We start from the raw sequence: 53,805 nt of genomic DNA, 5'->3' as shown, positions 1-53,805 counted from the left end.
CGACCGGACTCGCCGCCACACTGGGGCTTTCCGTCACCGCACATCCGGCAAGCTGGCCCATTAACTGAGTGACGAGCAGGGTGGCGAGCAGGGCACTGGCGATACGGTGCTGCTGGTTGAATCGCGTCATGCGGCAGTGTTCGTCGAGTCCATGGATGCAGAATAGGGTTTTCGTCACGGTCTGGTCTGTTCGACAACTCACAATTGCGTGCAAATTCCGCACCCCGGCTCAGCGCGTCTTGCCGGGCGGCGGGGCGCGCGGCTTCTCGCGCGACTCGGCGAGCAGGCGCGCGCAGTGGCTGTCCTCGCCCGGTCCGGTATTGATCAGGGGAATCAGGGCTGCCACCGGTGCCACCGCGGCCAGGGCAATGGCACTGCCGGCCTTCATTGCCAGCATGCCCTTGTCGACCGAGACGTCGGGCTGGCTGAACGGACCGCGCACGTAGAAGGGCGAGCGCAGCGAGAACAGGCGCAGGCCCTTGGTCTTTGGATCGATGCGCAGGTCCATCTGTTCGTTGGCCAGGTTGATGCTGCCGCTGATGTTGATCAGCGCTTCCTGGGTGTCGACCACGAAGTAGCGCGTGCGCGCCACCCCGTTGCGCACGTCGAAATCGGTGGCCATGCAGTTCAGCTGCACCTGCTTGTCGCCGAACAGCTTGGTGACGATGATGTTGGCCACGTTCAGGCCCATCATCTCGAGCAGCATCTTGCTGACCTGTCCCTGGTTGATCAGGGTCTTCAGTTCGCCGTTGGCGCCGGCGAGCAGGCTGGCCACGGAATTGCCCTGCGCGCTCAGGCTGGCGTCGCCGTTGATGCTGCCCACCGTCGCCTGCAGCTGCTCGATCTTCGGGAACAGCTTCTTGATCTCGATCTTGCGCGCGGTGACCTTGGCCTGGGCCTTGATCGCCTTCGGCCCTGCGCGTCCGCGGCCGTCGAGGCGGATATTCGAGCGCACCGTGCCGCCCGCCATCGCGAACTCGAGCGGCTCCAGGTCGAGCACTGCGTTGTTCATCTTGAGGTGGGTCGACAGCTTGCTGATCGGGAAGGCTGTCTCCCGGACGATGCGTTCGGCCGAGTAGCGCACGTCGGCATCGAGCTTGTTCCAGCGCTCGGTCTTGAATTCCTCGACCGGCAGTACCTTGCCGTTCGGCTGCAGTACGTCGGCATTGCGTTGTTTCTTGGCGGCGTTCGAGTCGGCGCCGATCAGGGGCGCCAGGTCGGCGAACACGAGCTGGCGCGAACGGATCTTGCCCGACAGCCTGGGGCGCGGCGCGCCGGTCGTGTACTCGAGGCGCCCGCCGATGTCGGAGGCGCCGACCTTGCCCTTGAAGCCGTCGTAGACCCAGCGGCTGTTCTCCTCGCCCAGGGTCCCGGTCAGGCGGCCCGAGGTCGAGAACGGTCCGGTGGTCGGCAGCACCACGCCGGTGAAGTGATACAGCTGGTCCATGCTGGGGCCGGCCAGCTCGAGGCGCAGGTCGATGGCCGCCAGCTTCGCGGGGCGGGTGACCGTGCCTTCCACCGCGATGTGGGTGGCGCCGGAACGCATGTCCGCCTGCACCGGATACGGGGTCGACTGCTGCTTGAGCGAGAGCACCGCGCCGGCCTTGCCGCCACCGCTTACTTTCGCGCCGTTGTAGCTGCCGTCGAGGGTCCAGCCCACGCCATAGCGGGGATTGCGCTCCAGGGTGCGCACGCGGGCCGTGACGTCGGACTTCGTCACCGCGTCCTCCATGTGCACGATGCCGTCGGTCAGCACCACGCGGTCGAGGTCGATGGTCCAGCCGGACTTCTTGTCCTGGCGCTTGAAGGTCCAGTTGTTGCGCTTCTCGTCCAGGCGCAGCAGGTCGACGCGCGGACCGTCAAAGCGCAACAGCGGGATGTGGATGGTGCGCGAGAGCAGGGCAAACGGATTGAGCGAGAACGAGAACTGGCGTGCGCTGCCCGCGTCCCGGGCCGGCAGCCCGGCCGGGTTGCCGATGTGGGTATCGTTGGCGATCAGGTGCGGCCAGGGAATGTGGTCGCGCCAGCTGCGCTCCGACGGCGCCATCGTGCGCGCGGGGCGCTCCCATTCCACGTCGAGGTCGCCGCGAATGGCAAACGGGCGTTCGATCGCCTGGCTGACCCTGGCGTTGATCCAGGGGCGGGCCCGGTTCCAGTCGAAGGTGAGGATGAAGATGATGGCGATCACCGGGATCGCCACCAGGATGCCCAGTGTGCCCAGCAGTATCTTGTTGCGGCGCGACGGATGACGGCCTTGCGCCGCCGGCTTTTCGGTCTCGGCCATGGCGGACTTTCATTGTAGTGATGGTTCCGGCCCAGCTTAGCGCAAAGGACGGCGCGGCCAATGTGCGCTGCCTAACCCTGTCCCGCTGCGCCAGCCTGCACCGGTCCAGCAATGTGCGCCAGCGAACCGAAACCAGGAGATAACAGGTTTATAACGTTACCAAGGACATTTCCTCAACAATAGGAGAAGCAGCGATGGACCAACAACACCCGATGACCCGGATGCTGGGCAGCCTGACGACGGCAGCTGCGCTGGCAGGCGCGCTGGTACTGGCCGGCTGCGCCAATCCGCAAAAGGCGCCGGCGACCGCCGACGTGGCGGTGTCGCGCAACGCGGTCGAGAATGCCGTGTCGGCCGGCGCCGCCGAACTGGCCCCGGCCGAGATCACCGTGGCGCGCGAGAAAATGCTGCGCGCGAACCAGGCCCTGGCCGCACGCGACTACAAGCTGGCGCGCGAACTGGCGATCCAGGCCCAGGCCGACGCCAAGCTGGCGCAGAGCAAGGCCAATTCGGCCAAGGCGACCGCGGCATCGAACGCGCTGAACGAAGACCTGCGCGTGCTGCGGGAGGAAGTCGAGCGCGCCAACTCGCAGCCGGCCCCGACCACGACTCCGCAATAAGCAGCGCCTGTCGCGACAAGAAGAAGTTCCCTCCATTGACCGCCGCCCTGCGCGGCGCCCAGGAAAAAAGGACAAAAGCATGAAAAACCGTTCGATGATGTCGCTGCTGGCGGCCGCCGTGCTGGCCACCGCCTGCGCCACCGCCCCGATGAGCACGCCGACGCTGGACCAGGCGCGCGCCGACTTCGTGGCCGCCAACAACAACCCACAGGTGTCGCAATACGCGCCGCTGGAATTCAGGCAGGCCAGCGAGGCCCTCGACCAGGCGAATGCTGCCGCGGCGCGGCGCGAAGCCGTGGCCGATGTCGACCGCCTGGCCTACCTGGCCAAGCAGCGCGTCGCCACCGCGGTCGAAGTGGCACGCGCCAAGGCGGCCGAAGCCGACATGGCGAACGCGGCGCACGAACGCGACCAGGTGCGGCTGGAAGCGCGTACGCTCGAGGCCGACCGCGCCAAGCGCGAAGCCGAGGCGGCCCAGGCCGCCGCTGCCCAGGCCCAGATGCAGGCCCAGGCCGCCCAGCAGCAGGCCGCCGCCGCCCAGCAGCAGAACGCCGCGCTGGCGCAGCGCGCCGCGGTGCTGGAAGCGCTGCTGGTCGAGCTGCAGGCCGTCAAGACCGAGCGTGGCTATGTGGTGACCATCGGCGACGTGCTGTTCGCCCACGACAAGGCCGAGCTCACGCCGAACGGCATGTCGACCTTGCGCAAACTGGCCGACGTGATGGCGCAGAACCCGAACCGTACCGTGCTGGTCGAAGGGTTTACGGATAGCACCGGCGGCTCTTCGTACAACCAGGAACTGTCGCAGCGCCGCGCCGAAGCGGTGGCCTCCGCGCTGGGCTCGCTGGGCGTGCCGCGCAATCGCATCGCCATGAAGGCCTATGGCGAAGCCTTCCCGGTGGCGCCGAACGACACGGCCTCGAACCGCCAGCGCAATCGCCGCGTCGAGATCGTGCTGTCCAACGAGAACGCGCAGATTCCGCCGCGCGCGGCCGGACGCTGAGCGGCCCGGCGTAACCCGGGCACGCAACCGAACCACGTATCGAGGTAACACATGGAAGAAACCAACAAGCTGGCCCATGGCTTCGACGTGGCGGCGATCCGCCGCGCCGCCGCCAATCTCGACGACGGCGCCGTCACCGAGGGCTACCAGGCCGACCGCGAGGCGGTGATTGCGATGCTCAACGATGCGCTCGCCACCGAACTGCTGTGCGTGCTGCGCTACAAGCGGCACTACTACACCGTGAGCGGCCCGAATACCGGCCACATCAAGGCCGAGTTCCTCGAGCATGCCCAGCAGGAGCAGGACCACGCCGATCGCATCGCCGAGCGCATCGTGCAGCTGAACGGATCGCCGAACTTCAATCCGGCCACGCTGACCGCGCGCAGCCATGCCGAGTACGACGATTCGGATGACGTGCAGGCGATGGTCCGCGCCGACCTGATCGCCGAGCGCGTCGCCATCGAATCCTACCGCCAGATGATCGCGGCGATCGGCGACCGCGATCCAACCACGCGTGCACTGCTGGTCGACATCATGGCCGTCGAAGAGGAGCACGCCGACGACATGCGCGACCTGCTGGCCTGAGGCCAGGCACCATTCAACAACCACGACAAACCGGAGTAGACCATGCTAGACACCACCCGCAGCAACATCCAATCCACGGCCCGCGGCTACGAGTTCGACAGGCACGCATCCGACGCCTCGTCGGACCTGAAGGCGCTGGTGCGCGACGCCCAGTCGATGCTGACCGCCGCCGCCGCGCTGTCGGGCGACAAGGCCGAGGAATTGCGCAGCCGCGGCATGGAGCTGCTGGACCGCGCGCTGGGCCGCGCCAGCCGCTACCAGGACCAGGCGCTGGAAAAGGGCCGTGAGCTGGCGCACGAGGCCGATATCTATGTGAAGGACAATCCCTACCGGACGCTGGCCGTCGCCGCCGGCATCGGCGTGCTGCTCGGCGTCCTCCTCAGCCGCAAGCAATGAGCGGCACCGGGGGCGCCATGCAGAATGACGAAACCGTGGTGCATGCTCCTGGCCTGATGGGCGGAGTGTCCACCCTCATGAAAAGCCTGTTCGGCCTGGTCGTATCGCGGGTGGAGCTGGCCGCGCTCGAGCTGTCCGAGGTGCGCAAGCACGTGATCGAACTGGTAGCCCTGTTCGGGGCCGCTGTCCTTGGCATCTGGTTCACCATCGCCTACGGTACCGCGACCATTGTCGCGCTGGCCTGGGACGAGATGGGCTGGAAGATCCTGCTGATCCTGTTCGTCGTGTTCCTGGTCATCACTGGCGTGCTGGTGGCGAAGGGCCTGGCGCTGCTGAAACAGGACAAGCTCTCGCTGCCGGCGACCATGAATGAACTGAAGAACGACCGCGACATGCTGCTCTAGGCGGCGACACGAAAGAGGGGAAACATGCACAATGCAGATGAACGGACCGGACTGGCCGGCCACAAGCACAGCGCGGATCCGGCGCAGCGCAAGCAGGAACTGCTGCGCGAGGGCGAGTTTTTCCGAAGCAGCGTTGCCCATGCACGGGCCCAGATCCGGCACGCGGCGCGTCCCGAGGTGATGCTGCACGGCGCGATTGACCACGCCACCTGGGCATTGCGCGCACGCGCCGACGCCTTGTTGAAGCCGACCGGCACCAGCGTATCGGTCCTGATGCCCTACGGACTGGCGGTGTTGAACTTCATCCGCCAGCGCCGGCTCGGCAAGCAGGCAGGCGCCGCGGCCATCCTGCTTGGGGTGGGTGCCTGGTACATGAACAAGCGCCGCGTACAGCAGCAGGGACTGGGCTGACACGGCGCGGCAGGACGAAAGAATATGGTGGGGCTTGAGCGGCGTTGCAATCATCGATTGCACGCCGTTTTTTTTATGGCGGGACAGCTGTGGCAGTTGCGGACAGGGCCATTGGAAGCAGCGGCGAACAGCCGCCCATGGCACAAGGCCCTGGACAGCCGTTTTTGTGGTGGGAGCGGCGCGGGCGGCGCTCAGGGCGCCGGCGCTTCCAGCTGGGCGCTGGCCTGCGCCATGTCGCGCTGGTAGGTGACGCGCGCTTCCTGCAGGCAGGCCTTGCGTTCGGTAGCGGAGACTTTCTTGCAGGCGTTCCTCGCCTCCTGCAGCGCCGCGCCGATTTCCTTGTGCAGGGTGCGCAGCCGTTCCTGGCGGGTCTTGTCCTCGCGGTACCAGCGCGCCGGATCACCCTTGGCGATCTCGCGTGCCTGCTGCTGGGCGGCGACAGGATCGACGACGGCATCGCCGTGGGTTGCGCTCTGGACCTGGGCGTGCGCCAGCAGGCTACTGCCGAGCAGGTAGGCGCAGGCGCCGTTCAGCATGATGGAGATGAGTCGCATGGCATCCTCCAGCGGATGGTCAAGCCGCGGCACGGGGCCGCGGCTGTAGGTGCGCACCCGTGCCGCGCCAGCGTGGCGGCTGGCGCGGACAGGGCCGGCAACGCGGATCAGTAGCGGTAGACGCGGCCGTCCACGATGCGCACGCGGTTACCCACGCGCAGGTCGTAGACGCTGTCCTGGGTCACGGTGCGGTATTCGCCGTTGTCCATACGTACATTAACCTGATACAGCTCCTGGCCGCTGTTACGGTTGCGCTCGACGCTATTGCCGATCGCCGCGCCCGCCACGCCGCCAGCCACGGTGGCCGCGGTACGGCCACTGCCGCTGCCGACCTGGTTGCCGGCCAGGGCGCCGACCACGCCGCCCAGGATGGCGCCGGTGCCGCTGGTGCGGTTGGCCTGTGTCACCTGGATCGATTCGATCGTGCCATATCCCATGGACACATTGTTATAGCCACTGTTGTAGCCGCTGTTGTAGCCGGTGTTGTAGCCGCTGTCGTAGGGCTGCGAAGCGCAGCCGGCGAGGAGGGCGGTAGTGGCCAGCACGGCAGCAGCGAGGGTACGGGTTGCTTTCATGTTGTTCTCCTGACAAAAGTATGGGTTCAGCATAAACACGGCCGCAACATGGGTCTGTGCGTTGACTAACCGTCCCCGACTGCCATCTTGAACAGCCGCGCCGCCACGAACATCGTGGGTTTGTTGTTGTGCGTTTTGCTATGTTCGGCACCGAACGGAAGCTGGGCCGGGCGACGTGTAAAACGTCATAAGCGTGTTGACAAACGGAGAACAAAAAATGAAAAGAACCTATGCTTTCCTGCTCGTTGGCGCCGCGCTCGCCTGGGCAGGTTCGGCGCGCGCCCAGGCCGCACCCGACGCCAGGACCGCATTCGAACAGGCCAAGGCCATGGCCGAGGCCAACTACAAGGCCGCCAAGGCCCGCTGCGATCAGATCGCCGGCAATCCGCATGCGCTGTGCATCGCCGAAGCGCGCGCGGCGCGCGTGCGCACCGAGGAAGAAGCGGGCGCCGCGTACAAGAATACCCTGTCGGCCTACACCGATGCGCGCATGCGCATCGCCTCGGCCAACTACGACCGCGACCGCGTGCGCTGCGCCGCCGTCACCGGCAACGACCGCGACGTCTGCCTGGAACAGGCCAAGGCAAGCCTGATCGCGGCCCAGGCCGATGCCAAGGCCGACCGCAAGAGCATCGAGGCGCGCCAGGATGCGCAGCAGGACAAGCTCGCCGCCCAGTACCGCGTCGCGATCGAAAAGTGCGATGCCTATGCCGGCGAGGTCAAGGACCAGTGCGTCAATGCCGCCAAGACCGCGTTCCGGAAATGATTTTGCGGGCCGGCGTGCCGGTACCGTCCACACCGCCCGCATGGGCTTGCTTAAGTAGTCTGACTTTCCACAAGGAGCTATCATGAAAATTGCACAACGTCTCGTCACCGCCGCCTTTACCGCCGCCGTCGCCATCACCGCCGTGGGCTGCTCGTCGAACCCGACCTCGAAGTCCGCCGGCGAATACGTGGACGACGCCATGATCACCACCAAGGTGAAGGCAGCCTTCGCGGCCGACCCGACCGTCAAGGCGACCGAAGTCAACGTCGAGACCTACAAGGGCGACGTGCAGCTGTCGGGCTTCGTGGCCGAGCCGCGCGACGCCCAGCGCGCGGTGGAAATCGCGCGTGGCGTGAAAGGTGTAACCTCCGTGAAGAACGACATCCGCGTCAAGTAATCCAGGGGCCGGGGCAACCCGGCTCCCCGGCTCCCCGGTTTGCCGGCTCCCGGCCCCAGTACTCAGTCAAGGCACGATCCATGCAGCTCGCACCCTCCGAACCGGCACAACCTGCTGTCCAGGCTGCGAGCACATCCGGGGTTGGGCCGGGCGCTCCTGCCCGCAAGGAACCCGAGCCAGCCCCGGATTCCGGTGCCGGCGCCGCCAGCGACGAGCTCACGCTGCAGGCGGGCGGGCTGCGCCTGCCGCTCCATGTCCATGCGCGCGGGCTCTCGCTCGGCATCCTGGCCACCCTGGCCTGCGTGTTCGCGCTGCAGTGGGCGCAGAAATTCTTCGTTCCCTTCCTGCTTGGCATTTTCATCGCCTATACCCTGAATCCCGTGGTGCGCTGGCTGGAACGCTGGCGCGTCAAGCGCGTGATCGGCGCGACCCTGGTGACCGCCCTGATCCTGGGCGCCATGGGTGGCACCCTGTACCGGCTGCAGGGGGAATTCTTCAACATCATCGACGAGCTGCCGACGCTCACCCACAAGGTGACCCGCATCTTCACCAGCGGCGACGGCCAGCGCTCGACCATCCAGCAGGTGCAGGCCGCAGCCGCGGAGATCGAGCGCGCCGCTTCCAATGCCACTGGCGGCGAGCAGCGCCGCGCCGTCCAGAAACGGACCAACTCCCTGCCCCCGGCCGCGGCCGCGGGCGCTTCCAGCATCCGCGTGATGGACTGGGTGCTGGCCGGCTCGGTGGGACTGGCGACCTTCCTGTCGCAGGCGACCATGGTGGTGTTCCTGGTGTTCTTCCTGCTGCTGGCCGGCGACACCTTCAAGCGCAAGCTGGTCAAGCTGACCGGCCCCTCGCTGACCCGCAAGAAGGTCACCGTGCACATCCTGGACGACATCAACAATGCGATCCAGAGCTATATGTTCATGCTGCTGGTGACCAATCTCTTGCTGGCCCTGCTGACCTGGGCCGCGCTGCGCGCCATCGGGCTCGAGAATGCCGGCGCCTGGGCGGCATTTGCCGGCCTGGCCCACGTGATTCCTTACTTCGGGCCGCTCCTGATCACGCTCGCGACCGGGGCCGTTGCCTTCTTCCAGTTCGAGTCGCTGCGCATGGTGATCCTGGTGGCGGGGTCCTCGCTTGGCATCGCGACCCTGGTCGGCATGGTCGTCGCCACCTGGATGACCGGCCGCATCGCCAGGATGAACCCGGCGGCCGTGTTCGTGAGCCTGCTGTTCTGGGGCTGGCTGTGGGGCATGTGGGGACTGCTGCTGGGGGTGCCGGTGGTGATGGTGCTGAAGGTGGTGGCCGAGCGGGTCGAGGGCATGGAAGTGGTGTCGGAGCTGCTGGGCGAATAGCCCGGCGGCGTGGCCGCCAGGCACCCCCTCACACGGCGCGGCCGTTCTTCCAGGTGGCGCTGCCCGCCTCGCGCTCGGCCTTCTTCTTGTCGCCGGTCTCGTGCGCCGGCCGGTGCCTCAGGCTGCCGAGCTGCAGCGCATACTGGCGCGCGAACTCGGCGCCGAGGAAGAAGATCTGGGCCGAGTAGTACACCCACAGCAGCAGCGCGATCAGCGAGCCGGCGGCGCCGAAGCTGTCGGCGGCGCCGCTGTTGCCGATGTACAGGCCGATTCCGAACTTCCCGAGCGTGAACATGGCCGCGGTGCCGAGCGCGCCGATGGCCACGTCGTGCCAGGACAGCCTGATGCGGGGCAGCAGCTTGTAGATCACGCCAAACAGGGTAGCGATCACCAGGAAGCTGATGGCCCAGGCCACCCAGCCCATTACCACGGCCGCTTCCTTCCACATGCCGCCGATGTATTCCTCGACCACCGCCAGGGCCGCGCTCACCACCAGCGACACCATCAGCAGGAAGCCGAGCACCAGGATCAGGCCGAAGGAGAGCAGGCGGGTACGCACCAGGTTCCAGAAGCCGGCGTTTGGCGGCGGCGGCACGTCCCAGATCTCGTCCAGGCTATCCTTCAGCTCGGCGAACACGGTAGTCGCGCCGATCAGGAGCAGCACGGTGGCGATGATGGTGGCCATCATGCCGCTTTCCTTGTTGCGGGCGCCAGCCAGGATCGTCTGGATGGTTTCCGCGCCCTGGGCGCCGACCAGGCCGCGCAGCTGGTTCATCAGCTGGCCCTGGGCCGCTTCGGCGCCATAGAAGAAGCCGGCGACGGCGATCACCAGCACCAGCACCGGGGCCAGCGAGAACAGGGTGTAGAAGGCGAGCGCGGCGCCCTTGCTGGATGCGCGATGCTCCAGCCATTCGGTCACCGAACAGCGCATCACCTGTAGCAGCTGGCGCGAAAACGGTCGCCATTTGTTGACAGCCATAGTCGATCCTCCAATTGAAAAGGGGGCCGTAGCCCCCTCGCATGCTCATGGCGGCTTTCATGCCCGCCTCCGGCCGCACGGGGCGGACGGAGGGCAGGACATGGATGCCGGACCTTACTGGACGCGCTTCTCGATCGTGATCTGCTCGACCTCGACGCGGCGGTTCGGCTCCAGGCAGTCGATCAGGGCCTTGCGGTTCTTCTGGTCGCACTGGACCAGCGGGTTCGCTTCGCCCTTGCCGTAGGCCTTCAGGCGGTTGCCGTCGACGCCCTTGCTGACCAGGTAGTCGCGCACCGCGTTGGCGCGGCGCTCGGACAGGCGCAGGTTGTACTTCTCGGTACCCAGGCGGTCGGTGTAGCCGGTGATGTCGACGTCGGTGATGCTCGGGTCGGCCTGCAGCGCAGCGGCGATTTCATCCAGCTTCGGCGACGGCATGATGATGTCCGACTTGTCGAACTCGAACAGCTTGGTCGCTTCCAGGGTCACTTTCTGGAAGCGCGGCGGCGCTGGCGGCGGCGCGACCGGTTCCGGTGCCGGAGCCGGTGCCGGGGTTTCGACGACCGGTGCCGGAGCCGGTGCCGGCGGTGCTGGCGGCGGGTTGAACGCGTAGTTCAGGCCGACGGTCAGGTATTTGTTGGTGCTGCGACGGAAGCCGAACTGCTCGTGATCGCGCAGGAAGCCACGCACGGCGCGCAGGTCAGCCTGCAGCGACCACTGGTCGGTCAGCGATGCCTGGAAGCCCAGGCCGGCGGTGGCGTACGGCGAATTCTTGCCAACGTTGCGCAGCGGGTTCACCACCTTGTCGCGCTCCAGGCCGAGGCCCAGCAGCACGAACGGACGGAAGCGGTCGCGCGAGAACATCATCAGGGCATCGGCGCCCAGCAGGGTCTGACGGTAGCGTGCAGGACCGTCATTGAAACGGACCTGGCTGCCGCCGAACTGGATGTCCCACATGGGCGACACGGCCTTGCCGAACTTCAGGCCGCCGCCCCAGTCGCGGTCACCGACGCCAAAGCGGCTGTCCGGCTTGGCATAGATGACGTTCGGCTGAATGTACCACGATGGGTTGATTTCTTGGGCCATGGTGGTGCCAGACGCGCACAGGATGGCGGCGGCCAGGGCGATCTTCTTCGTATTATTCACAGGTGACTCCCATAAGGTGAAGGGTTGTTGACATCGCATGCCTTGACACAGATGTTGGATAAAGAATAACAGTGCAAGTTCCGCTCGCTCGGTGCGGTAGCGCACCCAAGGGAACGAACCTGTGTGATTTTACAACAGTGCTGGAAATGCCATATGGATACGATGTGATTTTGCGCAACAGTTACATGCACTTGGTGCGCTGCAAAAAAAATCGACCGTGAAGAGAAACCTGTGCTTGCTAAAAATGCTTTCAGGAATGTTCTTGAATGTTGGATGGCGCACAGACCGGGGTGCCTGAGGCAGGCAATCTTGATACCAGTTAAGCGGAACCCGAGGTGTTGTCAGGGTGTCATACGGCACACAGCGACCCGGACCACACAGTCTCACTCTCAACGGAGCTCACCAATATGCATGCAACGACCCATCACAACGCGGTGCAAGGCGACATCGGCGCAGTGCACACTTCCAGCAAATCTGCGCTGATCGAACGCGTCCCGCCCCAGCCGACCGAGCGCGCCCCGATCTCGCTGGCGCCGATCGAACGCGTCCGTTCGACCTCGGCCACGCAGCGCCGGATCGAAAACATGCAGAAGCTGATCAACGAGCTGTCGACCCACGAGATGCTGGCCGACGAGATCGCATGGTTCCTGAAATTCTCGCCGTCCGGCGCACGCAAGTACATCCGCGACCTGCGCGAAGCCGGCGTCATCGAGCTGGCGCGCTACATCGAAGGCACCGCCACCTACCTCGGCAAGGCCGTCTACCAGATCTGCCCCGACCAGGAGCGCGTCAAGGCTTTCCTGGCCGCGATCTGCCAGCCGAAGCGTGAAGGCGCCGCCCCGCGCAAGGAGCGCCCGGGCCTGCGCGAGCAGAACATGGCCGGCAGCGGCCGCCACTTCCACATCCTGGCGGACGATACCCACTACGCGATCCGCGTCAACCGCAGCCCGGTCACCCGCGATCCGCTGGTCGCCGCGCTGTTCGGCCCGCCCCCAGGCCAGGCCGCCAAGGAACGCGCCTGAGCCGCGTTACCGGTGCGCCGCGGTCGAGACCCGCGGCGCACCCGGTCCGACGATCGCTGTCGTCATGCATGCCGCGCCCTGTGCGCGGCATTGTATTTTTCAAGCAGACAATTTTTTTGGGGGCGCGTTGAAAACCGGTCAATAGTCCTTACCTGCCTCCCCATGCGGCCGAGGGGCCGCCCCAAGGAAAGGAAGAACGATGTCCACCAGTCCCGCACTACCGACACCCGAATCCCTGCAAGGCAGGCCGGTCCCGCGCGTGACCTTCAAGGCCAGGCCCGACGACGCGTGGCGCGACCTCAGCACGGACGAGCTGTTCAAGGGCAAGACCGTGGTCGTGTTCGCCCTGCCGGGCGCCTTCACGCCGACCTGCTCCTCGACCCACTTGCCACGTTACAACGAACTGGCGCCGGTGCTGCGCGAAAACGGGGTCGACGATATCCTGTGCATCGCGGTCAACGATGCCTTCGTGATGAACCAGTGGAAGACCGGACAGGACGCCGGCAACATCACCTTGGTTCCCGACGGCAATGGCGACTTCACCGAGGGCATGGGCATGCTGGTCGACAAGCGCGAACTCGGTTTCGGCAAGCGTTCCTGGCGCTACTCGATGCTGGTGCGGGACGGCGTGATCGAGAAAGTCTTCATCGAGCCGCAGCGCGAGGGCGACCCGTTCGAGGTGTCCGATGCCGACACCATGCTCAGGTATATCAATCCGCAGGCCCGGATTCCCGAGCCGGTGGTGATGTTCTCGCGCCCCGGCTGTCCGCATTGCGCGCGCGCCAAGTCCGCCTTGCGCGAGAATGGCATCGTCTTCACCGATATCCCGGAAGACCAGATCATCACGACCAGCGTCCTGCGTGGCCTGACCGGGCGCCTGACCTGGCCACAGGTATTCGTCGGCGGCCGGCTGGTCGGCGGCGCGGACGAGGTGCTGGACTGGGTCGCGACGACACGGAAAGCCTGACATGGAAGGCATCATCGCCGGCCTGCTCGGGGCCGGATTGCTGGCGGCATTCCTGCTGCCCAAATGGCGCCTGCGGCGCGCCCTGGCGCGTCCGCTGGCGCCAGACCTGGTCGCTGTGCTGGCACGAAATATTCCCCAGTATGACGGCATGGACAGAGACCAACGTCTGCGCCTGCAGCGCCTGGTGCAGCGCTTCCTGCACGAAAAGACATTCGTCGGCTGCGCCGGCCTGGAGGTCACGGACGAGATGCGTGCCACGATCGCCGGCCAGGCCTGCCTGCTGGTGCTGGGGCGGGCCGGCGAGGCGGCGCGCGCCTATCCTTCGCTGCATGCGGTACTGGTATATCCGGGCGCCTTCCTGGTGCCACGCCGCGAAGTCGACGCCGCCGGTGTGGTCACGGAGCAGCGCCAGGACCTGCTGGGCGAATCCTGGGGCGATGGCCGCGTGATCCTGTCCTGGGACCATGTGCGGCGCGCGGGCGCGCTTGCCGGCGCCGTTGCCGGTCCGGACGGTGCGGGCGATGCGGACGATGCTGCGCGGCCCGCCCACAATGTTGTCTTGCACGAGTTCGCCCACCAGCTCGACAGCGAATCGGGCAGCACCAATGGTGCGCCCTACCTGGGCAGCACGGAACGCTACCGCAGCTGGTCCGAGGTACTGTCGCGCAACTTCGCCGGCCTGCGGCGCGACGCGATGTGGGGGCAGCAGGGCGTGCTCGACCACTACGGGGCCAGCAGCCCGGCCGAGTTCTTCGCGGTGGCGACCGAGAGTTTCTTCGAGCAGCCCTGGGCGCTCGCGGCGCGCCATCCCGACCTGTACGAGGAATTCCTGAAGTACTTCCGGGTCGATCCGCGGCGCTGGCTGCCCGAACCCGCGCCGGAACCGGACGTGCTGGCCGGCGGCGTCGCCTACGGACAATGGCGCTGAGCGGCTGCCGCGGGCTGCGTGCGCCCGCGTACAGAGCGGAGCAGCCAGCGCCGGTATAGTCGAGCCAACCACGATCCAGGAGAGATCCATGTCCATCATCATTGCAGGACGTTTCCAGCTTCAGGAAGATGTCGCGCGCGCGCGCGCCGCGCTGGCCGACGCAGGTTTCGACGCGGGCCGGATCAGCGGCTTCTACCTGAACCAGCCCGGGCAGCACGACCAGACCCCGATCGGCGGCGATCATATCCAGTCGCCAGGCGCCAAGGAGACGCCGGAAGGCGTGGTCCAGGGTGTCGCCACCGGTGGCGCGGTGGGGGCCGTGATTGGCGCGGCGACCGCGCCGGTCACCGGACCGCTGGGACCGCTCGTTGGCGGCCTGGTCGGCGGCCACGTCGGCTCGCTGTTCAGCTTTTCGAAGATGAAGGACCGCGGCGAAAGCGAGGAGGGCAGCCGCGAGAACCGCGTGCCGCCGCGCGAAGCCGGCATGCTGGTGGCGGTGGCCTTCGACGACGACCGCCTGGTCGACCGTGCGGCGGATGTGTTGCGCCAGCTCGGCGCCCACCACATCGAGCGGGCCGAAGGCAATATCGTCGACGGCGACTGGGCCGACTTCGACCCCGCCAGCCGGCCGGTGCTCATCTCCTGAGCCTGCGCCTGCGGCTGCGCAGGACTCAGGCGACCTTGGCCGGGTCGAAATGGGGATTCTGGATGACGCCGAACAGGTTGCCGTCCGGGTCGCGCACGGTGGCGACGCGGATGCCGCCGCCGACGTCCTCTACCGCTGACTCCACCTGCGCCCCCAGCGCGGACAGCCGCGCGACTTCCTGCTCGATGTCCTGGGTGCCCCAGTAGGCGGTGGCGCCGGCACTGCCTGGCTGGCCGTCCGGCACCAGGCCCAGCTCGAAACCGCCGACCTCGAAACCGACGTAGAAGACTTCATCGAAGTAAGGCGGCTTGCCCAGTACCTGCCCATACCAGGCCTTGGCGTCGGCTAGATTGCCCACTGGGTAGATCACGGTACGCAAACCCTGGATCATCGCACTGCTCCATCGTGGTGAAAAGGCCATGTTGCCTGAACGTCCATGCCCTGTCCAGCATGGGGCGGTGCGCTCGGTGCGCTTATTTGCGCTGGCGTTCGGCTTCCAGCCAGCCAAGCGAGGCGGCCGTCGGGCCGCGCGGCACGTATTCGCAGCCGACCCAGCCATCGTAGCTGAGCTCGTCCAGTAACCGGAACAAGCGGGGGAAGGGAATGCCGCCGGTGCCGGGCTGGTGGCGTCCCGGTACGTCGGCCAGCTGGATGTGGCCGATGACGGGCAGGCAGCGGCGCAGGGTCGTGGCCAGCTCGCCTTCCATGCGCTGCATGTGGTAGAGGTCGTATTGCAGGTAGAGATTACCGGCGCCGGCTTCCTGGATGACCGCGCAGGCCTGGCGCGTGCCGGTCAGGAAGTAACCGGGCACGTCATGGTGGTTGATCGGCTCGACCAGCAGCGCGATACCGTGGGCGGCGCACTGGGCGGCCGCGTAGCGCAGGTTGGCCACGTACGCCGCATGGGCCTGTTCGCGGGAGACGTCAGGCGGCAGCAGGCCGGCCATGCAGTGCAGGCGGCGCACGCCGAGGGCCCGCGCATAGGCGATGCCGAGGCCGACACTGTCCTGGAACTGCGTCCTGCGGCGCGGGTCGCAAGCCAGGCCGCGCTCGCCCGCTTCCCAGTCCCCGGCCGGCAGGTTGTGCAGCACGGCTTCCAGCCCGTGGCGCTGCAGGCGTTCGGCGATCTCGCCGGGTGCGAAAGCGTAAGGGAACTGGAATTCGACGGCCTCGAAGCCGGCCGCGCGCGCAGCGCCGAAGCGCTCGAGGAAGCCGGTCTCGGTGAACATCAGGCTCAGGTTGGCGGCGAACTTGGGCATGGACGGGCTCGGGTGGCAGGACCTGCCATGCTAGCCGATCCTGGCATCGGATTCCATCCCCTGTCCCTGCGGGAGGGGCGCGTCGGCCAGGCTTGCCATCGGCGTGAACAGCCAGGCCAGCACGGCTGCGGCAGCCAGGAACAGGCCCGCCGCGGCGAACAACAGGTCCAGGCTGAGGCGGCTGGCCAGCCAGCCGGCCCCCGCCGCGGCCAGCGGCGCCAGGCCCATGAAAACGAACATGAAGATGGCCATCATCCGGCCCAGCATGGGCTTCGGTACGGCCTGCTGGATCCAGGTGAACACGGCCACCTGCACGAATCCGCCCAGCACGCCGATCGCCGCCAGCAGCAGCATGCCCTGCCATGACTGGGTCACCAGGCCGATCGGGAGCAGCAGCAGGCCGACCACGCCATCGACCACCAGCAAGGTCACGCCGAGGTTCACGAGGCGACGCTTGCCGAGCGCGCCCGAGAGGGCCATGCCGGCCAGCGTGCCGGCGCCATGGGCGCCCATCAGGAGCGCGAGGGCGGATGCCCCATGCAGGCGTTCGCTGGCCAGCAGGGGCAGCGCCACCTGCATGAGGCCGCCGACCACGCAGGCGCACAGGCCCCAGTACAGGAAGGCCGTGCGCAGTTGCAGCGTGCGCCACACCGTGGCCAGGGCGGCGCCGACGGCCTGCAGAACCGGCTCGCGCGCCTTGCCGGCAGTGGCCGCAGCAAGCGGCCTGACCCGCGACAGGGTCCAGGCCGAGACCGCATAGCTCAGGGCATCGAGCGCGAAGGCGATACCCAGTCCGCGCGCATCCTGCATCCCCGCGCTGCCGTCGCCGGCGAGGGCGAACAGCAGGCCTGCCAGTAGCGGCCCGGCCAGCAAGGTGAGCTGGCGCACCGCCATCATGGTCCCGTTCGCGGCCGCCAGGTGGCGGGCCGGTACCGCATGGGGCAGCATCGACGTGCCGGCCGGAATGCTGAAGGCCGAGGCCAGGCTCAGGCCGATTGCCAGCAGCGCCACCAGCGGCAGGCTGGCCTGTCCCGCCAGCACCAGCGCGGCCAGGATCGCCAGCAGTCCCGTATTCGCGTGCTTGGTCAGCATCAGCACGCGCTTGGGCGAATGGCGGTCCACCACGGCGCCGCCGAACAGGATCAGGACTGCCCGCGGGACACCCATCGCGGCCACCATCATGCCGAGCGCCAGCGGATCGCCGGTGAGCTGCAGGACCAGCCAGGGCAGGGCGATCAGGGTGAACTGGTCACCCAGCGCGGAAATGAGGCTGCCGCTCATCAGCCAGTTGAAATTCGGATCGCGCCGCAGCGCCCTGGTGTCGTTCATGTGGGGACTCGCGATGGTGAGCGCGCCAAGGGAGCGGCGCATGCCCGCTGTCTTGTGTTGCGCCTTATTTGCTGCTGCCCAGCTGGGCCAGCAGTGCCGACGACGCTTCGATCTGCGCGCGCGACGGTGCGCCCAGCAGCATGCGACTGACGTTGTGCACCACCACGCTGGCGTTCGTGACCAGCTCGCTGCCGGTGGGCGTGATGATGGCATAGCCGACGCGGGCATCGCGCGGATCGCTCTGGCGGTCCACCAGGCCGATCTTCTCGAGGGGCAGCAGCGAGCGGGTCACGCCGGAGGCGGTGAGGCCGAGCGCTTCGGCCAGGTCGACCCGGCGCAGGCGCCCGCCCGGCGCCCGCTGCAAGCTGAGCAGCAGCTGGTAGTCCACGAAGCTGATCCCGTGCAGGCTGCCAAGCGAACTGTCGAGGCGACGCGAGAGCGCCGCCCAGGCGCGCGCCATGCGCAGGCAGAATTCGCTGGTCGGGCTGTCCAGCGGCGTGCCCGCGTCGGTGGGCAGATCGTTCTGGTCGGTCATGCGGTGCTCCCATGGTGAAAGTTGATTAGTCAAATATATAATCAATCACAATACTTTGCAACTACTTGATTTATCAAATATCTAGGGTCAGAGTCCAATTTCCGGGAAATACCACAATCGTTTCCAATAATTCGACTCTGACCCCGATGTTCGGTGCCTGAGGCCGCATGGACAAAAAAATAGGGTCAGAGTCGAATTATCGGGAAACTTTCGAAATTTCCGAACAATTTGACTCTGACCCTACTCGAGGCCAGCCCTTGGCCGGGCGTGCTGCCCGGCAGGATTTAGCGGTCGCGGCCGCCCTGGCGCGGGGCGGAGCCCGAACGCTGGCCGCGGCTGGCATTGCTGCCGTTGCCGCGCGCACCGCCACCATTGGCCGGACGGCCGCCATTGCCACTACCGTTGCCGGCGCCGGCAGAACGGGGCTGGCCCTGGCCACCACGGTTGCCGCCCGGACGGCCCCCGCCACGGTTGGCATGGCCCGGGGCGCCGCTGCGCAGCTGGATCGGTTGTGCCTTCGCGGTCGGATCCGGCTCGAAGCCAGGGATTACCTGGCGGGGCAGGGTCTGCTTGATCAGCTTCTCGATGTCCTTCAGCATCTGGTGCTCGTCCACGCACACCAGCGACACCGCTTCACCGGTGGCGCCGGCACGGCCGGTACGGCCGATCCGGTGCACATAGTCTTCCGGCACGTTCGGCAGGTCGTAGTTCACCACGTGCGGCAGCTGGTCGATGTCGATGCCGCGCGCCGCGATGTCGGTCGCCACCAGCACCTTCAGGCTGCCGTCCTTGAACTCGGCCAGCGCCTTGGTGCGCGCCGACTGGCTCTTGTTGCCGTGGATGGCCATCGCGCCGATGCCGTCGCGGCCCAGCTGTTCCACCAGCTTGTTGGCACCGTGCTTGGTGCGGGTGAACACCAGCACCTGCTGCCAGTTGTTTTCCTTGATCAGGTGCGACAGCATCGGGTGCTTCTTGTCGCGGTCGACCGGGTGGATCTTTTGCGCGATCACTTCCACGGTCGAGTTGCGGCGCGCCACTTCGATCGAAGCGGGGTTGTTCAGCAGGCGGTCGGCCAGGGCCTTGATGTCGTCCGAGAAGGTGGCCGAGAACAGCAGGTTCTGGCGCTTCGGCGGCAGCAGCGCCAGCACTTTCTTGATGTCGTGGATGAAGCCCATGTCCAGCATGCGGTCGGCTTCGTCCAGGATCAGGATTTCGATCTTCGACAGGTCGACCGTGCCCTGGCCCGCGTGGTCGAGCAGGCGGCCCGGGGTGGCAACCAGGATGTCGACGCCCTGCTTGAGCAGCTTGATCTGCGGGTTGATGCCGACGCCGCCGAAGATCACGGCCGAATTCAGGTTGGTGTACTTGCCGTACAGGCGCACGCTTTCCTCGACCTGGGCCGCGAGCTCGCGGGTCGGGGTCAGCACCAGGGCGCGGATGGCGCGCGGGGCGCTCTTGCTTTTCTGGGCGCTGCCGACCGCATCGGTCGACAGGCGTTGCAGGATCGGCAGGGTGAAGCCGGCGGTCTTGCCGGTGCCGGTCTGGGCGCCGGCCAGCAGGTCGCCGCCGTTCAGGACCGCGGGAATCGCCTGCGCCTGGATTGGGGTCGGGTTGGTATAACCTTGTTCAGTGACCGCGCGGACAATCGCGTCGGACAAACCGAGAGTAGAAAATGACATAAATTTTTTCGCAAAAAGTGGCCCGCCGCCACACGGCGCGAGTCCTGGAAATCGGATTAGTCATTGCAGGCGGGACGCGGTGGATTCCGCGGGAACGCCGGACGCTGCCGCCCGTGTAGTGTCACGGGCAAACCAGCCGGGGATTATAGAGAAGTTATTTCTCTATGGAAAGTTTCTGACCGGGACTTTCCGTCCGGTGAAGCGGGGCATGCAGCGCATGCCCCGGAAGCACAGCGGGTATTTTACGCGAAAGCGGCGAGCAGCGGGACCATGGCGCCAAACACCTTCGGGCCGGCGGCGATGATGTCGCCCTTGTGCAGGTATTCCGACTCGCCATTGAATTCGCCGACGATGCCGCCCGCTTCGGTGACGAGCAGGGCGCCGGCGGCGATGTCCCACACCTTCAGGCCCTTTTCAAAATAGCCGTCGATGCGGCCGGCGGCCACGTTGGCCAGTTCCAGCGCGGCCGAGCCGCCGCTGCGCACGCCGTGGCAGCGCGAGGCGACGGTTTCATACATGCGCAGGTATTCGGCCAGTGCGCGCGGATCCGGACCATGACCCGATGCCAGCAGGGCCTTGCCGATGCGGTCCTTGCTGCTGACGCGGATGCGCTTGTCGTTCAGGTAGGCGCCAGCACCCTTGGTGGCGGTGAACAGGTCGTTGCGCACCGGGTCGTAGACCAGGGCGTTGGTGATCACGCCGCGCTGTTGCAGGGCGATCGAGATGCAGAAGTTGGGGTAGCCATGCAGGAAGTTGGTGGTGCCATCGATCGGGTCGATGATCCACACGTTTTCGCTCTCGTCATTCAGGTTCTTCGATGCGCCCGATTCTTCCGCCAGGATCGCGTGGTCGGGGTAGGCCTTCAGCAGGGTTTCCACGATGGCCGCCTCGGCCGCCTGGTCGATGTCGGTGACGAAATCGTTGTGGTTTTTTTCAGAAACGGTGATCCGATCGAGGTCGAAGGACGCGCGATTGATGACGGTGGCGGCGCGGCGGGCGGCCTTGACGGCCGTGTTGAGCATTGGGTGCATGGGGCTTTCCGTGGAAAAAACGCGAACGCCCACCACGCATCGAAGCGCCGTGAACGGTCTGCTGAATTGAGAATGACAAAGAGCAAAGCGGTGCCGAACCCGTTAAAATCCCGGAAACACCTTTCCAGGATATCAAGCGCCCGCACCGCGCGATGGCGCTATTTTAAATGAACCCGACCGAAATCAACACATCTCTCTTCAAAAGGCTCCGATTCGTGCTGGTCGAGACCAGCCGCGCAGGCAATGTCGGCTCGGTGGCGCGCGCCATGAAGACGATGGGATTCAGCGAACTGGTGCTGGTGGCGCCGCGCTGCGAGAACCCGCTGCATGACGCGGAAGCGGTGGCATTCGCGAGCGGCGCTGGCGACGTGCTGGCCGGTGCGCGCATCGTCGGCAGCATCGGCGAAGCCCTGGAAGGCTGCAATTTCGCCGCCGCCGTGTCGGCGCGCCTGCGCGAATTCTCGCCGCCGGTGTGGACGCCGCGCGCCTTCGCGGCCCACGTGGCAGGACAAAGCGACTTGCAGCCGCCGCAGGGCGACTTGCAGCCGCCGCAGGGCGCGCTGCGGCCGGCCCTGCTCCTCGGCAACGAGCGGGTTGGCCTGCCGAACGAGATCGTCCAGCAGTGCAACGTATTGATCAACATCCCCTCGAATCCGGATTATTCGTCGCTGAACCTGTCGCAGGCGGCCCAGGTACTGGCCTACGAAGCGCGGCTTGCCGCGCTGGGCGAGGCGGGCGGCACGGTCGAGGCGCGCGGCGTCGGCTTCCATGGCGACGCCGCCAGCCTGGCCCAGGTCGAGGGCATGTACGCCCACCTCGAAGAAGCGCTGGTGGCGATCGGTTTCCTCAATGAGAACAACCCGAAGAAGCTGATGCCGCGCCTGAAGCGCCTGTTCGCGCGCACCGGACTCGAGACCGAAGAAGTCAACATCCTGCGCGGCATTGCGCGCGCGATTCTCGAGCGGGCGCCGAAACGGTAGCGTGCACAGGATATTTGCCTGCAGGGCCAGGAGTGCAAATATTGTTTGCAACCATGGCCCGCAAGGCAAATGGTTTCATCAAGCCGCCGCCAGGCCGTAACGGATGCGCACCGCGTCCACGTAGCGATGACGCGAGCTGCGCGCGCGTTCGTGCGGCGCGAACGGCGTGCTGGCGCGGTCGAGCAGGTCCACCGCCTGGCGCAGGCGCTGCAGGTCGGGAGCGCGCTGTGCGTCGGCGGTCAGCTCCTTGATCACGCAGATCGCCAGTTCCTTGGCGGCGATGTCTTCGGGCAGCCCGGTACGGGTGCACAGGCCGTAGGTCCCGGACAGGAAGTGGCCCCATTCCTCGCGTAGGTGCGCGTCCAGTCCGTCTCCCAGCTTTGCATCCCGCGTCGCCAGCGGCAGCGCCGCCAGTGCGGCGCGGTAGCGGCGCGCGAACACCGTGAAGGGATCTTCCGTCTCCGCTTCCAGCACACCGATCCACGACAGGGTGCCGGGCGCATAGTAGTCGACCGTGTGCGCTTCCTCGTGCTCGCCGAAGAAGGACGCGCAGTGGACAGCGAGCTGCAGCCGGTAGGATGGCTGCGGCATGCCGCCCGCGCGCGTCAGGGCGTCGAGCCGCGCGCCATCGATGCCGCTGGCCGCCAGCAGCTGCGCGCGGTGAGGAAATGCGTGTCCAGGTAGTCGATGAGTTCCATGGGCCGGCATTCTACAAGAGCGCCGCCGGGCCTAGACTTTCCCCTCTAGTTTCCATGCCCGGCGGGTCTCGCCTTTGGCTTACACTAGCCGACACACAAGAGGCAGAAGTGGGGACATGGGAACATCACGACGCACCTTCCTGAAGGCCGGGGGACTGGCCGCGCTGGCGCTGGGCGCTGCCGGCGCGCTCTACCGCGCCACGCACGGCAGCGCGCCGCACCGCTTCGCCCTCGATGGCGAAGCGCGCGCGGCGCTGCACGCGATCGCGCCGGCGATCCTGGCCGGCGCGCTGCCGCAGGGGCCGGAACGGGCGGCGGCGCTCGCCACCACCATCGAGGGCGTGCACCAGGCCATCCTCGGCCTGCCGCCGGCCACCCAGAAGGAAGTGCAGGACCTGTTCGGCCTGCTCGCGCTGGCGCCCGCGCGCCGCCTGCTCACTGGCGTGTCCGGCGGCTGGGAAGGTGCGCGCAGCGAACAGGTGAGCGCCTTCCTGCAGGACTGGCGCCTGCACCGTGTCGGCCTGCTGCGCAGCGCCTACCACGCGCTGCACGACCTGGTACTGGGCGCCTGGTACGCGCAGCCTGCCAGCTGGGCGGCGACCGGCTACCCCGGCCCGCTGAAGGAGCTGGCATGAGCGCCTCGATCGTGCCCGACCCGATCCGGGACGGCGTGGCCCGCGGCTGGAAGCTCCTCGACGCCGCCGCGCTCGAGCGCGACCGCACGCTGGAAGCCGACGTCGTCATCGTCGGCAGCGGCGCCGGCGGCGGCGTCAGCGCCGAGATCCTGGCGCGCTCCGGCCTGTCGGTAATCGTGGTGGAAGAAGGCGCGCTGAAATCCTCGAGCGACTTCAGGATGCGCGAGGCCGAGGCCTATCCATCGCTGTACCAGGAATCGGCCGCGCGCAAGACGCTCGACAAGGGCGTCAACATCCTGCAGGGCCGCACCGTGGGCGGCTCCACCACCGTCAACTGGACCTCGAGCTTTCGCACCCCGCCCGCCACCCTCGACTGGTGGCGCCGCCACTACGCGCTGAGCGACAGCACGCCGGACGCGCTGGCGCCCTGGTTCGCGATGATGGAGGCGCGCCTGCACATCGCCGACTGGCCGGGCGCACCCAACGAGAACAATGACATCCTGCGCCGCGGCGCGGGCCGGCTCGGCATCGGCACCGGGCTGATCCGGCGCAACGTCAAGGGCTGCTGGAACCTTGGGTACTGCGGCATGGGCTGCCCGACCAATGCCAAGCAGTCGATGCTGGTGACCACGATTCCGGCCGCGCTGGAACAGGGCGCGCTGCTGGTCACGCGCGCGCGCGCCGAGCGCTTCGTGCTGCGCGGCGGACGCGCCGACGAGCTGCTGTGCCAGGCGCTCGACGCTGGCGGCATCGTGCCCAGCGGCCGCCAGCTGCGCCTGCGCGCGCGCCACTTCGTGGTGGCCGGTGGCGCCATCAATACGCCGGCGCTGCTGCTGCGCTCGAAGGCGCCCGATCCCAGCGGCCTGCTGGGGCGCCGGACCTTCCTGCACCCCAGCGTGATCTCGGCCGCCTTCTTCCCGCAGCCGGTGCAGGCCTGGGCCGGCGCGCCGCAGACCGTGTATTCCGACCACTTCCTGGCCGGCCCGCTCGACGGCCCGATCGGCTTCAAGCTGGAAGCCCCGCCGCTGCACCCGCTGCTGCTGGCCACCACCATGAGCGGCTTCGGCGAAGCGCATGCGCGCATGATGCGCGACTATCCCACCATGCACGGCATGCTGGCGCTGCTGCGCGACGGCTTCCACGAGGACGCGCCCGGCGGCACCGTGCGCCTGCGCGCCGACGGCAGCCCCGAGCTGGACTACCCCCTGACCGACTACCTGTGGGACGGCGCGCGCCGCGCCCAGCTGGCGATGGCCGAGATCCAGTTCGCGGCCGGCGCCACTGCGGTGCAGCCGGCGCACGAGATGGCGCGCCGCTACACATCCTGGCGCGAGGCGAAGGCCGCGATCGCGGCGCTGCCCCAGGGCCTGCAGCTCACGCGCGTGGCCTCGGCCCACGTGATGGGCGGCTGCGCGATGGCGGGCGACGAGCGCCTCGGCGTCACCGCGCCGGACGGCCGCTACCGCGGCCTGGACAACATCTCGGTGCACGACGGCTCGCTGTTCCCCACCTCGCTGGGCGCCAATCCGCAGCTGACGATCTACGGCCTCACGGCCCGGCTGGCGAGCGGCCTGGCAGAGGCGCTGACGGGCCGCCCGGCGGCCCGTCCCGTGGCCTGAGGCGGGCCAGGACGACCATGAGCGCGCGCCGCCTGCTGCAGCTGCTGCTGGCCGTGCAGGCGCTGGCCGCGCTGGGCATCGGCCTGGCCGCGCTGCAGCTGTTCGGGGCCAGCCGCTGGCAGGCGCTGGGCGCGGGCCTGGGGAGCGTGCTGCTGGTGCGCCTCTTGATCAACGCGAACAACTTCCGCCTCAGCGCGCGCTACGCCAGCCCGACCCCGGACGACTGCCGGATCGGGGCCGGCGCGCGGCTGCGCATGTTCCTGGAGGAGTTCTACGCCAGCATGCTGCAGTCGTCCTGGACCATGCCGCGTGCCAGCGCGCGCATCCGCATCCACCCCGGCGCCGGCATCCCGGTGCTGCTGCTGCACGGTTATGGCTGCAACAGCGGCTACTGGTCGCACCTGCTGCCGCGCCTGGAGGCGGCCGGCATCAGCCACGCCACCCTCGACCTGGCGCCGCTGACCGGCGACATCGACGGCTACGTGGCCCAGGTCGAGGAAGCGGTGGATGCGCTGTGCGCCGCCAGCGGCGCCGACCGGGTGGTGCTGGTGGCCCACAGCATGGGCGGACTGGTGGCACGCGCCTGGATGCGCGCCTGCGGCACCGCGCGCGTGGCGCGCGTGATCACGCTTGGCACGCCGCACCACGGCACCTGCCTTGCCGCCTTCGGCATCGGGCGCAACGCCGCCCAGATGCGGCGTGCCGTGGCGGACACCGGCGAGCCGCCCGAATGCGCCTGGCTGCGCGCGCTGGCAGGCGGCGAGGACGCGGCCGCGCGCGCCCTGGTCACCTCGATCTATTCGCACCACGACAACATCGTCGCGCCGCAGAGCTCGAGCATGCTGCCGGGGGCGCGCAACATCGCGTTCGGCGGTGTCGGCCATGTCGCGCTGGGGCGCAACCGGCGCGTGCTGGACGCGCTGATGGCGGAGCTGATGGCGGCGCGGCGGGCATGCGCGGTGAGACGGCCGCTGTATTGACATTGCGCGTGTTACAGTAGCGACAACGCCGCCACCGGAGCGCCGCCTTGGCCCGCATCCTGATCATCGAAGACAATCCCGCGAACGTCGAGCTGATGGCGTTCCTGCTCACCGCCCACGGGCACACGGCCCTGAGCGCGCCCGACGGACCGCGCGGCATCGCCAGCGCGCGCGCCGCGCCGCCCGACCTGGTTGCCTGCGATGTCAACCTGCCCGGCATGAGCGGCTACGAGGTGGTGGCGGCGCTCAAGGCCGATGCGCGGCTGGCGCGGGTGCCGGTGCTGGCCGTGACCGCGCTGGCGATGGCGGGCGACCGCGAGAAGGTGCTGGCCGGCGGCTTCGACGGCTACATCAGCAAGCCGATCGAACCGGAGAGCTTCGTGGCCGAACTCGAGGTTTTCCTGCTGGCAGCCGGCTCCGGTGCGGTGCAGGCGGGGGGCGGCAGCGCCCAGCCGCCCGCCATCCTGCTGGTCGACGACGATCCTTTCATGCTGGCCGTGCTGTCCGACATGCTCGGCGACGAGCCGCTGCGCGTGCTGTGCGCTGCCTCCGGACCGGAGGCGCTGGACCTGCTGGCGCGCGAGCCGGCCGCCGTGATCCTGTGCGACCAGGCCATGCCCGGCATGCGCGGCACCGAGCTGCTGGCCAGGGTCGCGGCCGCGTATCCGGACACGGTGCGCCTGATGCTCAGCGGCCAGCACGACCTGGCCGAGATCGAGGCGGCAGTGCGCAGCGGCCTGGCCGATGCCCACTATGCCAAGCCGGTGTCGGCGGCCAGCCTGCGCGAGCGGATGCGCGCCGCGCTGGCGCTGGCGGCACAGCGCCAGCGCCAGCGGCATTGAAGCCGGCGCCGGTGCGCCCACCGGGGAAGGCGCTTTAGAATCCGGCTTCTAGCGTGCGTGCCTACAATGGCTCCAGGCAGTTCACGAGGACCATGCATGAGCAGGAAACTCCCGCCCGAGGACGACGACGACGCGCTGGCGCGCGCCGTGCGCGCCTCGGCCCAGCAGATCTGGCAGGCCGGCCTGGGGGCCTTCGCCCAGGCCCAGGAAGCGGGCGAGGGCGGGCGTTCGTTCGCACGCCTGGTGCGCGACGGCGGCGTGCTGGCGCGCCGCGCACGCGAGGTCGAGGACACCGGCGGCACGGTCGCGCGCGTGGCCGAGCGGGCTACCCGCAAGAGCGGGCGCAGTGGCGGATCCTGGGGCAAGCTGGAACAGGTGTTCGAGGAACGCGTGGCACGCGCCCTGGCCACCATCGGCGTGCCCGCCGCGAGCGAGGTCGAGGCGCTGCGGCGCCGCGTCGATGCGCTCGAACTGATGCTGGCGCAATTGCAGGAACAGCTGCAGGGACAGCTGCAAGGACAGCCGCAGCGTCGGCCGCAAGCGCGCGCGGCGGCGCCGGACCAGGACGGCGACGCCTGAAAGGGGCCTGCCAATGCTGTCTGCTTGACAGCATTTGATGTTATTCTCCCGCCTGGAACCACAAACTTCGCCCTTCATGCAACAAAAAGCTCCGCGCCGGACCCGCGAACGCATCCTCGAGCTCTCGCTCAGGCTGTTCAACGAGTTCGGCGAGCCGAACATCACGACGACCGTCATCGCCGAGGAGATGAATATCTCGCCCGGCAACCTGTACTATCACTTCCGGAACAAGGACGACATCGTCAATTCGATCTTCAACCAGTTCGAGGCGGAGATCGAGCGCATCCTCACCGTGCCGGCCGGGCGCCGCTCCAACATGGAGGACGTGTGGCTCTACCTGCACCTGATGTTCGAGCTGATCTGGCGCTACCGCTTCTTCTACCGCGACCTGAACGACCTGCTGTCGCGCAACCGCAAGCTGGAACTGCACTTCAAGGCGATCCTGGCGCACAAGATCAAGGTCGCGCGCCAGCTGTGCGAGGACCTGCGCAGCGAAGGCTCGCTCGAAGCGGGCGAGCAGCAGATCGCCGCCATGGCGACCAACATGGTGGTGGTGGCGACCTACTGGCTGTCCTACGAATACGTGCGCAACCCGCGCCGGTACAGCGAGCAGCAGGCCATCGCGGATGCGCTGGCACGCGGCTGCTACCAGGTGCTGTCCATGCTCGGACCCTACCTGCGCGGCGATACCCGCCTGCTGTTCGAGAAGCTGTCCGAGGAATACCTCAAGAAGCTGTCCGCCGAGGCCAGGCCCGGCGCCGATTTCCTGTAACACGCAAAGCGACCCATGAAAACCCTTGCCGTCTACTGCGGCGCCTCGCATGGCGTCAACCCGATCTACACCGAGGCCGCGCGGCTGCTGGCCCGCGCGCTGGTCGAGCACAACATCGGCCTCGTCTATGGCGGCGGCAAGGTGGGCCTGATGGGCGAGATCGCCGATGAAGTGCTGCGCCTGGGCGGCGAAGCCACCGGCGTGATCCCCAAGGCGCTGCTCGAGCGCGAAGTCGGCCACGCCGGCCTGACCCGGCAGTTCGTGGTCAAGGACATGCACGAGCGCAAGGCCATGATGGCCGAGCTGTCCGAAGGCTTCATCGCCATGCCGGGAGGGATGGGCACGCTGGAAGAGCTGTTCGAGATGCTCACCTGGGCCCAGCTGGGCATCCATGCCAAGCCGATCGGCCTGCTCAACGCCAACGGCTTCTGGGACGGGCTGGTGGATTTCGTGCGCCACCAGTGCGCGGAAGGCTTCGTACGGAGCCAGCACCTCGAGCTGATGCAGGTGGATGCCGATCCGGACGCGCTGATCCGGCGCCTGCGCACCCGCTAGGTCGGGGCAAGGAGCGGGTGCGGTGTCCGGGCCCGCCGCATCGTCTTGAAAATTGCTGGAACTTTTTCCATTGCCTAGTGGAATAGGCTTGTCAGCACATTTTTGATCGCTATGCGAGAGCGCCGCGCCACGGTGCGCGGCGCCGAACGGAGCCCATGACCCCTGAATCGATTGCATTGAACCGTTTCGGCCTCGGTGTCCAGCCGGCCGAACCCTTGCCGCTTGATGCGCGCCGCTGGCTGCTCGCGCAGCTCGACGGCTACGAGCCCGTGCCGGCCCCCTGGAAAGGGCTGCCGCGCACCCCGGCCCTGGCCTCCGCGTGGGCGGCGCAGCAGCGCGCCGTGCGCGCCGCACCCGAGGACCAGAGGAGCGGCATCCGCGAAGCCTACCTGAGAAGCGGCCGCCAGGCCTACCAGGCGGCCGTCGGCGCCCGTGCCGCCAGCGCGCTGCAGAGCGCCACCCCCTTCGTCGAACGCCTCGTCCATTTCTGGGCCAACCACTTCGCCGTCTCGGTCGACAAGCTGCTGGTGATTGGCCTGGCCGGCGCGTTCGAGCTTGATGCCATCCGTCCGCACGTGCTGGGCCGCTTCGAAGACCTGTTGCTGGCCGCGGTGCGCCACCCGGCGATGCTGCTCTACCTCGACCAGGCCCGCTCCACCGGTCCGAACAGTCCCGCCGGGCGGCGCGCCGCCATGCGCCGGGACGGCCAGGCCGGCGGCGGGGGCCTGAACGAAAACCTGGCGCGCGAAATCCTCGAGCTGCATACCCTGGGCGTACGCAGCGGCTATTCGCAAGCCGATGTCACTGAACTGGCGCGCGCCTTGACCGGGTGGACGCTGCCCGGCGATGAACCGGCCGACGCAACGCCGGCCACGTTCCGCTTCGTGGCGGGCCTGCACGAGCCCGGCGGCCGGACCGTGCTGGGGCGCAGCTATGCGCCCGGCGGGGAGGAACAGGCGCGCGCCGTCCTGCGCGAGCTCGCGCAGGCGCCCGCCACCGCCACGCACATCGCCACCAAGCTGGCGCGCCACTTCGTCGCCGACGATCCGCCGGCGAGCCTGGTGCGCCGCCTGGCCGACAGCTTCGCGCGCAGCGGCGGCGACCTGCCGAGCCTGTACCGCGAGCTCGTGATGGCGCCGGAAGCCTGGGCGCCCGGTCCGGGCAAATTCAAGTCGCCCTGGGAATGGACGGTGTCCGCGATGCGGGCGCTGGGCCGGCGCGAGCTGCGGCCGACCCAGGTGGCAAATTTCTTGAACCAGCTGGGCCAGCCTGTCTGGCGCCCCGGCTCGCCGGCAGGCTGGGGCGACACGGCCTCGACCTGGGCCGCGCCCGATGCCTTGCTGCGCCGCGTCGAGCTGGCCCAGCGGCTGGCGGCGCAGTCCGGCGCCGGCGTGGATGCCAGGACGCTGGCGCCACGCATCCTGCCCGGCGCGCTCGGCGACCGTACCCGCACCGCGCTGGCGCGCGCGGAGAGCCCGGCGACCGCCCTTGCGCTATTGCTCGCGTCACCCGAATTCCTGCGGAGATAACATGACACTCGACCGACGACAGTTTCTTGCCGGCGCCGCGGCACTGCTGGGCGCACCGCGCGTGAGCTTCGCGCAGGCGGCTACCGAGCGTCGCTTCGTCTTCATCATTCAGCGCGGCGCCGCCGATGGCTTGCATACCCTGATCCCGTATGCGGAACCTGCCTATGCGTCCCTGCGCGGCGCCCTCGCCATCGACCCGGCGTCGGCACACAAGCTGGATGGCAGCTTCGCGCTGCATCCGGCATTGTCCGAGCTCGCAGGGCTCTATCGGGCCGGCCAGGCCAGCCTCTTTCACGCGGTCGCTTCCAGCTACCGCGAACGTTCGCACTTCGACGGGCAGAACGTGCTGGAGACCGGCGGACAACTGCCGTACCAGCTGAAGGATGGCTGGATGAACCGCCTGGTAGGCATGCTGTCGCGCCCCGGAAGGGATGCGATTGCCTTTGCGCCCACGGTGCCGATGGCCTTGCGCGGCCCGGTGGCGGTCACCTCGTACGCGCCGTCGGCGCTGCCCGAAGCCAACGAGGATCTCCTGATGCGCGTCGAGCAGCTGTATGCCGACGATGCCCAATTGCATGCCCTGTGGTCGGCAGCGCTGGAGGCCCGCAACATGGCCGGTTCCGCAGAGGGCGGCAAGCGCCAGAACGCCCAGGAGACCGGCCGCATGGCGGCCAGCTTCCTGGCCCGCGCCGACGGTCCGCGCATCGCGATGATCGAAACCGGCGGCTGGGATACCCACAGCGGACAGCATGGCCGCCTGGCGGCCCAGCTGCGCAACCTGGATGGCCTGGTTGCAGGCCTGCGCCAGGGACTGGGGGCTGCCTGGAGCCAGACCGTGGTGCTGGTCGCGACCGAATTCGGGCGTACCGTGGCGACCAACGGCACTGGCGGGACCGACCACGGGACCGGCGCCGCGGCGATGCTGGTGGGCGGCGCGGTGCAGGGCGGTCGGGTGCTGGCCGACTGGCCCGGCCTGGGGCCGGGCGACCTGCTCGATGGACGCGACCTGCGGCCCACGCTGGCGCTCGAGACGCTCATCGCGCAAACCTGCGCCGAACTGTTCCGGGTGGAGCCGGGCAAGATGGCGCGCACGCTGTTCCCCCACATGGTGCAGGGCAAGTCCTTGCCGCGCCTGCTGAGGGCCTGATAGAGGACATGCCGCCTGGCAGAAGCCGTGGCGGCCCAGCGCGGCCTTCAACCCGTGCCTGAACTCGTCATAGTCCAGCGCCTTGCGCACGAATTCGATCGCGCCCAGCGCGTCGGCGCGCGCAGTCGGCCAGGGCGCGGCGCGTCAGGACGACGTCGAGCAGCCGGCCGCCGCTCGGCCTGCCGCATGCGCGGCAGGTAGAAGCTGCGCGGCATGCGCAAGTCATCGGGATGGCGGCCATCGTCGCCAGCGGCAGGGCGGGCACGCGCACGAAGGTGTCGATGCCGACGCCGCCGGCCACCAGGACGCGCCGGCTCGCTGGGCTCCCGGCCTGGCTTACCAAGCCAGCACCACCGAGGTCATGGCCGGCAGCGCCAGCGGCGCGCCCAGGTCGACCGCCGCGCCGGTGAGCACGTTGGTGGCGCGCCGCGCGCCCTTGGTCATGCCGGCGAAGCGCGCCAGGTCGAGCGTGCTGTCCCTGGCGTTCTTGTTGAGCACCACCATCACCGTCTGCTTGCCGTCGTGGCGGAAGTAGACGTAGCTGCCGTCGCGCGGCAGGTAGTGGGTCAGCTTGCCCTTTGTCACGGCGGAACTGGTCTTGCGCCAGTTGAACAGGGTGCGGACAAAAGCCTGCATGTCACGCTGGGCCGGGCCCAAGCCGGCGCCGGTGAAGGCGTTCACCCGGTCTCCGGCCCAGCCGCCTGGCATGTCGGCGCGCAGCACGCCGTCGTTGCGCTCCTTCGGGCTCGAGATCAGGATCTCGGTGCCGTAGAACATCTGCGGGATGCCGCGCGTGGTCGCCATCAGGATCAGGTTGGCTTTCGCCAGTTCCGGCTTGTTGTCGACCTGCGCCAGGATGCGTGGGCGGTCGTGGTTGTCCGGGAAGACCATCAGCCGCATCGGATCGGCGTACAGGTAGTCGGCCGCGATGATCTCGTAGATCCGGATCAGGCCCTTGTTATGCGACTCCGGCTCGGCCAGCGCCTCGGCGGCGGTGTCGGACAGCGGGAAGTCCATCACGGTGGGCAGTTCGGAAGCGTAGCCGTCGCGGTTCACCACACCCTTCTGCCAGTAGGCCACCATGTGCGGGCGCGCATCCATCTCCTCGCCGACCACGTTCATGTGCGGGTATTCCTCGACGATCGCGCGGTTCCAGTCGTTCAGGAAGGCCGGGTCGGCATAGGAATAGGTGTCTTCGCGGATGCCCGACAGGTTGGCGTACTCGAGCCACCACAGCGTGTTCTGGATCAGGTAGCGCGCCACCAGCGGGTTGCGCTGGTTCAGGTCGGGCATGGTCTCGACGAACCAGCCGTCGAAGAAGCGCGCCTTTTCTTCCGGCGCCACGTGGATGTCCTGGGCCACCGTGTGCTGGTTGTTGGTGGGCTTGAAGGTGGTGCCGTGGTTGATCCAGTCGCGCGCCGGCAGGTCGCGCATCCACCAGTGGCCGGTGCCGATGTGGTTCACGACGATGTCCTGGATCACGCCGAGGCCGCGTGCGTTGGCGGCGGCCACGTAGTCGCGGTAATCGGCATTGCTGCCGAAGCGCGGATCGATCCGGTAGTAGTCGGTGAGCGCGTAGCCGTGGTAGGAGTAGGCCGGCTGCTCGTTCTCGAGCAGCGGCGTGGGCCAGATCATGGTGAAGCCCAGGCCGCGGATGTAGTCGAGATGGGCGCGCATGCCGGCCAGGTCGCCGCCGTGGCGCTTCACCGGGTCGGCTCGCTCGGCGCCTTCCAGCATCCCGGCCCGGTCGTTGGCCGGGTCGCCGTTGGCGAAGCGGTCCGGCATCAGGAGGTAGATGGCGTCGGCGGCGCCGAAGCCGCGCCGCTGGGCCGAGCCGGGGCGGCGCGCATCGAGCCGGTAGCGGTGGCTGGTCACCAGTTCTTTCCCGCGCCGGAACTGCAGCGTGAACTCGCCTGGCCGGGCATGCTTGCCGATGTCCAGGTTGACGAACAGGTAGTTCGGGTTGTCGGTGCGTTCGACTCCGGTGATGCGCACGCCCGGATGGGCAAGCGAGGGCGCCAGTTCGCCGATCTTCTCGCCATGGACCATCAGTTGCAGGCCCGGGCGCTTCATGCCGGCCCACCAGTGAGGCGGCTCCACGTGCTGGATCTGGTAGGGGGCGGCGGCGGCCCAGGCGGCGGGCAGCAGGGCCGCGATGAGTAGGAAGGATCTGAACACCACATCTCCGGCAGGAAGTCGTCGATGTAGTAAAGTAACAGAAGATCGTGGCGTCGGCAACGAAACTCTCCCGGGAGAGAGTAGTTTTCCTTCGCATTTCTTTCAGGCCAGCACGATCCGGTCGCGCCCGGCTTCCTTGGCCTGGTACAAGGCCTTGTCGGCCCGCTGGATGGCGTCCGAGAACGGCTCGCCAAGCTGGCGGGTGGCCAGGCCGGCCGAGAAGCTGATGCGGCGTCCGTTCAGGCCCGGCACCGTCATCACGCTGACCCGCTCGGCCATGCGTTCGAGGACCATGCGCGCGTCCTCGGACGCGGTATCCGGCAGCAGCAGCAGAAATTCCTCGCCACCCCAGCGCGCCAGCACGTCATTGACGCGCAGCGCGGCGCGCGCCTCCGCCGAGAAGCCACGCAGCACGGCGTCGCCCACCGCATGGCCGTACTGGTCGTTGACCTGCTTGAAGAAGTCGATGTCGAGCAGGGCGATGCAGCTCGGCCGGCCGCTGGCGGGATCGCCGGCCTGACGCCGCTCCTCGGCGGCGAGCACCTCGTGCATGTGGCGCCGGTTGACCAGCGAGGTCAGGTCGTCCACCGTGGCCAGGACGCGGATCGTGTCGAGCGCCTCGCTCAGTTCGTGGCGCTGGCGTTTCAGGCGCGAGCGCAGCTTGTGCATCTCGCCGCTCAGCACCGCGGTGGCGAGCAGCGCGCTGGCCAGGTAGCTGAAGGTGATCGCCTCGGTCAGGGGCGGAAAGCCGGCCGGGTCGCTGTCCTGCAGCCACCACATCAGGCCGCCGGCGCAGACGAGGGCGCCGATCGACAGCAGCATGGTCTGGCGCGGACGCGCCGCGAACATGCAGAACACCAGGATCACCACCGTCATCAGGAGCACGGCCGCGCGCATCGGTCCGGAGATCGCGTACAGCCACATGCCGCACACCAGGGAGAAGATGGCCTGCGACACGGCCAGCTGGTCGGGCGCGAGTCCGAGGCGGGCGCCGGCGCGCACCAGGATGCAGAAGGCCAGCGCGCCGCAGCCGTTGAAGGCGATCAGCCGGCCCGCCGCCGCCGGTGCCGTGATGCCGCGCTCGACCTGGACCAGCAGCAGCACGATGCAGGCCGTGTACAGCACGGCGGTCGCGACCCAGTACTGCAGCATGCGGCGCAGGCCGGGATCGGTACCGCAGAGCAGGACGATGAACCGGCGCAGCAGGGACATGGCATCTCCAGTTGGGTTGGCATCGGCGACCCGACGCGGCCTGGGTCGCCCTACACCGCCAGCAGTGCCGCGATCTGCCCGGGCGGGACCGGACGGCTGAACAGGTAGCCTTGCATCTCGTCGCAATCGTTGGCGCGCAGGAAGTCGCGTTGCTGCTCGGTCTCGACCCCTTCGGCAATGACCCGCAGATCCAGCTTGTGGCCCAGCGAGATGACGGCCATCGCAATGGCCTGGTCGTCGGGGTTGTGGGCCAGATCGCGGACGAAGCTCTTGTCGATTTTAAGCCTGCTGATCGGGAACGACTTGAGCGCCGACAGGCTTGAATAACCGGTGCCGAAATCGTCGATCGACAGCGACACGCCCATCGCCTCCAGTTCGCGCATTGTCTCGACCGAGCGCGCCAGGTCGCGCATGATCGCGCTCTCGGTGACTTCGAGCTCCAGCGCCGCCGGCGCCAGTCCGCTGTCGCGCAGCGCGCCGGCGACGCGCTCGAGCAGGCGCTTGTCCTCGAACTGGCGGGCCGACACGTTGACCGACACCGTCAGCGGCGGCAGCCCGGCGGCGTGCCAGGCCTGGGCCTGGGCGCAGGCGGTGCGCAGCACCCAGTCGCCCAGCGGGACCACCAGGCCGCTCTCCTCGGCCAGGCCGATGAAGCGCAGCGGCGAGATCAGGCCCTGTTCCGGATGCTGCCAGCGAATCAGGGCCTCGACCCCGAACACGCGGCCGCTGCGCAGGTCGACCTTGGGCTGGTACAGCAGCTGGAACTGGCAGGCCGCCGGGTCCTGGCGGGCCGGGTCGACGCAGGCCTCGAGCGCGCCGCGCAGGCCTTCCAGCAGCACCAGCTTCTCCTCGATGCTGGCGTTCATCTCGCTGGCATAGAACTGGAAGCTGTCCTTGTTTTCCTTGGCGCGGTACATGGCCGCGTCGGCGTTCATCATGAGGGTATTGGCGTCCTGGCCATCGCGCGGGTAGAGCACCACGCCCATGCTGCAGCTGACCTGCACTTCCTGGCCCTCGACCTCGACCGGCTCGGTGACCGCCTGGCGCACCTTGTCCAGCAGCGGCGTGATGGCGGCCGGGTCGCCCGACAGGTCGGGCAGCAGGATCACGAATTCGTCGCCGCCGAAGCGCGCCAGGGTGTCGTTGCGGCGCAGGCAGCGGCCCATGCGTTCGCCCACGACCTTCAGCAGTTCGTCGCCCGCATTGTGGCCGAGGCCATCGTTGACCAGCTTGAAGCCATCCAGGTCGATGAAGGCCAGGCCCACCGCATTGCCCTTGCGCTCGGCGTCACGGATGGCCTGGCCGAGGCGGTCGCGCAGCAGGCTGCGGTTGGGCAGGCCGGTCAGGTCGTCGTGGTGGGCCAGGTGGCGGATGCGCTGCTCCGATTGCTTGCGCTCGGTGATGTCGCGCACGATCGCCACCACCCCGCCCTCGACCGGCACCACCTGGCGGTGCAGCCAGCGCTCATGGGCGGCATCCATGCGCGCCAGCCATTCGGCCTCGCGCGCCACACCGTCGGAAGCGACGGCCGCCATGTCCTTGAAAATGTCGCGGCCGAACGCAGGGGGCAGCAGGGCCGACAGGCGCCGGCCCTGCATGCGTGTCTTGGCCAGGCCGGTGAGCTGCTCGGCGCGGGTGTTGGTGGTGTCGACCACGAAGTCGGCAACATGGCCGGCCACATCGTACACGGTGCGCAGCACGAAGAAGGCGTCCAGGCTGGCCTCGGAGGCTGCGGCATAGGTTTCGTGAGCGCGGCGCTCGCGCCGGCGCGCCTTCGCCAGCTGCCACGACCAGGCGCTGACCAGGCCGACCACCAGCAGCAGCAGGGCGCTGCCGGCGCCCGCGCCCAGCAGCCAGGCGCGGCGCCGGTCGCGGCTGGCCGCCATCTGCTCGGACTCCGACAGGCCCACCACGGCCACCAGCGGGAAGGCGCCCAGCGGCCGTGCGCTGGCATAGCGCAGTTCGCCGTCGATGGCGCTGGCGTGCAGCGCCACGCTGTCCGCCTTGCCGAGGGTTATGCGCTGGCCCCAGCTCAGCGCCTCGCCGGTGCGCGCCGCGCGCACCACGCCATCGGTGCCGGCCACGCCCAGCAGGCCGCGCGCGCCCAGGCGCGCGCGCTCGTAGGAACTGGTGAAATAGGCGGGATCAACCGCTACGCTGGCGACCCCTGCAAAATGGCCGTCGGCGTCGTTGATGCGGCGCGTGAACACCACGTGCGGTTCGTGGCGGTCGATGGTTTCGCTGACGAAGGGAATGTCGCTTGCATGGCTGCGTTGCCACGTGAACCAGGTGCTGCGCGAGACGTCGGCCCCGCGCCGCGCGCGCGGATTACTGGCCAGCACGCGGCCGTCCGCGTCGATGATCGCGACCTGGAACACCAGGCCGGGCGGCAGCAGGCCCTTCGCGGCAAGCATGTCGAGCGCGGCGCCGGAGCCGTTCATCTCGACCGCGTACTGCAGCACGCGCAGGGTCTGGTCGATCGCGCTCAGGCTGCGCGCCATCTGGGCTTCGTAGGTATCGACCAGCTCGCGTGTGGCGGTGCGTGCGGCCGCGTCGGCCGACCGTTCCTCGGCACCGATCATGTGCAGCGCGCCGCCCCACAGCAGCGCCATCAGGAGCAGCGCGAACAGCGGCAGCGCGACGTGGGTCTCGAGGCCGCGCCCGAGCCAGCGCGCCACGGCCGCGCGCCGCCGGTCGGGCGGCGGGACGGAAGCCAGGCTTGACGGCGGCGACAGGCTCCCCATCGCTCAGCGCAGCACCAGCACCGGACGCACGCTGGCGTCGAGCGCGGACCGGTCGATGTAGCCGATCATCGCCGGGTTCTCGGCCACCAGGCGGCGCACGGCGGCGTTGTCGGACAGTTCGCGCGGCGGCTGGCCGCGTCCCGTAAACACCATCTTCGACCAGTGGGCCTTGAGCAGGGCGGGGGTCTTGCCGGTGACCTGGGAATAGAACTGGTTGCGTTCGTTCGACCCGAGGCGCTGGTCGAGCGCCACCACCTCGGCGCCGTCCGGGAAGCGGCCGGACTGGCCGAGGAAGATCGCGGCCACCTGGTCGCCCGACATGGCCGGCAGCGGGTTGCGCGCCGAGACGATCACGACCAGTTCGGCGCGGGCGGCGCCCGCGGCCGCCAGCGCCAGCGCCAGCGCGGCCAGGGCGCGCGTCTTGCCGAGACGGATGCGTTTCACCATGGCCGGCCTCAGAACACGAAGTCGAGTGCGACGCTGGCCACGTGCACCGCCTGGCCGGAACGGAATCCCGGCTGCTGGTTGATCAGGGTGCCGCGCGAGCCGTCGGTGGGCCGGGCGCGGTCGTACTGCAGCTTGAGCGCGGCGCTGCTTGCCAGGTCCCAGCGCAGGCCCGCGCTGAAGCTCGACTGCACCGGAATGGTCGACAGGTAGACACTCAGGCCGGCGTTCAGGGCGGCGGCGGTCGGCTGCAGCTGCGGCGGCAGCGCGGCCAGCGGCAGCCCGGGGTCGCGCGTGGCGCCATGCGCGCGTACCCGCGCATGGCCAAGGTAGGGTGTGAAGCTGGCGATGCGGTAGCCGGCGCCGGCGTACATCATGGTGGTGCTGCCCAGCAGCGAGCGGGTATGGGTGCGCCCGGCCTCGGCGCTGACGAACCACTGGCCGGGGTCGTAGCTGAAGCCGGCGCTGAGCATGGAAACGCGCTTGTCGTCGATCGCGAAGCGCTCGGCCAGCGCGGCGCCGGGGGCACCGAAGGCGCGCAGCGGCGTGAACACTTCGGTGCCGATGCCGGCGGTCAGGCGCGCGCTGAGCGCGGACACGCGGGCGCTCAGCGCACCGTGCTCGATGCTGTGCGACAGGCCGGCGATCTTGCGCGCCTTCAGGCGCCGATCGTCATACAAGCGGGTATCGGTGCGGCCGAAGAAGGCCTGGGTGGCGTGGCGGGTGGCGCCGGCGCCCCAGCGCCAGGTGGCGTCGACGCCGTCGCTGCTGGAAATCGGCAGCGCGCCATACACCTCGACCGGCGGGCGTACCCAGGGCAGGGTGTAGCCGACCTTGCGGTAGTCGGCGGCCAGGAACACCGGCAGCGCGATGCGCCCGGCGCGCAGCGCCAGGTCCGGTGTCGCCTGGTATTTGATGTTGGCCCATTCCACGTGCGGGCGGTAGCTGCCTTCCAGGTCCTGTTCGCTGAGCACCTGCAGCACAGCTGACCAACGGCCCAGCGCCAGGTCGAGCTGGGCGCCCAGGCGGCTGTCGACGTCCGGGCTCCAGCGCTCGCTGGCACCGGCGCCGGTGGCGTGCAGCACAGTGGAACTGAAGTCGGCGCTGCGGGTGCTGGCATGTACCGCGCCCACGGTGCCGAAGCCGGAGATTTTCCAGCGCGGCGCCGCCGGCGCGTCGGCGGACGCGGGGGATGCTTCCGCCGCGGCGGCGCCGGCCAGTGTCGCGGCCAGCAGGCCGCAGGCGATCCTGCCGGCGCGCAGGGTGGCCGGCGCCGGGTGCGCCAGGCAAGAAAACGGAGTGGTCATGATGTCGGTTGCGGCTGCGATGGCCTGGAGAGCGTGGGCTGCCCGAACGCGCGGGCATGCTGTCAAACTCTACCGAACGCTCCTGGCAAAGTCGAGATATTTACACGAGAAAATGAGTCAATCTGACAATTTGTGTTGTTTGATGGCAACGAGCTTCATAGGGACTGCCACAGCCGCTCACCACCCAACTTGAGCCAAGTCAGGTAGAGCCTCATATCGAGCTCCAGCTGGTGGTAGTGCGGCTCCATCCAGCAGCACAACTGGTAGAAGGCCTTGTCGTGTTCTTTTTCCTTGAGGTGGGCCAGTTCGTGCACGGCGATCATGCGCAGGAAGGGCAGCGGGGTGTCCTTGAACACGCTGGCGATGCGGATCTCGTGCTTGGCCTTGAGGCGGCTGCCCTGTACCCGCGAGATCGCCGTATGCAGGCCCAGCGCGTGCTGCACGACCTGGATCTTGCTGTCGAAGGCGACCCGCGACACGGTGCCGGCCTGGCGCAGGTAGCGTTCCTTCAGCTCCTGTACATAGGCGTACAAGGCCTTGTCGGTGCGGATGCCGTGCGCGTCGGGGTAGCGCCGCAGCAGCACCGCGCCGAGCTGGCCGGCGTCGACCAGGGCGGATGCCTGGGCACGCAGGGCGTCGGGATAGGCGGCGAGGTAGGGGAGGGGATGCATGGGGCGGCAATGTAGCACGGCGCCGCCGCATGCGCAGCAGATGGGACGGTGGCGCCAGCCTGCCCCGGCGCGGCGGCCAGGTGCGCAGGCGCGGAGCTGCTTCAGCTGTCCTTCTGCTTTCCTTCCGCTTCCTTTCCTCCCTGGCGGTTGCCGGCGTTGCGTGCCGCGGCGGCCGCGCGCTGGGCCGACTGCCGGCTTTCGCCGCCCTTGCGCCCGATGTCGGCCATGTGCGCCCGGTTGCGGCTGACCGCCTCCCCGCCTTTCTGGCCGGCGCGGCGCGCTTCTTCCGAGTCGAACTCGTGGGCCGTACCCTTCTGGTGCGCCGCCTGCCCGCCCTTGCTGGCGATCTCGCGCTGCTGGTTCTGGTCCATCGCCGCGAAACCGCGCTTGGCGGGTGCCTGCCCGCCCGCGCTGGTTTTCGCGGGGCCGCCCTTGCCGTTCTCTTTGCCTGTTGCCATGTCGCTCTCCTTGTGTGCCCTGGATGTGCCCTGGATATCGCAACGAGCGCGTATGGCTGCGCTCGTGCCGTTTAGAGAGGAGGCTGAAGCGTTAGTTCCTTCGCCGGGAACGGCGGCCGTCCTGGTGCCGGCCGGTTTCAGGCTTCGGCCACCTTGAGTACCAGCTTGCCCAGGTTCCTGCCCTCGAACAGCATCAGGAGCGCCTCGGGAAAGCGCTCGAAGCCTTCGGTGACGTATTCGATGCTCTTGACGCTGCCCTCCTGCATCCATTGCGCCAGCGTGGCCACGCCTTCGGCATAGCGCGGCGCATAGTCGAACACCACCATGCCTTCCATGCGTGCGCGGTTCACCAGCAGCGACAGGTAGTTGGCGGGGCCCTTGACCTGGCTGGTGGCGTTGTACTGCGAGATCGCGCCGCAGATCACGATGCGCGCCTTCATGTTGATGCGGGTGAGGACCGCGTCCAGGATGTCGCCGCCGACGTTGTCGAAATAGACGTCCACGCCCTGCGGGCAATGTTCCTTCAGGCCGGCGTGTACCGGACCGGACTTGTAGTCGATGCAGGCGTCGAAGCCGAGCTGCTCGACCACAAAGCGGCACTTGTCCGCGCCGCCGGCGATGCCGACCACGCGGCAGCCCATCTTCTTTGCCACCTGGCCGACCGTCATGCCGACCGCGCCGGCCGCGCCCGAGACCACCACCGTCTCGCCGGCCTTCGGCTGGCCCACTTCGCGCAGGCCGAAGAAGGCGGTCATGCCGGGCATGCCGAGGGTGTTGAGCCAGGCCGTGGGCGGCGCCAGCGCCGGGTCGATCCGGGTGAAGGCGGCGGTCTTGTCGTCGGCCGGGCCGGACCAGTAGCGCTGCACGCCGGTGCCGCCGACCACGTAGTCGCCCTCCTGGAAGCGCGGCGACTTCGAGGCCACGACGATGCCCAGCCCGCCGGCGCGCATGACTTCTCCGATCGCCACCGGGCGGATGTAGGACTTGCCCTCGTTCATCCAGCCGCGCATGGCCGGGTCGAGCGACAGGTACAGCACCTTGACCACGATGCCGCCGTCCTGCGCCTCGGCGACGGCTTCTTCGTGGAACTGCCAGTCTTCGTGGCGCGGCATGCCGAGCGGACGGGCGGCGAGGCGGAACTGCTGGTTCGGGGGAAATGCGTTGGTCATCCTTGGTCTCCGTGGGTTTCTTGGCAACGAGACTATACCGCCTCTTGTCCATGCAGGCAGGACGCGTGCGACAATAGCGGGCTATCCACCACCCGCGCCCTTACCCGCATTCATCTATGGCTCTCAAGGCAACCATCTACAAGGCCGACCTGTCGATCGCCGACATGGACCGCAACTACTACGGCGACCATGCCCTGACCATCGCCCGCCACCCCTCCGAGACCGAGGAGCGGGTGATGATCCGCGTGCTGGTCTTCGCGCTGCATGCGGATCCGGCGCTGGCCTTCACCAAGGACCTGTTCGACGTCGAGGAACCGGCCATGTGGCAGAAGGACCTGACCGGCGCCATCGATCTGTGGCTCGAGGTCGGCCAGCCGGACGAAAAGCGCCTGCTGAAGGCGGCCGGACGCTCGGAACGGGTACTGGTGTACAGCTACAGCGCCACCAGCGACATCTGGTTCAAGGGCATCGCCAACAAGATCGAGCGCGCCAGGAACGTGGGCGTGGTCAACATCCCGAACGAGGCCAGCGTCCAGCTGGAGAAGATGGCCAAGCGCAACATGCAGCTGCAATGCACGATCCAGGATGGCCAGGTGTGGCTGACCGACGGCGTCGATACCGTGCTGGTCGAGCGCCAGTTCCTGCGCGGCGCGCCCTGAGCCGCGCGCCCCGATTCGGACTATAATCGGCGCCATGAAAACGCCCCTCCTTGCCCTGATCGCCGGCGGCCTGCTGGCCGTTTCCTCCCTTGTCCACGCCCAGGTGAGCGTCACCGAGCCCTGGATCCGCGCCACCGTGCCGGCCCAGAAAGTGACCGGCGCCTTCATGCGGCTGCAGTCCGCCACGCCGGCGCGCCTGGTCGGCGTGCAGTCGGCCGTGGCCGGCCGCGCCGAGCTGCACGAGATGGCGATGGACGGCCAGACCATGCGCATGCGCCGGGTCGAGGCGATCGTCCTGCCGGCCGGGAAGCCGGTCGACCTGGCCAGCGGCGGCTACCACATCATGCTGATGGACCTGCAGCGCCAGGTGAAGGAAGGCGAGCGCGTCGACCTGACCCTGCAGGTGGAAGATGCGGCCGGCAAGCGCCAGGACGTGAAGCTCAGCGTGCCGGTCAGGCCGATCAGCTACAGCGCCGGCGCCGGCCACCAGGGCCACTAGGAAGCACCGGGGCCGCCGCGGCTTACTGCGGCGCCGCGGCGATCCGGCGCGCATCCCCCGATCCCACCACCGACTTGCTGACGCGCGGGTCGCCGTAGTAATTGACGTCGCCCGATCCGGCGATGGTCATGCTCAGCTCGTTGCGCGCCCACACGGTCGCCTCGCCCGAACCGGCCACGCTGATGCTGGCGCTATCCGACTGCACGCGGCCCATGTCGACCGTGCCGGAGCCGCCGATCGACACCGACAGCTTGCGCGCGCTGCCGCCGCCGGCCTTGAAGTCGCCGCTGCCGCCCAGGGTCACGGCCACGGCATCGCTGTCGAGCTTGTGCACGTGGATCTCGCCCGAGCCGCCCAGGTCGATATTCAGGCGCGGCGCGCGCAGGCTGTCGGCCTCGATCGAACCGGAGCCGCCCAGCGCCAGGCGCTCGATCTGGCGCGCCTGCACCACCACCTTCAGGTGCCTGGTGCGCAGGTTCATGTTGCGCTTCGTGGGACGGATCTTCAGCGTACCGTTCTCGACGACGGTCTCGACCAGCGGCAGCAGGTTGTCGTCGGCCTCGATGGTCACGCCTTCGCTGTCGCCCAGGCGCAGTTCCAGCTTGCCCGGCATCTCGAAGGCGAGGCCGTTGAAGTGCGCGACCTGGCGCACCTGGCGCTTGACGGTCCCGCTGCCCTGCACCTGTTCGCCGCCGAAGGGCCAGCCGCCGGCCGCGGCCGGCACCATGGCGCAGGCGAGGGCGGCGGCCAGGGCGGCCGGCAGGGCCAGGGTGCGCAGGAAGGAAGGGGTGCTCATGGTGGTCTCCTCATGGGTGTTGTCGATGGCCGCATCCTAGGCAAAGACGGCGTCCGGCGCACGCCGGATGCGACAAACTGCCGGGTCGCCGCACCAGAATGCAGGCTGGCGGGACAGGCTGCCAGCCCGGGATGGGCGGCGCATGGCTATCCGGAACGCCCGGATTGCACTAGAATCGTGCGCTTTTTGGCCCGGTTCCTGCCGGTGGAGAGCGCAATGAACCTGATTTTCCTGATGATGGCCTTCTGTGTCGGCATGGCCATGTCGATCCAGGCCGCCGTGAACACCCAGCTGGCCGCCTCGATCGGCGCCAATTCCGTGGTCGCCGCCCTGGTGTCCTTTGCCTGCGGCACCATCGTGCTGGCCGGCGTCGCCCTCTCGCGCGGCGGCCTCGGCCCCACCTTCGCGGCCCTGGCCACCCAGCCGGCCTGGAAGTTCGCCGGCGGCTTCCTGGGCGCCGCCTTCGTGTTCGGCACCGTGTTCCTGGCGCCCCGCATCGGGCTGCTGAGCCTGATCGTGCTGGTGATCGCCGGCCAGCTGCTCACCTCGATGGCGATCGACCACTTCGGCCTGATCAACATGGCGGTGCGCAAGGTGTCGAACGTGCGGATGCTGGGCGCGGCCGTGGTGGCGCTGGGCGTGGCCATCACCCTGTTCGGCGACCGCATCGTTGCGGGTTTCGGACGCTGAATGGCAAACTGAACATTTTTATTTCAGTTTTGCAATTTCTTGGAAAGGCATGGTTCTATAATGGCCGGCACCGTTTAACCACTTTTACCGTGCCGGCCAGATGGAATACCACCAGTCCTCGCAGATTCCCACCCTGTCCTACATCGAGAACGAAGACCACCCGGTATTCGGGACCCTGGTCGAGCAGATCCTGCACCTGCTGAATTCGCGCCTGGTGTTCTCGGACATCATCATCCACCAGAACAGCCCGCTGATGCTGCGCCAGCCGAAGGGCCTGGTGGCGGTGACCGATTCGCCGATCACCCGCGAAGAGCTGGAAGAGTTCTTCGACGTCATCGAGCCCAACTGGTCCGAGCGCATCGCGCTGCGCGCTTTCGACCGCTCGATCGACCTGCACACCGCGCGCATCCGCGCCAACTGCTTCAGCTTCCAGGGCAGGAAGCGCCTGGGCTGCGTGATCCGGCGCTTCCCGAAGGAGCCGCTGGCGCTGGAGGAACTGGGCCTGTGGCCGGACGAGCAGGAGTTCGCGCGCCTGACGAGCGGGCTGGTGCTGGTGATCGGCGACACCTGCCAGGGCAAGTCGACCACCATCGCCTCGATCATCGACGAGATCAACCGGCAGCGTTCGGGCCACATCATCACCATCGAGGACCCGGTCGAGACCCTGATCCCGCAGCGCAAATGCATTGTCACCCAGCGCGAAGTGGGCGAGGACGCGGACGTGGCCAGCTATTACCTGGGCGCGCTGGACGCGCTGCGCGAGCGTCCGGACGTGATCGTGATCGGCGAGATCCGCGACGCCGAGACGGCGCAGGAAGCCCTGGCCCTGGCCGAATCCGGCCCGCTGGTGCTGGCCACCCTGCATGCGCGCTCCACCGAACTTGGCCTGCAGAAGATGCTGCGCCTGCTGGGCAATTCGGAAGCCCAGGCCCAGGCGCTGGCGCACGCGCTGCGCGGAGTGCTGTGCCAGGCCCTGCTGCCGTCGCGCGAGGACAACCGCTACTACCTCGCCACCGAGTGCCTGACCCCCAGCCCGGCCGTGATGCGCATGCTGGAGGCGGGCGACGTGGGCGCCATCCGTGCCCACATGAACCTGGGACGCGATCCGGGTTGCCACACCATGAACGCGGCGCTCGAGCGCCTGCTGGCCGCGCACAAGGTGCGGGTCGAGGATGCGCGCAATGCGACCACCGACCGGATCGGCTTTGCCGACATGGTGTAGCGCCGCGCTCCTGCTGGCAGCCTGCCTGCTGGCCGCCTGCAAGGAGCGCGAATCGCCCAGCCAGTCGATGGAGCGCAAGTTGCGCACCCATGCGGCGTGCCGCCAGCCGGCCGGCGAGGATTTTGTGTATGCCACCGCGGCCGGCTTCCGGTTCGCGGTGCCGGCATGGACCGACGTGTCGGCGTTCGAAACCACCTATAACGCGCGCTGCGAGGTGGAATCGATGATCCTGGACTTCGCCTGGATCGGCGGACGCCTGCTGCCCATTCCGCACGAGCCGAAGGACCGGAGCCGGGCCGGCATCGCCTGGCCCGAGCGCTACGACACGCTCAGGCTCGCCCTGAGCTTCAGGCCGCCCGCGATGGACACCGCGCCCTACCGGCCTTATACCTGCGCGGCGAAGACACCGGTCCATCATTACCCGGAACTGGGCTTGCGCATGTGCCCGCAGTGGGCGCAGGCCAAGCCGGACGCGCCCGTGCTGGCCTTCTGGCCGCGCTTCGAGATCGTGGACGACAGCGCGTACGTCACCTCCTTCAGCTGCGGCGACCATGACTTCGTCGGCCATCCGGTGGCGCAGCTGCCGGACGTCGAGGTCGCGTATTCCTGCCGCGGCTACTGGCGCTGGCGGCCGGGCGCGCATGCGATGTTCGACTTCGGGCCGGGCAAGGTGCTGCGCAAGTCGGCCAGCGTGATGCGCGCCGCGCGCGCCACGCTCGATGGCTGGATCGTGACGGCGCCGGCGCCGGCGCAGGACAGGAGCCACGGCGGCTGAGCTGTGCGCTGGCATGCATATCCTTTTCTTGTTGCCATGACAAGCGGCGCTGGCCGATACTCTGCGCTCCTGTCCGAAGTGGAGTCTTCATGCGTCTTCCTGCCCTGGCCCTCGTGGCCATTTTCCTTGCCAGCCTGTCCCTGTCCTCCCGGGCCGCCGTCGAGCAGCTCGAGGTCGGCAAGCCCTTGCCGCGCTTCAGCCTGCTCAAGCCGGGCACCCACCATTACCTGCGCTTCATGCGCACCCCGGCCGCCGGCGCGGAAGGGACGAAGAACCAGCCGATCGACATCTGGACCCGCGAGATCCGCTTCGAGGAACGTGGCGGCAGGCGCCTGATGCGCGTGGTGCAGCGCTGGGACGGCGTGTGGCCGGCACTGTCCACGCGCACGCTCGACTCCTGGTTCGAGCCGGAAAGCTTCCGGCCGCTGACCCACGAGCGCATCAGCGAGCGCGATGGCAAGCGCCTGGTCGAAGGCTTCGTGTTCGCGCCCGAGCGCATCACCGGCATGCGCGAGCTGGCCGACAACGCCCACAAGGACCTGGTCGTGGCCACGAACGAGCCCACCTACAATTTCGAGACCGACATCGAATTCCTGCAGGCGCTGCCGCTGACGGAGGACTACGATGCGCGCATCAACTTCTACCATCCGGGCGGCCCGTCGGCGCCGCAGCGCTACAGCTTCCGCGTGACCGGCTCGGCCACCATCGCCGGTCCTGCCGGACCGGTCGAGTGCTGGGTGGTGAAGACCGACTACAACCGTCCCGGCAGCGAATCGACCTTCTGGTTCGCCAAGGGCAGCCAGCTGATGCTGCGCCAGGAAAGCCCGATGCCGGACGGGCGGGTGATGGTCAAGACCCTGATCGACTAGGCGCGTCCCGCAGCCGTGCTACTTCAGTCGAGCGGCACGCTGCGGTAGCGGTTGACCTCCGGCGCCGCCACCGGCGCCGCCGCGTTGCCCCAGCTGGCGCGCACATAGGTCAGCAGTGCCGCGACCTGGGTGTCGTCCAGCTCGTGGCCGAAGGGCGGCATGCCGTAGGGACGCGGGTTGCCCGCGGTGCCGGGCGGGAAGCCGCCGTGGAGCACGGTGCGGATCGCGTTCACGGCCGGGGTGAGCGTCACCGCGCGGTTGCCGGCCAGCGGCGGGTAGGCGGGCGCCTTGCCCTTGCCGTCCTCGCCGTGGCAAGCCGCGCAGTGCGCCGCGTACAGGCGGCGTCCCTCGGCCAGCAGCGGCTCCGGCGCGCGCGCGCCGCTGTCCGCCGGCGGGGTACCGGTGGACGGCAGCGCCTGCAGGTAGGTGGCCATCGCCTCCAGGTCGGCGCGCGCCAGGTGCTGCAGGCTGCGCGCCACCACTTCGGCCATCGGGCCGGTGGCCGTGCCGCGCGGCGATACGCCGGTCTGGAGCAGGGCCACGATGTGCTCCTTGTCCCAATCGCCCAGTCCCGCTTCGCCGCTTGCGGTGAGCGAGGGCGCGTACCAGCCGATGGTCGGCATCAGGCCGCCCGACAGGGTGTCGCCAGTCGCGCCGAGACGGTTGCGCGTGCTGTGGCATGCGCTGCAGTGGCCCAGGCCCTCGACCAGGTAGGCGCCGCGGTTCCATTCGGCGCCGCGCGCCGGCTGCGGGGCGAAGGTCCCGGGCCGGAAGTAGAGCAGGCGCCAGCCCGCCAGCAGCGCCTGCTGGTCGTAGGGAAAGCCCAGTTCGTGCGGCCGGTTCGGCTGGCGCACCGGAGCCAGGCTCCTGAAATAGGCGTACAGCGCATCCGCGTCGGCGCGCGCGACCCGGGTGTAGTGCGTGTACGGGAAGGCCGGGTAGAGCAGTCGCCCGTCGCGCGACTTGCCGTTGTGCAGGGCGTTCCAGAAGTCGTCGGCCGACCAGCGGCCGATGCCGGTCTCCGGGTCGGGTGTCAGGTTCGGGCCGTACAGGCGTCCGAAGGGCGTGTCGAGCGCGCGCCCGCCGGCATACTCGGCGCCGCCGCGCGCCGTGTGGCAGGCCACGCAGTCGCCGGCCCTGGCCAGGTAGGCGCCGCGTGCGATGTTGTCGGGCGTGGCGGCCCAAGCGGCGGGCGAACCGGCCGGGATGAATTCCTCGCGCGGCCAAGCGATGGCAACCGCGGCGACGGCGGCGACGGCAGCCGCCGCGGCAAGGGAAGCGAGCAGGGTGAGGCGCTTCATGGCTGCTCCGGGGCGCTGCCGCAGGCCAGGGGCAGGGGCCGCGCGATGGCGGCGGCGGGACGCGGGTCGGCCGGCAGCGGCTGCGCCGCGAGCCAGCCCGAGACGGCGTTCACTTCGTCCAGCCCGAGGCGCGCCGTGATCGCGGCCATGCAGTCGGGCGCATGGGCACGGCGGGTGCCGTTGCGCCAGGCCCCGAACTGGGCGTTGACGTAGTCGCGCGGCAGGCCGAGCAGCCCGGGGATGGCCGGCTCGACCCCGGTCAGGCGCTGGCCGTGGCAGGCCACGCAGGCCGGGATGCCGCGCGCGCGGTCGCCCTGCAGCACGAGCTGGCGGCCGCGCTCCAGCTGCGAGGCAGCCATGCCTGCCGCTTCGGCGGCATGCGGCGCCGGCGCCTGGCTGGCGAAGTGGCCGGCGATCTCGCGCAGGTAGGCGTCGGGCAGGTGTTCGACCAGGTAGGTCATGAGCGGATACTGGCGCCGTCCGGCGCGGAAGTTCTGCAGCTGGTTATACAAGTAGCCGGCCGGCTTGCCCTGCAGGCGCGGGAAGTAGGCGTCGTTGACCGGATTGCCGCGCGCGTCCACGCGCGCATGGCAGGAAGTGCAGGCCAGCAGGCGCTGGGCCAGGGTGTCGGGAACGGCCTGGGGCGCGGCATGGCTGGCGGCGGCGCAGAGCAGCAGGACAACGGACAGCACGGAGCGAAGATGCATGGACGAACCCGGCAGTGGCAATGCCGGAATGATAACGCGGAAGCGATGCCGGGTGGCAGTGCCTTGCTATAATCCCCATCCTTTGAACCGGCGGGAAGCAGGATGGGTGTCAGTTATACGGAAGGGGTATTCAGGGACCGCAATCCGGTCAAGCGCTGGCTCCAGCAGCGGCGCCTGCACAGCGCGCTCGGCTTCGCGCGCCAGGACCGCGAAGCGGTGCGCCGCGTGATCGACTTCGGCGCCGGCAGTGGGGAGCTGTGCAAGTACCTGGTGCGGGCCTATCCGAACGCCAGCATCGTCTGCTACGAGCCCTGCTCGGACCTGCTGGAAGAAGCCCGGATCGAGCTGGCCGGCCTGCCGCGGGTGGAATTCCACGCTTCTTTCGACGGCATCGCGCCAGGGCAGGCCGACCTGCTGTTCTGCCTCGAAGTCTTCGAGCATATCCCGCTGTCGATGCGCGCCCGTTCGCTGGCCGAGGTCGGCGCGCTCCTGGCCGACGATGGCGAAGCGGTGTTCGGGGTGCCGGTCGAAGTGGGACTGCCGGCGCTGTACAAGGGCCTGTTTCGCATGAGCCGGCGCTACGGCGCCTATGACGCCCGGCCGAAGCACGTGCTGATGGCGACCCTCGGCATGCCGCCGCAGGACCGCCCGGTGGGCCGCCTGCCGCCCGACGTCGAGGTGCACAACGAGCACATGGGTTTCGACCACCGGACGTTCCGGCGCGCGCTGGCGCAGGAATTCAGCCTGGCGAAGGCCAGCGCGAGCCCGTTTCCGCTGCTGGGAACGGCGCTGTGCCCGGAAGCGTATTTCGTGGTCAGGAAGCGCGCCGCGGCGGGCTAGCGTCCTCGGCTGGCGGATTGGCGCGCCAGTAGCGGTACAGGCGCAGCGCCACGTGGGCGTCGTCGGCCGCATACAGTACCTGCTGGTCGCTCAGCCGGGGCAGGGCCCAGTTGGTGGTGGTGATGCGGCGCGACTTCTGCAGCCGCTGGCCGAAGAAGCGCGCGACTGCCGTCCTGGCGCCGAGCGTGTTGCGCTCGCCGCGGCGGCGCATCGCGGTGGCCAGGTCGAGCACGTTGCGCGCCTCGATCCCGAGCTTGGCGCGCAGGCGCTTCAGGTCGTCCACCAGGCCGAAGCCCACTTTCAGGATGGATTCCGATTCGAGCACCGGCTTGAGCACCTCGAGCGCGGTCTGGACGCTGGCCGCGCTGCCGATCTGGAACAGGTAGGCCAGCTCGTCGGTGGCCAGCTGCACCAGGTGCGGGCCGGTCGAGGCTTCGCCCTTGGCGAAGGTGGGCTTGGATTCGGTGTCGAAGCCGATCACGTCGGCCTGCGCCAGCGCCGCCAGCGCCGCGGCCGCCTCGGCCGGGGTGCGCACCAGGCGCACGTCGGCCAAGCGGATGCCGTCGTAAGGGGGCAGGGACGCGTCCGGGTCGGCGGCGCTCGGTTCTGCCATCAGCTGCGCGAGAACTTGGCGGCGAGGGCGTTCAGCTTTTCCTGGCGCTGGCGGCTGGCCTCTTCGGCGGCGGCGGCATCGCGCTCGGCCTTCTTGCGCTCGGCTTCTTTCTTGAAGCGCTGCTGCAGCTGCTCTTTCGCGTGCTGGCGGTGGGTATCGGTCACTTCGGCGCCCGGGGTACCGTCGAGGTCGAAGCGCTGCTTCGCCTTTTCCATCGCGCGCAGGTAGCGCATCGAGCCGGTGTGGATGCCGAGCGCGGCGCGCATGGTCTTGCGGTCGAGGCCGGGCATGCGCGCCAGCAGCTGCTTGTCGATGCCGATCGCCAGTGGCAGGCAGTCGCGGAAGGCAGGGAATTCCTGCTGGAGCTGCTTGAGCAGGGCGCGCGCCGACGGTGCCGGCGTGCCGGCGGCCGCCGGAGGCGCAGCCGCGGGCGGCGCCTCCGGCGTCGTGACAGTGCTGGATGCGGATTGGTCGGCGGTCTCGGCAGCGGTAGTGGTATTCATTGACTTCATGGTAAGAACGGGAAAGCGAAGGATAGCACGACGCCCGGACGCCAGTGCGGGGCGTATTGTACTTGTTTCATTGATCTTGATACCAAGCCGCAGGGGAAACTGTGCGCACGCCTTGGCCGCGGCCATGAAATCCTGCCTGAAATCGTGTATGATCCGCCTCTTGCCCTGCGCACGGCGAAGTCGTCGCGGGCCAGGGGAGGAATGCGCATATTCGATATGGTGATATCCCATATGGGATATTTCAATTATCACCGATTCTTGCAATACGGCATAATATCGCCTTCCTTCTGTTCCCTGAACATGAGATGCAAGCCCGTTTCACGCGACGGGCTTTTTTTCGTTCCGACATGCACACCGTGATTTCGACCATCGTCCATTCTTCGCCAGCTTTCCGCTCCCTCCCCGAGACCGTGGGCGGCGCCGTGCAATGGATGCTTGAAGTCCGCGTGTCCGCCCTCAGGTAGGGCCACTTCCGCTTCCCGAAACCCACGCCCGGATCCGCAAGCGGATCCTGCCGACATTGATTCTCAGACGCGCCGCGCGCCTCGACTGGAGAGAGCTTCACTATGAAAAACACCGCCAAGACACTGACACTGACCGCCAAGAAAACGCCCGCCAAGGCTTCGGCACAGCTGGCAGTGCCGAAAACCGCGACGTCCTACTTCCTCGAGACGGAAGCGGCCGCCAAGGTGACGGTGGTGAAGACCCGCTCGCGCCTGGCCGCGGCCAAGGCCGCCTCGCTGGCGGATGCGGCGAACGATACCGTGGCGGAAGCGCCGGCGGCCGAGGCGGTGGAAGCGGCGGCGCCCGTGTCCGAAGCTGTCGCACAGGCCATGCCTGCAGTGGCTGAGCCGCCCGCCGAGGCCCCAGTTGTCGCCCCGGTGCCGAAGGCCGCGGTCCCCGCCGCCGAGCCGGCGCCCTTCGAGGACTACACGGCCGCCGCGCCGAACGCCGCCGCGACCGTGGTGGTCAAGAAGCGCGGCTCGAAACTGGCTGCCCTGAAGGCCGCCGTGGCCGCCGACGCGCCGCAGGCCGAAGTGGCCGCCGCCCCGGCCGTTCCTGCCGCGCCGCTTGCCGCTGCCGAGGAAGCGTCCGCGCCGAAAGTGGTGCGCACCCGCACCCGCCGCACCGATGCGGCCGCCGCGCCTGCCCCGGCCGCGGCCGCGCCGAGCGCGGTGGGCGCCGTCAGCGCCACCACCGACGCCGCCGCGCTGGCCGCGATCGACACCTCGGGTTACCTGCTGCCGCAGGTGAAGGTCCCGGGCCGCCGCGGCCGCAAGCCAAGCGAGTTCGTGCCGGAAAACGACGAAGTCGCGGCGCTCAACACCATCGAGCGCGCCGAACTGAAGGCGGCCTCCAAGCTGCGCGAGCGCAAGGCCAAGGGCCTGGCCGGCATGCTGGGCGGCGACAGCGGCTTCTCGGAAGCGGAACTGGAAAAGCGCCGCCAGCAGATCAAGAACCTGATCAACCTGGGCAAGGAGCGCGGCTACCTGACCCATGCCCAGATCAACGACCAGCTGCCGGAAAACATCGTCGATCCGGAAGCGATCGAAGGCATCATCGCGACCTTCAACGACATGGGCATCGCGATCTACGAGCGCGCACCGGAAGCGGAAATGATGCTGCTGTCGGATAACGTGCCGACCGCCACCAGCGACGACGAAGTGGAAGCGGCCGCCGCCACCGCGCTGTCGACCGTCGACTCGGACTTCGGTCGCACCACCGATCCGGTGCGCATGTACATGCGCGAGATGGGCGCGGTGTCGCTCTTGACGCGCGAAGGCGAGATCGAGATCGCCAAGCGCATCGAGGACGGTCTGAAGGACATGGTGCAGGCGATCTCGGCCTGCCCGACCACGATCTCGGAGATCATCGCGCTGTCGCACAAGATCGCGTCCGACGAGATGAAGATCGACGACGTGGTGGATGGCTTCGTCGACCTGAACGCAATTTCCACACCTGCCCCGGCCCCGGCCGCCGCACCCGCCCGCGCCGGCGACGACGAGGAAGAAGAAGAGGAAGTCGAGGAAGAGGAAGAAGACGGCGCCGTCGGGGGCGGCGCGGCCGGCTACTCGACCGAGCAGCTGGCCCAGCTGCGCAAGAGCGCGCTGGAGAAGTTCGCCCTGATCGAGAAGCAGTTCGACCGCATGGGCCACGCCTTCAAGACCAGCGGCTACGGCTCGGATGACTACGAAGCGGCGCAGGCGATCATTTCGAACGAGCTGCTGGGCATCCGCTTCACCGCCAAGATCGTGGAAAAGCTGTGCGACACCCTGCGCGGCCAGATGGACGAAGTGCGCGCTATCGAGCGCGCCGTGCTGGACATCTGCGTGAACCGCTGCGGCATGCCGCGCGCCCACTTCATCAAGGTCTTCCCGGGCAACGAAACCGACCTGCAATGGGGTGACCGCGAAGTCGACTGCGCCTATCCGTACAGCGCGGTGCTGGGCCGTAATCTGCCGGCCATCAAGGAACTGCAGCAGCGCATGATCGACCTGCAGGCGCGCGTGGCGCTGCCGCTGGCCGACCTGCGCCGCATCAACAAGCAGATGGCGGCGGGCGAGAAGCGCGCGCGCCAGGCCAAGCGTGAAATGACGGTGGCCAACCTGCGCCTGGTGATCTCGATCGCCAAGAAATACATCAACCGCGGCCTGCAGTTCCTCGACCTGATCCAGGAAGGCAACATCGGCCTGCTGAAGGCCGTGGACAAGTTCGAGTACCGCCGCGGTTACAAATTCTCGACCTACGCGACCTGGTGGATCCGCCAGGCCATTACGCGCTCGATCGCGGACATGGCCCGTACCATCCGCGTGCCGGTGCACATGATCGAAACGATCAACAAGATGAACCGCATCTCGCGCCAGATCATGCAGGAAACCGGTACCGAGCCGGACCTGCCGACCCTGGCCGCCAAGATGGAAATGCCGGAGAACAAGGT

General features: G+C 68.4%; 57 protein-coding genes (2 of these 57 only partly in view). 31 read left to right on the top strand and 26 right to left on the bottom strand.

Annotated elements, in window-relative coordinates; all coding sequences use genetic code 11:
- Positions 1 to 130, bottom strand: the beginning of a protein-coding gene (locus LCI23_RS07485) for a BON domain-containing protein (RefSeq protein WP_224945808.1). The gene continues 206 nt to the left of window position 1, outside the view; 130 of the gene's 336 nt are visible here — the first part of the coding sequence; its start codon is at positions 128 to 130; the stop codon falls past the left edge of the window.
- A gap of 99 nt (positions 131 to 229) precedes the next feature.
- On the bottom strand, positions 230 to 2,284 hold the full coding sequence (locus tag LCI23_RS07480) for an AsmA family protein (RefSeq protein WP_224945807.1): 2,055 nt from the start codon (positions 2,282 to 2,284) through the stop codon (positions 230 to 232).
- Positions 2,285 to 2,478: 194 nt separating this feature from the next.
- Here LCI23_RS07480 and LCI23_RS07475 point away from each other — a divergent pair, with 194 nt between their 5' ends.
- The 6 genes from LCI23_RS07475 to LCI23_RS07450 all read left to right on the top strand — a co-directional run bounded on the left by LCI23_RS07475 (position 2,479) and on the right by LCI23_RS07450 (position 5,700).
- Positions 2,479 to 2,904 (top strand): DUF4398 domain-containing protein, encoded by a 426-nt coding sequence (locus tag LCI23_RS07475; protein WP_224945806.1) that lies wholly within the window; start codon positions 2,479 to 2,481, stop codon positions 2,902 to 2,904.
- 79 nt (positions 2,905 to 2,983) lie between these two features.
- Positions 2,984 to 3,904 carry an OmpA family protein gene (locus LCI23_RS07470; protein WP_224945805.1) on the top strand — a complete coding sequence of 307 codons (921 nt, stop codon included), beginning with the start codon at positions 2,984 to 2,986 and terminating at the stop codon, positions 3,902 to 3,904.
- A 51-nt stretch (positions 3,905 to 3,955) separates the two neighbouring features.
- The gene (locus LCI23_RS07465; protein WP_224945804.1) at positions 3,956 to 4,489 is read left to right on the top strand and encodes a bacterioferritin; all 534 of its coding nucleotides are present in this window, start codon (positions 3,956 to 3,958) and stop codon (positions 4,487 to 4,489) included.
- A gap of 42 nt (positions 4,490 to 4,531) precedes the next feature.
- Positions 4,532 to 4,885 (top strand): YqjD family protein, encoded by a 354-nt coding sequence (locus tag LCI23_RS07460; protein WP_224945803.1) that lies wholly within the window; start codon positions 4,532 to 4,534, stop codon positions 4,883 to 4,885.
- Positions 4,882 to 5,289: a phage holin family protein gene (locus LCI23_RS07455; RefSeq protein WP_224945802.1), complete on the top strand. Its 408-nt coding sequence runs from the start codon at positions 4,882 to 4,884 to the stop codon at positions 5,287 to 5,289. The genes LCI23_RS07460 and LCI23_RS07455 overlap by 4 nt, the downstream gene beginning before the upstream one ends.
- A 24-nt stretch (positions 5,290 to 5,313) precedes the next feature.
- Positions 5,314 to 5,700 carry a hypothetical protein gene (locus LCI23_RS07450; RefSeq protein ID WP_224945801.1) on the top strand — a complete coding sequence of 129 codons (387 nt, stop codon included), beginning with the start codon at positions 5,314 to 5,316 and terminating at the stop codon, positions 5,698 to 5,700.
- Between the two features lie 191 nt (positions 5,701 to 5,891).
- Here LCI23_RS07450 and LCI23_RS07445 read toward each other — a convergent pair whose 3' ends face one another.
- Both LCI23_RS07445 and LCI23_RS07440 read right to left on the bottom strand, forming a co-directional pair.
- On the bottom strand, positions 5,892 to 6,254 hold the full coding sequence (locus LCI23_RS07445; protein ID WP_224945800.1) for a hypothetical protein: 363 nt from the start codon (positions 6,252 to 6,254) through the stop codon (positions 5,892 to 5,894).
- A gap of 107 nt (positions 6,255 to 6,361) precedes the next feature.
- On the bottom strand, positions 6,362 to 6,829 hold the full coding sequence (locus LCI23_RS07440) for a glycine zipper 2TM domain-containing protein (protein WP_224945799.1): 468 nt from the start codon (positions 6,827 to 6,829) through the stop codon (positions 6,362 to 6,364).
- Positions 6,830 to 7,046: 217 nt separating this feature from the next.
- On the opposite strand from LCI23_RS07440, the gene LCI23_RS07435 reads away from it, so the two are divergent.
- The 3 genes from LCI23_RS07435 to LCI23_RS07425 all read left to right on the top strand — a co-directional run bounded on the left by LCI23_RS07435 (position 7,047) and on the right by LCI23_RS07425 (position 9,347).
- Positions 7,047 to 7,595, top strand: coding sequence for a hypothetical protein (locus tag LCI23_RS07435; protein ID WP_224945798.1), 549 nt, complete (start codon positions 7,047 to 7,049; stop codon positions 7,593 to 7,595).
- Between the two features lie 82 nt (positions 7,596 to 7,677).
- Complete coding sequence (locus LCI23_RS07430; protein WP_224945797.1) at positions 7,678 to 7,992, top strand: BON domain-containing protein; 315 nt, start codon at positions 7,678 to 7,680, stop codon at positions 7,990 to 7,992.
- An 80-nt stretch (positions 7,993 to 8,072) separates the two neighbouring features.
- Positions 8,073 to 9,347 carry an AI-2E family transporter gene (locus LCI23_RS07425; RefSeq protein WP_224945796.1) on the top strand — a complete coding sequence of 425 codons (1,275 nt, stop codon included), beginning with the start codon at positions 8,073 to 8,075 and terminating at the stop codon, positions 9,345 to 9,347.
- 28 nt (positions 9,348 to 9,375) lie between these two features.
- On the opposite strand, the gene LCI23_RS07420 is transcribed toward LCI23_RS07425, so the two are convergent.
- Positions 9,376 to 10,326 (bottom strand): YihY/virulence factor BrkB family protein, encoded by a 951-nt coding sequence (locus tag LCI23_RS07420; protein WP_224945795.1) that lies wholly within the window; start codon positions 10,324 to 10,326, stop codon positions 9,376 to 9,378.
- A 114-nt stretch (positions 10,327 to 10,440) separates the two neighbouring features.
- Positions 10,441 to 11,469, bottom strand: a complete 1,029-nt coding sequence (locus LCI23_RS07415; RefSeq protein WP_224945794.1) for an OmpA family protein — start codon at positions 11,467 to 11,469, stop codon at positions 10,441 to 10,443.
- Between the two features lie 407 nt (positions 11,470 to 11,876).
- On the opposite strand from LCI23_RS07415, the gene LCI23_RS07410 reads away from it, so the two are divergent.
- The 4 genes from LCI23_RS07410 to LCI23_RS07395 all read left to right on the top strand — a co-directional run bounded on the left by LCI23_RS07410 (position 11,877) and on the right by LCI23_RS07395 (position 15,032).
- A complete protein-coding gene (locus LCI23_RS07410) occupies positions 11,877 to 12,491 on the top strand; it encodes a winged helix-turn-helix domain-containing protein (RefSeq protein ID WP_224945793.1) in 615 nt (204 codons plus the stop codon).
- 199 nt (positions 12,492 to 12,690) lie between these two features.
- A complete protein-coding gene (locus LCI23_RS07405; protein ID WP_224945792.1) occupies positions 12,691 to 13,458 on the top strand; it encodes a glutathione peroxidase in 768 nt (255 codons plus the stop codon).
- Position 13,459: 1 nt separating this feature from the next.
- Complete coding sequence (locus LCI23_RS07400; protein ID WP_224945791.1) at positions 13,460 to 14,386, top strand: zinc-dependent peptidase; 927 nt, start codon at positions 13,460 to 13,462, stop codon at positions 14,384 to 14,386.
- Positions 14,387 to 14,474: 88 nt separating this feature from the next.
- Entirely contained in the window at positions 14,475 to 15,032 is a 558-nt protein-coding gene (locus tag LCI23_RS07395; RefSeq protein ID WP_224945790.1) for a glycine zipper domain-containing protein, read from the top strand.
- A gap of 25 nt (positions 15,033 to 15,057) precedes the next feature.
- Here the strand turns inward: LCI23_RS07395 and LCI23_RS07390 are convergent, their stop codons facing one another.
- The 6 genes from LCI23_RS07390 to LCI23_RS07365 all read right to left on the bottom strand — a co-directional run bounded on the left by LCI23_RS07390 (position 15,058) and on the right by LCI23_RS07365 (position 20,856).
- On the bottom strand, positions 15,058 to 15,423 hold the full coding sequence (locus LCI23_RS07390; protein ID WP_224945789.1) for a VOC family protein: 366 nt from the start codon (positions 15,421 to 15,423) through the stop codon (positions 15,058 to 15,060).
- Positions 15,424 to 15,505: 82 nt separating this feature from the next.
- Positions 15,506 to 16,291 (bottom strand): hydroxypyruvate isomerase, encoded by a 786-nt coding sequence (gene hyi, locus LCI23_RS07385; protein WP_224945788.1) that lies wholly within the window; start codon positions 16,289 to 16,291, stop codon positions 15,506 to 15,508.
- Between the two features lie 30 nt (positions 16,292 to 16,321).
- Positions 16,322 to 17,662 carry an MFS transporter gene (locus LCI23_RS07380; RefSeq protein WP_224945787.1) on the bottom strand — a complete coding sequence of 447 codons (1,341 nt, stop codon included), beginning with the start codon at positions 17,660 to 17,662 and terminating at the stop codon, positions 16,322 to 16,324.
- 22 nt (positions 17,663 to 17,684) lie between these two features.
- On the bottom strand, positions 17,685 to 18,155 hold the full coding sequence (locus tag LCI23_RS07375; protein WP_224945786.1) for a MarR family winged helix-turn-helix transcriptional regulator: 471 nt from the start codon (positions 18,153 to 18,155) through the stop codon (positions 17,685 to 17,687).
- Between the two features lie 284 nt (positions 18,156 to 18,439).
- Positions 18,440 to 19,834 (bottom strand): DEAD/DEAH box helicase, encoded by a 1,395-nt coding sequence (locus tag LCI23_RS07370; RefSeq protein WP_224945785.1) that lies wholly within the window; start codon positions 19,832 to 19,834, stop codon positions 18,440 to 18,442.
- A gap of 242 nt (positions 19,835 to 20,076) precedes the next feature.
- Positions 20,077 to 20,856: an inositol monophosphatase family protein gene (locus tag LCI23_RS07365; RefSeq protein ID WP_224945836.1), complete on the bottom strand. Its 780-nt coding sequence runs from the start codon at positions 20,854 to 20,856 to the stop codon at positions 20,077 to 20,079.
- Between the two features lie 176 nt (positions 20,857 to 21,032).
- Here LCI23_RS07365 and LCI23_RS07360 point away from each other — a divergent pair, with 176 nt between their 5' ends.
- Positions 21,033 to 21,845: an RNA methyltransferase gene (locus LCI23_RS07360; protein ID WP_224945784.1), complete on the top strand. Its 813-nt coding sequence runs from the start codon at positions 21,033 to 21,035 to the stop codon at positions 21,843 to 21,845.
- 78 nt (positions 21,846 to 21,923) lie between these two features.
- Here the strand turns inward: LCI23_RS07360 and LCI23_RS07355 are convergent, their stop codons facing one another.
- Positions 21,924 to 22,436, bottom strand: coding sequence for a DUF6058 family natural product biosynthesis protein (locus LCI23_RS07355; RefSeq protein WP_224945783.1), 513 nt, complete (start codon positions 22,434 to 22,436; stop codon positions 21,924 to 21,926).
- Between the two features lie 223 nt (positions 22,437 to 22,659).
- On the opposite strand from LCI23_RS07355, the gene LCI23_RS07350 reads away from it, so the two are divergent.
- The 9 genes from LCI23_RS07350 (at position 22,660) to LCI23_RS07310 (ending at position 31,201) form a co-directional block, all read left to right on the top strand.
- Positions 22,660 to 23,178 (top strand): twin-arginine translocation signal domain-containing protein, encoded by a 519-nt coding sequence (locus tag LCI23_RS07350; RefSeq protein ID WP_224945782.1) that lies wholly within the window; start codon positions 22,660 to 22,662, stop codon positions 23,176 to 23,178.
- Positions 23,175 to 24,797 carry a GMC family oxidoreductase gene (locus LCI23_RS07345; protein ID WP_224945781.1) on the top strand — a complete coding sequence of 541 codons (1,623 nt, stop codon included), beginning with the start codon at positions 23,175 to 23,177 and terminating at the stop codon, positions 24,795 to 24,797. The genes LCI23_RS07350 and LCI23_RS07345 overlap by 4 nt, the downstream gene beginning before the upstream one ends.
- A 17-nt stretch (positions 24,798 to 24,814) precedes the next feature.
- Entirely contained in the window at positions 24,815 to 25,777 is a 963-nt protein-coding gene (locus LCI23_RS07340) for an alpha/beta fold hydrolase (protein WP_224945780.1), read from the top strand.
- A gap of 47 nt (positions 25,778 to 25,824) precedes the next feature.
- Entirely contained in the window at positions 25,825 to 26,619 is a 795-nt protein-coding gene (locus LCI23_RS07335; protein ID WP_224945779.1) for a response regulator, read from the top strand.
- Between the two features lie 96 nt (positions 26,620 to 26,715).
- A complete protein-coding gene (locus LCI23_RS07330) occupies positions 26,716 to 27,198 on the top strand; it encodes a phasin family protein (protein WP_224945778.1) in 483 nt (160 codons plus the stop codon).
- A gap of 76 nt (positions 27,199 to 27,274) precedes the next feature.
- Complete coding sequence (locus LCI23_RS07325) at positions 27,275 to 27,970, top strand: TetR/AcrR family transcriptional regulator (RefSeq protein ID WP_224945777.1); 696 nt, start codon at positions 27,275 to 27,277, stop codon at positions 27,968 to 27,970.
- A 15-nt stretch (positions 27,971 to 27,985) separates the two neighbouring features.
- A complete protein-coding gene (locus LCI23_RS07320) occupies positions 27,986 to 28,525 on the top strand; it encodes a TIGR00730 family Rossman fold protein (protein ID WP_224945776.1) in 540 nt (179 codons plus the stop codon).
- A gap of 155 nt (positions 28,526 to 28,680) precedes the next feature.
- A complete protein-coding gene (locus LCI23_RS07315) occupies positions 28,681 to 30,054 on the top strand; it encodes a DUF1800 family protein (protein ID WP_224945775.1) in 1,374 nt (457 codons plus the stop codon).
- Between the two features lies 1 nt (position 30,055).
- Positions 30,056 to 31,201: a DUF1501 domain-containing protein gene (locus tag LCI23_RS07310; protein WP_224945774.1), complete on the top strand. Its 1,146-nt coding sequence runs from the start codon at positions 30,056 to 30,058 to the stop codon at positions 31,199 to 31,201.
- Positions 31,202 to 31,537: 336 nt separating this feature from the next.
- On the opposite strand, the gene LCI23_RS07305 is transcribed toward LCI23_RS07310, so the two are convergent.
- The 8 genes from LCI23_RS07305 to LCI23_RS07270 all read right to left on the bottom strand — a co-directional run bounded on the left by LCI23_RS07305 (position 31,538) and on the right by LCI23_RS07270 (position 41,384).
- Positions 31,538 to 33,379, bottom strand: coding sequence for a glycoside hydrolase family 13 protein (locus tag LCI23_RS07305; RefSeq protein WP_224945773.1), 1,842 nt, complete (start codon positions 33,377 to 33,379; stop codon positions 31,538 to 31,540).
- Positions 33,380 to 33,481: 102 nt separating this feature from the next.
- Complete coding sequence (locus LCI23_RS07300; RefSeq protein ID WP_224945772.1) at positions 33,482 to 34,591, bottom strand: diguanylate cyclase; 1,110 nt, start codon at positions 34,589 to 34,591, stop codon at positions 33,482 to 33,484.
- A 50-nt stretch (positions 34,592 to 34,641) separates the two neighbouring features.
- Positions 34,642 to 37,335 (bottom strand): EAL domain-containing protein, encoded by a 2,694-nt coding sequence (locus tag LCI23_RS07295; RefSeq protein WP_224945771.1) that lies wholly within the window; start codon positions 37,333 to 37,335, stop codon positions 34,642 to 34,644.
- A gap of 3 nt (positions 37,336 to 37,338) precedes the next feature.
- A complete protein-coding gene (locus LCI23_RS07290) occupies positions 37,339 to 37,782 on the bottom strand; it encodes a phosphate ABC transporter substrate-binding protein (RefSeq protein WP_224945770.1) in 444 nt (147 codons plus the stop codon).
- Positions 37,783 to 37,790: 8 nt separating this feature from the next.
- Entirely contained in the window at positions 37,791 to 39,086 is a 1,296-nt protein-coding gene (locus LCI23_RS07285) for a hypothetical protein (RefSeq protein WP_224945769.1), read from the bottom strand.
- Positions 39,087 to 39,241: 155 nt separating this feature from the next.
- Complete coding sequence (locus LCI23_RS07280) at positions 39,242 to 39,757, bottom strand: YgjP-like metallopeptidase domain-containing protein (protein ID WP_224945768.1); 516 nt, start codon at positions 39,755 to 39,757, stop codon at positions 39,242 to 39,244.
- Between the two features lie 101 nt (positions 39,758 to 39,858).
- Positions 39,859 to 40,215: a KGG domain-containing protein gene (locus tag LCI23_RS07275; protein ID WP_224945767.1), complete on the bottom strand. Its 357-nt coding sequence runs from the start codon at positions 40,213 to 40,215 to the stop codon at positions 39,859 to 39,861.
- 137 nt (positions 40,216 to 40,352) lie between these two features.
- On the bottom strand, positions 40,353 to 41,384 hold the full coding sequence (locus LCI23_RS07270) for an NADP-dependent oxidoreductase (protein WP_224945766.1): 1,032 nt from the start codon (positions 41,382 to 41,384) through the stop codon (positions 40,353 to 40,355).
- Between the two features lie 116 nt (positions 41,385 to 41,500).
- Here LCI23_RS07270 and LCI23_RS07265 point away from each other — a divergent pair, with 116 nt between their 5' ends.
- Positions 41,501 to 42,043, top strand: coding sequence for a YaeQ family protein (locus LCI23_RS07265; RefSeq protein ID WP_224945765.1), 543 nt, complete (start codon positions 41,501 to 41,503; stop codon positions 42,041 to 42,043).
- A 34-nt stretch (positions 42,044 to 42,077) separates the two neighbouring features.
- Positions 42,078 to 42,542, top strand: coding sequence for a copper chaperone PCu(A)C (locus LCI23_RS07260; protein ID WP_224945764.1), 465 nt, complete (start codon positions 42,078 to 42,080; stop codon positions 42,540 to 42,542).
- Between the two features lie 22 nt (positions 42,543 to 42,564).
- On the opposite strand, the gene LCI23_RS07255 is transcribed toward LCI23_RS07260, so the two are convergent.
- Entirely contained in the window at positions 42,565 to 43,338 is a 774-nt protein-coding gene (locus tag LCI23_RS07255; protein ID WP_224945763.1) for a head GIN domain-containing protein, read from the bottom strand.
- Positions 43,339 to 43,554: 216 nt separating this feature from the next.
- Here LCI23_RS07255 and LCI23_RS07250 point away from each other — a divergent pair, with 216 nt between their 5' ends.
- The 4 genes from LCI23_RS07250 (at position 43,555) to LCI23_RS07235 (ending at position 46,894) form a co-directional block, all read left to right on the top strand.
- A complete protein-coding gene (locus tag LCI23_RS07250) occupies positions 43,555 to 44,028 on the top strand; it encodes a DMT family transporter (RefSeq protein ID WP_224945762.1) in 474 nt (157 codons plus the stop codon).
- 100 nt (positions 44,029 to 44,128) lie between these two features.
- Entirely contained in the window at positions 44,129 to 45,250 is a 1,122-nt protein-coding gene (locus tag LCI23_RS07245) for a type IV pilus twitching motility protein PilT (protein WP_224945761.1), read from the top strand.
- Complete coding sequence (locus tag LCI23_RS07240; protein ID WP_224945760.1) at positions 45,234 to 46,025, top strand: hypothetical protein; 792 nt, start codon at positions 45,234 to 45,236, stop codon at positions 46,023 to 46,025. The genes LCI23_RS07245 and LCI23_RS07240 overlap by 17 nt, the downstream gene beginning before the upstream one ends.
- Before the next feature lie 89 nt (positions 46,026 to 46,114).
- The gene (locus LCI23_RS07235; RefSeq protein WP_224945759.1) at positions 46,115 to 46,894 is read left to right on the top strand and encodes a hypothetical protein; all 780 of its coding nucleotides are present in this window, start codon (positions 46,115 to 46,117) and stop codon (positions 46,892 to 46,894) included.
- Between the two features lie 23 nt (positions 46,895 to 46,917).
- Here LCI23_RS07235 and LCI23_RS07230 read toward each other — a convergent pair whose 3' ends face one another.
- Complete coding sequence (locus LCI23_RS07230; RefSeq protein ID WP_224945758.1) at positions 46,918 to 48,195, bottom strand: c-type cytochrome; 1,278 nt, start codon at positions 48,193 to 48,195, stop codon at positions 46,918 to 46,920.
- Positions 48,192 to 48,902, bottom strand: a complete 711-nt coding sequence (locus tag LCI23_RS07225; RefSeq protein WP_224945757.1) for a cytochrome c4 — start codon at positions 48,900 to 48,902, stop codon at positions 48,192 to 48,194. The genes LCI23_RS07230 and LCI23_RS07225 overlap by 4 nt, the downstream gene beginning before the upstream one ends.
- A gap of 102 nt (positions 48,903 to 49,004) precedes the next feature.
- Here LCI23_RS07225 and LCI23_RS07220 point away from each other — a divergent pair, with 102 nt between their 5' ends.
- Positions 49,005 to 49,742 (top strand): bifunctional 2-polyprenyl-6-hydroxyphenol methylase/3-demethylubiquinol 3-O-methyltransferase UbiG, encoded by a 738-nt coding sequence (locus tag LCI23_RS07220; RefSeq protein ID WP_224945756.1) that lies wholly within the window; start codon positions 49,005 to 49,007, stop codon positions 49,740 to 49,742.
- Here the strand turns inward: LCI23_RS07220 and LCI23_RS07215 are convergent.
- Positions 49,717 to 50,355: a 3'-5' exonuclease gene (locus LCI23_RS07215; RefSeq protein ID WP_224945755.1), complete on the bottom strand. Its 639-nt coding sequence runs from the start codon at positions 50,353 to 50,355 to the stop codon at positions 49,717 to 49,719. The two genes, LCI23_RS07220 and LCI23_RS07215, sit on opposite strands and share 26 nt — an antisense overlap.
- On the bottom strand, positions 50,355 to 50,858 hold the full coding sequence (locus LCI23_RS07210; protein ID WP_224945754.1) for a ProQ/FINO family protein: 504 nt from the start codon (positions 50,856 to 50,858) through the stop codon (positions 50,355 to 50,357). The genes LCI23_RS07215 and LCI23_RS07210 overlap by 1 nt, the downstream gene beginning before the upstream one ends.
- A gap of 575 nt (positions 50,859 to 51,433) precedes the next feature.
- On the opposite strand from LCI23_RS07210, the gene rpoD reads away from it, so the two are divergent.
- Positions 51,434 to 53,805 carry the 5' portion of an RNA polymerase sigma factor RpoD gene (gene rpoD, locus LCI23_RS07205; protein ID WP_224945753.1) on the top strand. It continues 364 nt past the right edge of the window, so 2,372 of the gene's 2,736 nt are visible here — the first part of the coding sequence; the start codon lies at positions 51,434 to 51,436; its stop codon lies beyond the right edge, outside the window.

The sequence above is a fragment of the Massilia sp. MS-15 genome (assembly GCF_020176695.1).
GTDB classification, from domain to species: Bacteria; Pseudomonadota; Gammaproteobacteria; order Burkholderiales; family Burkholderiaceae_D; genus Telluria; species Telluria hydrophila.
This window is presented reverse-complemented; position numbering and strand designations above follow the sequence as displayed.

What these genes read in the sequence shown, in the direction of transcription:
- LCI23_RS07435 (WP_224945798.1), top strand. Translation starts at nt 7,047, where the DNA reads ATGAAAAGAACCTATGCTTTCCTGCTCGTTGGCGCCGCGCTCGCCTGG.
- LCI23_RS07390 (WP_224945789.1), bottom strand. Translation starts at nt 15,423, where the DNA reads ATGATCCAGGGTTTGCGTACCGTGATCTACCCAGTGGGCAATCTAGCC.
- LCI23_RS07420 (WP_224945795.1), bottom strand. Translation starts at nt 10,326, where the DNA reads ATGGCTGTCAACAAATGGCGACCGTTTTCGCGCCAGCTGCTACAGGTG.
- LCI23_RS07225 (WP_224945757.1), bottom strand. Translation starts at nt 48,902, where the DNA reads ATGCATCTTCGCTCCGTGCTGTCCGTTGTCCTGCTGCTCTGCGCCGCC.
- LCI23_RS07330 (WP_224945778.1), top strand. Translation starts at nt 26,716, where the DNA reads ATGAGCAGGAAACTCCCGCCCGAGGACGACGACGACGCGCTGGCGCGC.
- LCI23_RS07445 (WP_224945800.1), bottom strand. Translation starts at nt 6,254, where the DNA reads ATGCGACTCATCTCCATCATGCTGAACGGCGCCTGCGCCTACCTGCTC.
- LCI23_RS07470 (WP_224945805.1), top strand. Translation starts at nt 2,984, where the DNA reads ATGAAAAACCGTTCGATGATGTCGCTGCTGGCGGCCGCCGTGCTGGCC.
- LCI23_RS07245 (WP_224945761.1), top strand. Translation starts at nt 44,129, where the DNA reads ATGGAATACCACCAGTCCTCGCAGATTCCCACCCTGTCCTACATCGAG.
- LCI23_RS07395 (WP_224945790.1), top strand. Translation starts at nt 14,475, where the DNA reads ATGTCCATCATCATTGCAGGACGTTTCCAGCTTCAGGAAGATGTCGCG.
- LCI23_RS07360 (WP_224945784.1), top strand. Translation starts at nt 21,033, where the DNA reads ATGAACCCGACCGAAATCAACACATCTCTCTTCAAAAGGCTCCGATTC.
- LCI23_RS07405 (WP_224945792.1), top strand. Translation starts at nt 12,691, where the DNA reads ATGTCCACCAGTCCCGCACTACCGACACCCGAATCCCTGCAAGGCAGG.
- LCI23_RS07275 (WP_224945767.1), bottom strand. Translation starts at nt 40,215, where the DNA reads ATGGCAACAGGCAAAGAGAACGGCAAGGGCGGCCCCGCGAAAACCAGC.
- LCI23_RS07315 (WP_224945775.1), top strand. Translation starts at nt 28,681, where the DNA reads ATGACCCCTGAATCGATTGCATTGAACCGTTTCGGCCTCGGTGTCCAG.
- LCI23_RS07290 (WP_224945770.1), bottom strand. Translation starts at nt 37,782, where the DNA reads ATGGTGAAACGCATCCGTCTCGGCAAGACGCGCGCCCTGGCCGCGCTG.
- LCI23_RS07340 (WP_224945780.1), top strand. Translation starts at nt 24,815, where the DNA reads ATGAGCGCGCGCCGCCTGCTGCAGCTGCTGCTGGCCGTGCAGGCGCTG.
- LCI23_RS07270 (WP_224945766.1), bottom strand. Translation starts at nt 41,384, where the DNA reads ATGACCAACGCATTTCCCCCGAACCAGCAGTTCCGCCTCGCCGCCCGT.
- LCI23_RS07280 (WP_224945768.1), bottom strand. Translation starts at nt 39,757, where the DNA reads ATGCATCCCCTCCCCTACCTCGCCGCCTATCCCGACGCCCTGCGTGCC.
- LCI23_RS07265 (WP_224945765.1), top strand. Translation starts at nt 41,501, where the DNA reads ATGGCTCTCAAGGCAACCATCTACAAGGCCGACCTGTCGATCGCCGAC.
- LCI23_RS07440 (WP_224945799.1), bottom strand. Translation starts at nt 6,829, where the DNA reads ATGAAAGCAACCCGTACCCTCGCTGCTGCCGTGCTGGCCACTACCGCC.
- LCI23_RS07235 (WP_224945759.1), top strand. Translation starts at nt 46,115, where the DNA reads ATGCGTCTTCCTGCCCTGGCCCTCGTGGCCATTTTCCTTGCCAGCCTG.
- LCI23_RS07355 (WP_224945783.1), bottom strand. Translation starts at nt 22,436, where the DNA reads ATGCCGCAGCCATCCTACCGGCTGCAGCTCGCTGTCCACTGCGCGTCC.
- LCI23_RS07285 (WP_224945769.1), bottom strand. Translation starts at nt 39,086, where the DNA reads ATGACCACTCCGTTTTCTTGCCTGGCGCACCCGGCGCCGGCCACCCTG.
- LCI23_RS07380 (WP_224945787.1), bottom strand. Translation starts at nt 17,662, where the DNA reads ATGCGCCGCTCCCTTGGCGCGCTCACCATCGCGAGTCCCCACATGAAC.
- LCI23_RS07375 (WP_224945786.1), bottom strand. Translation starts at nt 18,155, where the DNA reads ATGACCGACCAGAACGATCTGCCCACCGACGCGGGCACGCCGCTGGAC.
- LCI23_RS07250 (WP_224945762.1), top strand. Translation starts at nt 43,555, where the DNA reads ATGAACCTGATTTTCCTGATGATGGCCTTCTGTGTCGGCATGGCCATG.
- LCI23_RS07370 (WP_224945785.1), bottom strand. Translation starts at nt 19,834, where the DNA reads ATGTCATTTTCTACTCTCGGTTTGTCCGACGCGATTGTCCGCGCGGTC.
- LCI23_RS07210 (WP_224945754.1), bottom strand. Translation starts at nt 50,858, where the DNA reads ATGAATACCACTACCGCTGCCGAGACCGCCGACCAATCCGCATCCAGC.
- LCI23_RS07425 (WP_224945796.1), top strand. Translation starts at nt 8,073, where the DNA reads ATGCAGCTCGCACCCTCCGAACCGGCACAACCTGCTGTCCAGGCTGCG.
- LCI23_RS07475 (WP_224945806.1), top strand. Translation starts at nt 2,479, where the DNA reads ATGGACCAACAACACCCGATGACCCGGATGCTGGGCAGCCTGACGACG.
- LCI23_RS07460 (WP_224945803.1), top strand. Translation starts at nt 4,532, where the DNA reads ATGCTAGACACCACCCGCAGCAACATCCAATCCACGGCCCGCGGCTAC.
- LCI23_RS07220 (WP_224945756.1), top strand. Translation starts at nt 49,005, where the DNA reads ATGGGTGTCAGTTATACGGAAGGGGTATTCAGGGACCGCAATCCGGTC.
- LCI23_RS07450 (WP_224945801.1), top strand. Translation starts at nt 5,314, where the DNA reads ATGCACAATGCAGATGAACGGACCGGACTGGCCGGCCACAAGCACAGC.
- LCI23_RS07350 (WP_224945782.1), top strand. Translation starts at nt 22,660, where the DNA reads ATGGGAACATCACGACGCACCTTCCTGAAGGCCGGGGGACTGGCCGCG.
- LCI23_RS07345 (WP_224945781.1), top strand. Translation starts at nt 23,175, where the DNA reads ATGAGCGCCTCGATCGTGCCCGACCCGATCCGGGACGGCGTGGCCCGC.
- LCI23_RS07295 (WP_224945771.1), bottom strand. Translation starts at nt 37,335, where the DNA reads ATGGGGAGCCTGTCGCCGCCGTCAAGCCTGGCTTCCGTCCCGCCGCCC.
- LCI23_RS07230 (WP_224945758.1), bottom strand. Translation starts at nt 48,195, where the DNA reads ATGAAGCGCCTCACCCTGCTCGCTTCCCTTGCCGCGGCGGCTGCCGTC.
- LCI23_RS07320 (WP_224945776.1), top strand. Translation starts at nt 27,986, where the DNA reads ATGAAAACCCTTGCCGTCTACTGCGGCGCCTCGCATGGCGTCAACCCG.
- LCI23_RS07300 (WP_224945772.1), bottom strand. Translation starts at nt 34,591, where the DNA reads ATGTCCCTGCTGCGCCGGTTCATCGTCCTGCTCTGCGGTACCGATCCC.
- LCI23_RS07325 (WP_224945777.1), top strand. Translation starts at nt 27,275, where the DNA reads ATGCAACAAAAAGCTCCGCGCCGGACCCGCGAACGCATCCTCGAGCTC.
- LCI23_RS07260 (WP_224945764.1), top strand. Translation starts at nt 42,078, where the DNA reads ATGAAAACGCCCCTCCTTGCCCTGATCGCCGGCGGCCTGCTGGCCGTT.
- LCI23_RS07215 (WP_224945755.1), bottom strand. Translation starts at nt 50,355, where the DNA reads ATGGCAGAACCGAGCGCCGCCGACCCGGACGCGTCCCTGCCCCCTTAC.
- LCI23_RS07310 (WP_224945774.1), top strand. Translation starts at nt 30,056, where the DNA reads ATGACACTCGACCGACGACAGTTTCTTGCCGGCGCCGCGGCACTGCTG.
- LCI23_RS07455 (WP_224945802.1), top strand. Translation starts at nt 4,882, where the DNA reads ATGAGCGGCACCGGGGGCGCCATGCAGAATGACGAAACCGTGGTGCAT.
- LCI23_RS07410 (WP_224945793.1), top strand. Translation starts at nt 11,877, where the DNA reads ATGCATGCAACGACCCATCACAACGCGGTGCAAGGCGACATCGGCGCA.
- LCI23_RS07480 (WP_224945807.1), bottom strand. Translation starts at nt 2,284, where the DNA reads ATGGCCGAGACCGAAAAGCCGGCGGCGCAAGGCCGTCATCCGTCGCGC.
- LCI23_RS07255 (WP_224945763.1), bottom strand. Translation starts at nt 43,338, where the DNA reads ATGAGCACCCCTTCCTTCCTGCGCACCCTGGCCCTGCCGGCCGCCCTG.
- LCI23_RS07400 (WP_224945791.1), top strand. Translation starts at nt 13,460, where the DNA reads ATGGAAGGCATCATCGCCGGCCTGCTCGGGGCCGGATTGCTGGCGGCA.
- hyi (WP_224945788.1), bottom strand. Translation starts at nt 16,291, where the DNA reads ATGCCCAAGTTCGCCGCCAACCTGAGCCTGATGTTCACCGAGACCGGC.
- LCI23_RS07465 (WP_224945804.1), top strand. Translation starts at nt 3,956, where the DNA reads ATGGAAGAAACCAACAAGCTGGCCCATGGCTTCGACGTGGCGGCGATC.
- LCI23_RS07430 (WP_224945797.1), top strand. Translation starts at nt 7,678, where the DNA reads ATGAAAATTGCACAACGTCTCGTCACCGCCGCCTTTACCGCCGCCGTC.
- LCI23_RS07365 (WP_224945836.1), bottom strand. Translation starts at nt 20,856, where the DNA reads ATGCTCAACACGGCCGTCAAGGCCGCCCGCCGCGCCGCCACCGTCATC.